Annotated in this window: 51 protein-coding genes, 1 tRNA gene and 1 riboswitch (2 of these 53 cut by a window edge); of the genes, 22 read left to right on the plus strand and 30 right to left on the minus strand. The window is 39.1% G+C overall.

The features are described 5' to 3' along the window. Window positions 1-827 carry the 5' portion of a class I SAM-dependent methyltransferase gene (locus tag AC1PJP_RS04200; protein ID WP_199987473.1) on the minus strand. It extends 385 nt beyond the left edge of the window, so the window shows 827 of its 1212 coding nt (coding positions 1-827); its start codon is at window positions 825-827; its stop codon lies beyond the left edge, outside the window. Between the two features lie 127 nt (window positions 828-954). On the opposite strand from AC1PJP_RS04200, the gene trhA reads away from it, so the two are divergent. Together trhA and AC1PJP_RS04210 are read left to right on the plus strand one after the other, a co-directional pair. After that, window positions 955-1596: a PAQR family membrane homeostasis protein TrhA gene (trhA, locus tag AC1PJP_RS04205; protein ID WP_199987472.1), complete on the plus strand. Its 642-nt coding sequence runs from the start codon at window positions 955-957 to the stop codon at window positions 1594-1596. 134 nt (window positions 1597-1730) lie between these two features. Beyond that, complete coding sequence (locus AC1PJP_RS04210; RefSeq protein ID WP_013196873.1) at window positions 1731-3041, plus strand: MFS transporter; 1311 nt, start codon at window positions 1731-1733, stop codon at window positions 3039-3041. Between the two features lie 67 nt (window positions 3042-3108). Here AC1PJP_RS04210 and AC1PJP_RS04215 read toward each other — a convergent pair whose 3' ends face one another. After that, window positions 3109-3552, minus strand: coding sequence for a hypothetical protein (locus tag AC1PJP_RS04215; protein ID WP_004789183.1), 444 nt, complete (start codon window positions 3550-3552; stop codon window positions 3109-3111). Between the two features lie 132 nt (window positions 3553-3684). After that, window positions 3685-6405, minus strand: a complete 2721-nt coding sequence (gene secA / locus AC1PJP_RS04220; protein WP_013196872.1) for a preprotein translocase subunit SecA — start codon at window positions 6403-6405, stop codon at window positions 3685-3687. 405 nt (window positions 6406-6810) lie between these two features. Between secA and AC1PJP_RS04225 the strand changes: the two genes are divergently transcribed. The 3 genes from AC1PJP_RS04225 (at window position 6811) to AC1PJP_RS04235 (ending at window position 9107) form a co-directional block, all read left to right on the plus strand. After that, window positions 6811-7461, plus strand: coding sequence for a peroxiredoxin (locus AC1PJP_RS04225; RefSeq protein ID WP_151821343.1), 651 nt, complete (start codon window positions 6811-6813; stop codon window positions 7459-7461). 258 nt (window positions 7462-7719) lie between these two features. Then, window positions 7720-8532 (plus strand): MBL fold metallo-hydrolase, encoded by an 813-nt coding sequence (locus AC1PJP_RS04230; protein WP_215903579.1) that lies wholly within the window; start codon window positions 7720-7722, stop codon window positions 8530-8532. Continuing rightward, window positions 8529-9107: a dual specificity protein phosphatase family protein gene (locus AC1PJP_RS04235; RefSeq protein WP_479766571.1), complete on the plus strand. Its 579-nt coding sequence runs from the start codon at window positions 8529-8531 to the stop codon at window positions 9105-9107. Before AC1PJP_RS04230 ends, AC1PJP_RS04235 begins: the two co-directional genes overlap by 4 nt. A gap of 28 nt (window positions 9108-9135) precedes the next feature. Here the strand turns inward: AC1PJP_RS04235 and AC1PJP_RS04240 are convergent, their stop codons facing one another. The 5 genes from AC1PJP_RS04240 to AC1PJP_RS04260 form a co-directional block, all read right to left on the minus strand. Next, the gene (locus AC1PJP_RS04240) at window positions 9136-10194 is read right to left on the minus strand and encodes an SPOR domain-containing protein (RefSeq protein ID WP_479766572.1); all 1059 of its coding nucleotides are present in this window, start codon (window positions 10192-10194) and stop codon (window positions 9136-9138) included. Then, window positions 10185-11471, minus strand: a complete 1287-nt coding sequence (gene folC, locus AC1PJP_RS04245) for a bifunctional tetrahydrofolate synthase/dihydrofolate synthase (RefSeq protein WP_322005863.1) — start codon at window positions 11469-11471, stop codon at window positions 10185-10187. The genes AC1PJP_RS04240 and folC overlap by 10 nt, the downstream gene beginning before the upstream one ends. Next, window positions 11468-12364, minus strand: coding sequence for an acetyl-CoA carboxylase, carboxyltransferase subunit beta (gene accD / locus AC1PJP_RS04250; RefSeq protein ID WP_005309656.1), 897 nt, complete (start codon window positions 12362-12364; stop codon window positions 11468-11470). Before accD ends, folC begins: the two co-directional genes overlap by 4 nt. Next, complete coding sequence (gene trpA / locus AC1PJP_RS04255) at window positions 12361-13164, minus strand: tryptophan synthase subunit alpha (RefSeq protein ID WP_479766573.1); 804 nt, start codon at window positions 13162-13164, stop codon at window positions 12361-12363. Before trpA ends, accD begins: the two co-directional genes overlap by 4 nt. A 246-nt stretch (window positions 13165-13410) precedes the next feature. After that, window positions 13411-14460 carry an AraC family transcriptional regulator gene (locus AC1PJP_RS04260; protein WP_198307079.1) on the minus strand — a complete coding sequence of 350 codons (1050 nt, stop codon included), beginning with the start codon at window positions 14458-14460 and terminating at the stop codon, window positions 13411-13413. Between the two features lie 120 nt (window positions 14461-14580). Here AC1PJP_RS04260 and AC1PJP_RS04265 point away from each other — a divergent pair, with 120 nt between their 5' ends. Further along, entirely contained in the window at window positions 14581-15456 is an 876-nt protein-coding gene (locus AC1PJP_RS04265; RefSeq protein WP_416685705.1) for a metal-dependent hydrolase, read from the plus strand. An 8-nt stretch (window positions 15457-15464) separates the two neighbouring features. Here the strand turns inward: AC1PJP_RS04265 and AC1PJP_RS04270 are convergent, their stop codons facing one another. Genes AC1PJP_RS04270 through AC1PJP_RS04285 form a run of 4 tightly spaced genes read right to left on the minus strand, consistent with a single transcriptional unit; the run spans window position 15465 to window position 18892 of the window. After that, complete coding sequence (locus tag AC1PJP_RS04270; RefSeq protein ID WP_416685704.1) at window positions 15465-16460, minus strand: DUF2804 domain-containing protein; 996 nt, start codon at window positions 16458-16460, stop codon at window positions 15465-15467. A 37-nt stretch (window positions 16461-16497) separates the two neighbouring features. Next, a complete protein-coding gene (locus tag AC1PJP_RS04275) occupies window positions 16498-17010 on the minus strand; it encodes a DUF1543 domain-containing protein (protein ID WP_151767514.1) in 513 nt (170 codons plus the stop codon). A 9-nt stretch (window positions 17011-17019) separates the two neighbouring features. After that, window positions 17020-18249, minus strand: coding sequence for a tryptophan synthase subunit beta (gene trpB, locus AC1PJP_RS04280; RefSeq protein WP_002116129.1), 1230 nt, complete (start codon window positions 18247-18249; stop codon window positions 17020-17022). After that, window positions 18224-18892 carry a phosphoribosylanthranilate isomerase gene (locus tag AC1PJP_RS04285; protein WP_013196862.1) on the minus strand — a complete coding sequence of 223 codons (669 nt, stop codon included), beginning with the start codon at window positions 18890-18892 and terminating at the stop codon, window positions 18224-18226. Before AC1PJP_RS04285 ends, trpB begins: the two co-directional genes overlap by 26 nt. Before the next feature lie 126 nt (window positions 18893-19018). Beyond that, a riboswitch (cobalamin riboswitch) is annotated at window positions 19019-19225 on the plus strand. Between the two features lie 36 nt (window positions 19226-19261). On the opposite strand from AC1PJP_RS04285, the gene AC1PJP_RS04290 reads away from it, so the two are divergent. The 3 genes from AC1PJP_RS04290 to AC1PJP_RS04300 all read left to right on the plus strand — a co-directional run bounded on the left by AC1PJP_RS04290 (window position 19262) and on the right by AC1PJP_RS04300 (window position 22595). Continuing rightward, entirely contained in the window at window positions 19262-21133 is a 1872-nt protein-coding gene (locus AC1PJP_RS04290; RefSeq protein ID WP_479766574.1) for a TonB-dependent receptor plug domain-containing protein, read from the plus strand. Window positions 21134-21228: 95 nt separating this feature from the next. Continuing rightward, window positions 21229-21807, plus strand: coding sequence for a cob(I)yrinic acid a,c-diamide adenosyltransferase (locus AC1PJP_RS04295; RefSeq protein ID WP_013196860.1), 579 nt, complete (start codon window positions 21229-21231; stop codon window positions 21805-21807). A gap of 74 nt (window positions 21808-21881) precedes the next feature. Beyond that, window positions 21882-22595: a glycerophosphodiester phosphodiesterase gene (locus tag AC1PJP_RS04300; protein ID WP_192836076.1), complete on the plus strand. Its 714-nt coding sequence runs from the start codon at window positions 21882-21884 to the stop codon at window positions 22593-22595. A gap of 27 nt (window positions 22596-22622) precedes the next feature. Here AC1PJP_RS04300 and AC1PJP_RS04305 read toward each other — a convergent pair whose 3' ends face one another. Continuing rightward, entirely contained in the window at window positions 22623-23156 is a 534-nt protein-coding gene (locus tag AC1PJP_RS04305; protein WP_192836077.1) for an META domain-containing protein, read from the minus strand. A 208-nt stretch (window positions 23157-23364) separates the two neighbouring features. Here AC1PJP_RS04305 and AC1PJP_RS04310 point away from each other — a divergent pair, with 208 nt between their 5' ends. The 3 genes from AC1PJP_RS04310 to AC1PJP_RS04320 all read left to right on the plus strand — a co-directional run bounded on the left by AC1PJP_RS04310 (window position 23365) and on the right by AC1PJP_RS04320 (window position 26726). Continuing rightward, entirely contained in the window at window positions 23365-24537 is a 1173-nt protein-coding gene (locus AC1PJP_RS04310) for an acyl-CoA desaturase (RefSeq protein ID WP_005309628.1), read from the plus strand. 99 nt (window positions 24538-24636) lie between these two features. After that, window positions 24637-26079 carry a protein adenylyltransferase SelO gene (locus AC1PJP_RS04315; protein ID WP_192836078.1) on the plus strand — a complete coding sequence of 481 codons (1443 nt, stop codon included), beginning with the start codon at window positions 24637-24639 and terminating at the stop codon, window positions 26077-26079. Between the two features lie 65 nt (window positions 26080-26144). Further along, the gene (locus tag AC1PJP_RS04320) at window positions 26145-26726 is read left to right on the plus strand and encodes a L,D-transpeptidase family protein (RefSeq protein WP_282496451.1); all 582 of its coding nucleotides are present in this window, start codon (window positions 26145-26147) and stop codon (window positions 26724-26726) included. A gap of 71 nt (window positions 26727-26797) precedes the next feature. Here AC1PJP_RS04320 and AC1PJP_RS04325 read toward each other — a convergent pair whose 3' ends face one another. Both AC1PJP_RS04325 and baeS read right to left on the minus strand, forming a co-directional pair. Continuing rightward, a complete protein-coding gene (locus AC1PJP_RS04325) occupies window positions 26798-27484 on the minus strand; it encodes a response regulator (protein WP_003655179.1) in 687 nt (228 codons plus the stop codon). A 21-nt stretch (window positions 27485-27505) separates the two neighbouring features. Then, window positions 27506-29164: a sensor histidine kinase efflux regulator BaeS gene (baeS, locus tag AC1PJP_RS04330; RefSeq protein ID WP_049838143.1), complete on the minus strand. Its 1659-nt coding sequence runs from the start codon at window positions 29162-29164 to the stop codon at window positions 27506-27508. Between the two features lie 132 nt (window positions 29165-29296). Between baeS and AC1PJP_RS04335 the strand changes: the two genes are divergently transcribed. The 4 genes from AC1PJP_RS04335 (at window position 29297) to AC1PJP_RS04350 (ending at window position 34318) form a co-directional block, all read left to right on the plus strand. After that, complete coding sequence (locus AC1PJP_RS04335; RefSeq protein ID WP_282496449.1) at window positions 29297-29674, plus strand: hypothetical protein; 378 nt, start codon at window positions 29297-29299, stop codon at window positions 29672-29674. Window positions 29675-29963: 289 nt separating this feature from the next. Next, window positions 29964-31766, plus strand: coding sequence for an acyl-CoA dehydrogenase C-terminal domain-containing protein (locus AC1PJP_RS04340; RefSeq protein ID WP_282496448.1), 1803 nt, complete (start codon window positions 29964-29966; stop codon window positions 31764-31766). A gap of 167 nt (window positions 31767-31933) precedes the next feature. Continuing rightward, the gene (locus AC1PJP_RS04345; RefSeq protein WP_151826656.1) at window positions 31934-33715 is read left to right on the plus strand and encodes an acyl-CoA dehydrogenase C-terminal domain-containing protein; all 1782 of its coding nucleotides are present in this window, start codon (window positions 31934-31936) and stop codon (window positions 33713-33715) included. A 120-nt stretch (window positions 33716-33835) separates the two neighbouring features. Then, entirely contained in the window at window positions 33836-34318 is a 483-nt protein-coding gene (locus AC1PJP_RS04350; protein ID WP_004789131.1) for a phosphate-starvation-inducible protein PsiE, read from the plus strand. Window positions 34319-34366: 48 nt separating this feature from the next. On the opposite strand, the gene AC1PJP_RS04355 is transcribed toward AC1PJP_RS04350, so the two are convergent. Then, a complete protein-coding gene (locus AC1PJP_RS04355; protein ID WP_004789127.1) occupies window positions 34367-34750 on the minus strand; it encodes an RcnB family protein in 384 nt (127 codons plus the stop codon). Window positions 34751-34914: 164 nt separating this feature from the next. On the opposite strand from AC1PJP_RS04355, the gene AC1PJP_RS04360 reads away from it, so the two are divergent. Then, window positions 34915-35361 carry a hypothetical protein gene (locus tag AC1PJP_RS04360; protein WP_004789125.1) on the plus strand — a complete coding sequence of 149 codons (447 nt, stop codon included), beginning with the start codon at window positions 34915-34917 and terminating at the stop codon, window positions 35359-35361. Between the two features lie 271 nt (window positions 35362-35632). Here the strand turns inward: AC1PJP_RS04360 and AC1PJP_RS04365 are convergent, their stop codons facing one another. Together AC1PJP_RS04365 and znuD are read right to left on the minus strand one after the other, a co-directional pair. Continuing rightward, on the minus strand, window positions 35633-37096 hold the full coding sequence (locus tag AC1PJP_RS04365; RefSeq protein ID WP_282496447.1) for a phospholipase D family protein: 1464 nt from the start codon (window positions 37094-37096) through the stop codon (window positions 35633-35635). 75 nt (window positions 37097-37171) lie between these two features. Then, window positions 37172-39247, minus strand: a complete 2076-nt coding sequence (znuD, locus tag AC1PJP_RS04370) for a zinc piracy TonB-dependent receptor ZnuD (protein ID WP_282496446.1) — start codon at window positions 39245-39247, stop codon at window positions 37172-37174. Window positions 39248-39384: 137 nt separating this feature from the next. On the opposite strand from znuD, the gene AC1PJP_RS04375 reads away from it, so the two are divergent. Continuing rightward, complete coding sequence (locus AC1PJP_RS04375; RefSeq protein ID WP_282496445.1) at window positions 39385-40149, plus strand: DUF4184 family protein; 765 nt, start codon at window positions 39385-39387, stop codon at window positions 40147-40149. A 170-nt stretch (window positions 40150-40319) separates the two neighbouring features. Next, entirely contained in the window at window positions 40320-42104 is a 1785-nt protein-coding gene (aspS, locus tag AC1PJP_RS04380; protein ID WP_004789117.1) for an aspartate--tRNA ligase, read from the plus strand. A gap of 64 nt (window positions 42105-42168) precedes the next feature. Here the strand turns inward: aspS and AC1PJP_RS04385 are convergent, their stop codons facing one another. Next, the gene (locus AC1PJP_RS04385) at window positions 42169-43197 is read right to left on the minus strand and encodes a stealth conserved region 3 domain-containing protein (protein WP_282496444.1); all 1029 of its coding nucleotides are present in this window, start codon (window positions 43195-43197) and stop codon (window positions 42169-42171) included. A gap of 203 nt (window positions 43198-43400) precedes the next feature. On the opposite strand from AC1PJP_RS04385, the gene AC1PJP_RS04390 reads away from it, so the two are divergent. Beyond that, window positions 43401-43619, plus strand: a complete 219-nt coding sequence (locus AC1PJP_RS04390; RefSeq protein ID WP_004789113.1) for a hypothetical protein — start codon at window positions 43401-43403, stop codon at window positions 43617-43619. Window positions 43620-43658: 39 nt separating this feature from the next. Here the strand turns inward: AC1PJP_RS04390 and AC1PJP_RS04395 are convergent, their stop codons facing one another. Together AC1PJP_RS04395 and AC1PJP_RS04400 are read right to left on the minus strand one after the other, a co-directional pair. Further along, window positions 43659-44588 carry a lipooligosaccharide outer core biosynthesis glycosyltransferase GtrOC6 gene (locus AC1PJP_RS04395; protein ID WP_151988955.1) on the minus strand — a complete coding sequence of 310 codons (930 nt, stop codon included), beginning with the start codon at window positions 44586-44588 and terminating at the stop codon, window positions 43659-43661. A gap of 28 nt (window positions 44589-44616) precedes the next feature. Beyond that, a complete protein-coding gene (locus AC1PJP_RS04400; protein WP_199943783.1) occupies window positions 44617-45372 on the minus strand; it encodes a glycosyltransferase family 25 protein in 756 nt (251 codons plus the stop codon). Between the two features lie 68 nt (window positions 45373-45440). Between AC1PJP_RS04400 and ghy the strand changes: the two genes are divergently transcribed. Then, window positions 45441-46331: a glycosyl hydrolase Ghy gene (ghy, locus tag AC1PJP_RS04405; RefSeq protein ID WP_282496443.1), complete on the plus strand. Its 891-nt coding sequence runs from the start codon at window positions 45441-45443 to the stop codon at window positions 46329-46331. Here the strand turns inward: ghy and AC1PJP_RS04410 are convergent. From AC1PJP_RS04410 to AC1PJP_RS04450, 9 genes are all read right to left on the minus strand, one after another. Continuing rightward, window positions 46328-47362 carry a glycosyltransferase gene (locus tag AC1PJP_RS04410; RefSeq protein ID WP_282496442.1) on the minus strand — a complete coding sequence of 345 codons (1035 nt, stop codon included), beginning with the start codon at window positions 47360-47362 and terminating at the stop codon, window positions 46328-46330. The genes ghy and AC1PJP_RS04410 overlap by 4 nt on opposite strands. A gap of 11 nt (window positions 47363-47373) precedes the next feature. Continuing rightward, on the minus strand, window positions 47374-48138 hold the full coding sequence (locus AC1PJP_RS04415; protein WP_282496441.1) for a glycosyltransferase family 2 protein: 765 nt from the start codon (window positions 48136-48138) through the stop codon (window positions 47374-47376). Further along, complete coding sequence (locus tag AC1PJP_RS04420; RefSeq protein WP_479766575.1) at window positions 48135-48890, minus strand: polysaccharide deacetylase family protein; 756 nt, start codon at window positions 48888-48890, stop codon at window positions 48135-48137. The genes AC1PJP_RS04415 and AC1PJP_RS04420 overlap by 4 nt, the downstream gene beginning before the upstream one ends. After that, window positions 48887-49915, minus strand: a complete 1029-nt coding sequence (locus tag AC1PJP_RS04425) for a glycosyltransferase family protein (protein ID WP_111856156.1) — start codon at window positions 49913-49915, stop codon at window positions 48887-48889. The genes AC1PJP_RS04420 and AC1PJP_RS04425 overlap by 4 nt, the downstream gene beginning before the upstream one ends. Before the next feature lie 22 nt (window positions 49916-49937). Further along, window positions 49938-50828: a mitochondrial fission ELM1 family protein gene (locus tag AC1PJP_RS04430; RefSeq protein WP_282496439.1), complete on the minus strand. Its 891-nt coding sequence runs from the start codon at window positions 50826-50828 to the stop codon at window positions 49938-49940. Between the two features lie 67 nt (window positions 50829-50895). Further along, on the minus strand, window positions 50896-51822 hold the full coding sequence (locus AC1PJP_RS04435; RefSeq protein WP_004789093.1) for a branched-chain amino acid transaminase: 927 nt from the start codon (window positions 51820-51822) through the stop codon (window positions 50896-50898). A gap of 24 nt (window positions 51823-51846) precedes the next feature. Next, entirely contained in the window at window positions 51847-54597 is a 2751-nt protein-coding gene (gene glnE, locus AC1PJP_RS04440; RefSeq protein ID WP_282496438.1) for a bifunctional [glutamate--ammonia ligase]-adenylyl-L-tyrosine phosphorylase/[glutamate--ammonia-ligase] adenylyltransferase, read from the minus strand. Window positions 54598-54664: 67 nt separating this feature from the next. Continuing rightward, entirely contained in the window at window positions 54665-55936 is a 1272-nt protein-coding gene (locus AC1PJP_RS04445; protein ID WP_282496437.1) for a sensor histidine kinase, read from the minus strand. 515 nt (window positions 55937-56451) lie between these two features. Then, window positions 56452-56538 (minus strand) — tRNA-Leu (locus tag AC1PJP_RS04450). Window positions 56539-56720: 182 nt separating this feature from the next. Between AC1PJP_RS04450 and queA the strand changes: the two genes are divergently transcribed. Beyond that, window positions 56721-57671 carry the 5' portion of a tRNA preQ1(34) S-adenosylmethionine ribosyltransferase-isomerase QueA gene (gene queA / locus AC1PJP_RS04455; RefSeq protein ID WP_479766576.1) on the plus strand. The gene runs 87 nt beyond the window's last position, so the window shows 951 of its 1038 coding nt (coding positions 1-951); it begins with the start codon at window positions 56721-56723; the stop codon falls past the right edge of the window.

The following is a 57671-nucleotide window of genomic DNA, read 5'->3' on the forward strand; positions in this document are numbered from 1 at the left end:
ATTCCAGTATGAATGGCAAAGTCTGTTGCAATATCACAGGCGTGTAAGGCAATCATAACGTCCAGTTTTTCTGGCTGATAACTACGGACGTCACCTTCAAAAAAGTCTAAGTGGTTAAAATGCACTTTGTCTGCAACATTCTGGCAAAACTCAACCAGATTCGGGCGCAATTCAACTCCAGTGATCAATGGTGTTTTTTGCTGCTCTTGCAAATAATCATATAACGCAAAAGTTAAATAACCCTTACCAGAACCAAAATCTACAATCCGTAACTCTTGTTGAGATGCATCAATTTGCTCATAAGCACTCGCAAAGATTTCAATAAATTTATTAATCTGTTTCCATTTACGCGCCATGCTTGGAATGATTTGGCCTTTTTCATCGGTAATACCAAGCTCTTTTAAAAACGCATTGCCCTGCTGTACATAGCGTTGCTTTTCGCGATCATGAGTCTGAACCGTTTGCGTCGCATTTACTGCCTGCTTTTTACCCATATTTAAGAGGGCTTTTTTCTTATTTTTTTTAAGTTGAATTTCTTGAGTAGTCGAAAATAAGTTTGCTTGTTTACACTGAATGATCAATTGCTCAATCTGTTGCAAGCCTTCTTCAAATGAATAATTTTTTGTCACATCTTGGGTAGTATGATGGTATAAAGCTGAAAGCTGTTTTTGTCCATGTAGCTCTACAACGCGGAAAGTAATTTTTTCCAGCTGAGCCAACTCTCCTTTATATTGGCTCAAGATCAAACGCTCAAAAGCTTGTTGGTCAAGCATTTGCTTGATTTCATGAAAGAATTGCTGTTCTTGCTCAAAGGAGAAAACCGACACGGATATACCTAAAAATGAAGACTCATATAAGATAGAAGTTTAAAGGGTCTAGGATTAAAAATAAAATAACTTTACGACTGTTTTGTATTTCTATACATTCGTATTTTTAATCAAAAAAATTAAACTTATGAGTAAATCTATGTTGGAAACTTACGATCCAAAAGAAGAACTATTTAATGCCTACAGCCATGGGGCTGGTATTATTATGGCAGTTATAGCTTCTATCTTTTTAATTATAAAGGGATCTTATCTTTCAACTGCTCAATGGGTGGGTTTATGGGTATATTCATTTAGTCTCATTCTGGTTTTCACCAGCTCTACACTTTACCACTTTGCTCAAACACAAAATCTACGCTACTGGTATAAGAAACTTGACCATACAGCTATTTATTATTTAATTGCTGGAACGTATACCCCCTTCTTAAGCATCGCAATTCCTACTACAAAAGCTCACTATCTGTTGATTGCACTCTGGAGCATCGCTGCAATTGGTACACTTTTCAAGTTAGTTTTTATTCATCGTTTTCAAAAAATTTCTTTGCTAGCTTATATTTTAATGGGATGGCTTGCTGTGTTTGTAATGGATGACATGCGCACTTATTTAAGTAAAGACGCATTGATTTTCTTAATCATTGGCGGCTTAGCTTATACGGTTGGAGCATTGTTTTACGCATTAAAAAAGGTAAGATATACCCATGCGATCTGGCACATTTTTGTGCTTTTAGGTGCAGGAGCACATTTTCTTGCTATCTATTGGTACATAGTTTAGTTCATTTTTCACTCTTATTCAGTGATCCTGAAAGAGTCATGGATGATGTTCTTTCACGCTATTCTTTTAGAAAAAATACGTCTTTAAAAGGAATAGTAAATTAAAAATAAATTTTAACTGATATAAGGTTTTATATGGATTCAACCTCTGCGACTGCTGCTCCGGCAGTAGCCACTAATTCAAAAACACGGGTTTTGTTTGCAAGCTTAGTCGGTACCACTATTGAGTTCTTCGACTTTTATATCTATGCAACTGCTGCCGTTATTATTTTTCCTCACTTGTTTTTCCCTGCTAGTAGTGGCAGCGCCGCAGTCTTACAATCTTTAGCAACCTTCGCAATTGCCTTTATTGCCCGCCCCATCGGTGCAGCAATATTTGGACATTTAGGAGACCGTATTGGTCGGAAAGCCACATTGGTTGCAGCTTTACTCACCATGGGTATTTCAACCGTATGTATTGGTTTACTTCCTACCTATGCACACATCGGAATCTTCGCACCCCTACTATTGGCTGTATGCCGTTTAGGACAAGGGCTAGGCTTAGGTGGTGAATGGAGCGGTGCAGTATTACTCGCGACTGAAAATGCCCCTGAAGGTAAAAGAGCATGGTATGGCATGTTCCCACAGCTTGGTGCTCCAATTGGTTTTATTTTGGCAACAGGTTCATTTTTATTATTGAGCGCAACTATTCCTGAGCAAGCATTCATGCAATGGGGTTGGCGTATTCCATTTATTGCAAGTGCTGTATTAGTGATTGTGGGCTTATATATCCGTTTAAAACTACATGAAACTCCAGCATTCCAAAAAGTTTTAGATAAGCAAAAAGAAGTTAATATTCCATTTAAAGAAGTTATCACTAAACATACGGGTAAGCTGATTCTTGGTACGATTGCAGCAATCTGTACGTTTGTCGTGTTCTATCTTACTACCGTCTTTGCCTTAAACTGGGGAACCACAAAGCTTGGCTATGCACGTGGTGAATTCTTAGAACTTCAACTCTTTGCAACCCTTTGCTTTGCTGCATTCATTCCTCTATCAGCTATTTTTGCAGAAAAATTTGGTCGTAAAACAACCTCTATTGGCGTCTGTATTGCTGCTGCGATTTTCGGCTTGTTCTTCTCTAGTATGTTAGAGTCTGGAAATACCTTAATCGTCTTCCTTTTCTTATGTACTGGCTTGGCGATTATGGGATTGACCTATGGTCCGATTGGTACAGTTCTTTCTGAACTTTTCCCAACATCAGTTCGTTATACAGGTTCGGCATTAACATTTAACTTAGCAGGCATTTTTGGTGCATCATTTGCGCCACTTATTGCAACTAAACTTGCTGAAACTTATGGTTTATATGCAGTTGGTTATTATCTGACTGCGGCATCCCTTTTATCACTCATCGCATTCTTACTCATTCGTGAAACAAAAAATGATGATGTGAATAATCAGATCTAAAAATTAGAAATTCTTATATAAAAAAGCCGGTTCAAAATTGAACCGGCTTTTTTATAAATATATGATCTTAATTTATTGATGCTGGATTCGAAGGTGCAATGCTATTTGATACAGCAGGAGCTGTTACATTACTTGCTGCAACAGCAGCTGGTCCAGCAACAGCAGCTTCACCAATGAGTGCAACTTTTGCTTTTTCTTGGCTCTTTACAGATAAAGCAGGGTTAGTTGCTACAATACGATTAATGTTTGCTGAGTTTGCTGGAGCAATCGCAGTCGTTTGTAAAATAATTGGGCGATTACCTGTGTTACCCAACGTATAGCGAATGCCTGTACGCGGGCTAATCACTGTAGTATTTTCTTGCTTCACTACAGCTTGAGCCGAAGTTGGGCCTTTTGCTGCAAGTACTTTATCAACCGTTGTCGTTTGAGGGGCTGAAGCTGCTTCTGCTGCGAAAACAAAACTAGGCACAGCAAGAACAGTTAAAAATAAAGGTTGTAATACTTTTTTCATTGTCTTTCCAACATACACTCTGGATGAGAAGTAAATAGCATTTAATGCTTAAAACTGCAAACATTATTCACAGGCTTACTACAAACATAAAAAAAGCAGAACAATTGTTCTGCTTTTTTTCGTTAAGGCAGATTAAATCTTACCGTGACATTGTTTATATTTTAGTCCAGACCCACATGGGCATGGTGCATTACGGCTTTCTGGAACAGGGAAAGCCTGCTGATCGTTAGACTCGTTCACGCTTTCTTGAGAAAGTGTAACTTCACCAGTTAAACCATCTACATCATCATGTTCAAAAGAAAGCTTCATTGATTCAGCTTGCTGCTGCTGTTGAGCTTCCATTTCTGCAAGTTCTTCTGGTGTTGGGATATGTACACGAGACAAATCAGTCACAACATCAGTTTTAATAATACCCAGCATATTTACAAACAGGTTGAAAGCTTCTTTCTTATATTCCTGTTCTGGGTTCTTTTGCGCATAGCCACGTAAGTGAATACCTTGACGCAAATAATCCATTGCAGCCAAATGATCTTTCCAATGACGATCAAGAGAGTTTAAAACGAAGTGACGTTCAAGCATTGCGGCTGATTCATCACCCATTTGAGCGCGGCGTTGACGATAACGTTCAATTACTTCATCGCTAATACGCTCAACTAAACCTTCTTCATCTAGACGGCGATCTTGATCTAACCATTCTTGAATTGGTAGCTCAATACCCAAATCAATACGTAGAGCGTTTTCTAAGCCTTCAACATCCCACTGGTCATGAATTGACTCTGGTGGAATAAAGTTAGCAATCACGCCTTTCATCACTTCGTGATGCATTTCTTCAACGTATTCTTTTAAAGTATTTTCAGCTAACACTTCATCACGTTGTGAATAAATGATCTTACGTTGTTCATTATTCACATCATCGTATTTCAATAAGTTTTTACGAATATCAAAGTTACGCGCTTCAACTTTACGCTGAGCATTCTCGATTGAACGACTCACCATTTTGTGTTCAATCGCTTCATTTTCTTGGAGACCCATCGCACGCATCATTCCGACTACGCGATCACCTGCGAAAATACGCATAAGGTCGTCTTCAAGAGACAAATAGAAACGAGAAACACCAGGGTCACCCTGACGGCCCGCACGACCACGTAACTGGTTATCAATACGGCGTGATTCATGGCGTTCAGAACCAATGATATGCAAACCACCTGATTTCAATACATCTTCGTGGTCTTGTTCCCATTGTGCTTTCAGACGTGCTTCATCTTCAGCAGTAGGGTTTTCAAGTTTGGCAAGTTTTGCTTTCCAGTTACCACCCAAGATAATGTCCGTACCACGACCAGCCATGTTAGTTGCAATCGTTACTGCATTCGGGCTACCTGCCTGAGCAATAATGTCAGCTTCACGCTCATGTTGTTTTGCATTCAACACTTCATGATGAATGCCAGCTTGCATTAACTTAGAAGATAAAATTTCACTGGCTTCAATGGTCGCTGTACCAATCAGAATTGGTGCAACACCTTGCTCACGAATATTCGTAATTTCCTGAATAATCGCATCGTATTTACCGTTACGGTTTAAATAAATTAAATCGTTTTGGTCATTACGTACCATTGGGCGGTGAGTTGGAATAATCACAACATCAAGGCCATAAATTTCTTTCATTTCCGCGGCTTCAGTATCAGCAGTACCTGTCATACCTGAAAGCTTTTTATATAGACGGAAATAGTTCTGGAATGTTGTGGTCGCTAGTGTTTGGTTTTCAGGCTGAATTTCCAAACCTTCTTTCGCTTCAACTGCTTGATGCAAACCTTCTGACCAACGACGACCTGGCATTGTACGGCCAGTGTGTTCATCAACAATCACGACTTCGCCATCGTGAATAATATAGTGAACATCACGTTGGAATAAGAAATGTGCACGAATGGCAGCAGACACATGATGAACAAGGCTCAGATTCGTTGCTGAATATAGGCTTTCACCTTCAGCCAACAATCCCATTTGAATAAGTTCTTGTTCAACAGTTTCATAACCAATTTCGGTCATTTCAACTGAACGCTGCTTTTCATCAATCCAGAAATGCCCACCATCTGCAACTTTTTCTTCTTTTTGCGGATGTAATTTAGGAGGAATCGTATTGATTGCAGAATACAGATGCGAAGAGTCTTCACTTTGACCAGAAATAATTAATGGTGTACGTGCTTCATCAATCAAGATTGAATCAACTTCATCGATAATGGCATAGTGCAAACCACGTTGTTTCTTTTCTGCTAAAGAAAACACCATGTTGTCACGTAAGTAGTCAAAACCGAATTCGTTATTGGTACCATAGGTAATATCAGCAAGATAAGCTTCCGCTTTTTCAGACGGACCTTGCATTGAATAGATCGTACCAATGCTTAAACCTAAAAACTCAAATAATGGACGGTTCAACTCGGCATCACGCTGTGCCAAATAATCGTTCACCGTAATGACATGAACGCCTTCGCCACTTAATGCGTTTAAATAACACGCCAAAGTACCCATCAGGGTTTTACCTTCACCGGTACGCATTTCGGCAATTTTACCTTCATGCAAGGTAATACCACCAATAAGCTGAACGTCATAGTGACGCATGCCCATTACACGCTTGGCTGCTTCACGACAAACTGCAAATGCTTCTGGAAGTAATTTATCTAAACTTTCGCCATTATTATAACGTTGTTTGAATTCTGGAGTTTTTGCAGATAAGTCTGCATCGCTTAAAGCTGATATCGTCGGCTCGAGCGCATTGATTTGCTCAACAATTTTGCGCATTCGTTTGAGTTCGCGCTCATTTTTTGTACCGAAGATACCTCCGATCAGACTTGCCAACATGGATAAACTCTCTAAATCTTGCTTGGTCAAATGAATAAACTTTTTCTCAGTCGTTTATTATGGTGCCAGAAATTTGAAGTACAAGGGGTTTGCACAAAACCCCTAAAAAAAATCTGATAGTTAGATGAATGGTATTTCATTCATCTAGTCCCCCTTAATGTATTTGGCGCCTAAAACGCACCATTAACGCTCATCTATTAAGCATAACTTCCGAGAAATCTAATTTAGCAAATTTACCTTAAAGTTACATTGATTAAGCACTTAAAATAATGAGTTTTAGTCATATATATTTACACTTATATAAAAATTTCATAATAAAATATAAAAACAATAATTTTAATCATAAAGTAAATGCTGCATATTCATTCAATCGAATAACAAATTATGAGCAATTGAGGAAATATCATGACACTACGATTAGGAGACACTGCCCCCGATTTTCAACAAGAATCGAGTGAAGGCACAATTAGTTTTTATGATTTTTTAGGGGATAGTTGGGGAATCTTATTTTCACATCCAGCCGACTATACGCCAGTATGTACAACAGAATTAGGCTATACAGCAAAATTAAAAGATGAATTTACGAAGCGTAATGTTAAAGCGATTGCTTTGTCAGTAGATGATGTAGAGTCTCATAAGGGCTGGATCAACGATATTAATGAAACACAAAACACAACGGTAAATTTTCCAATCATTGCGGATAAAGATCGTAAAGTATCTGAGCTTTATGGCTTCATTCACCCTAATGCCAGCGAAACTCTGACAGTGCGCTCATTAGTGATTATTGATCCGAATAAAAAAGTTCGCTTAATCATTACCTACCCTGCTTCAACAGGTCGAAATTTTAATGAAGTTTTACGTGTGGTTGACTCATTACAATTAACTGACAAGCATAAAGTCGCTACACCTGCGAACTGGCAGCAAGGTGAAGATGTCGTTATTGTGCCATCACTTAAAGATGAAGAAGAAATTAAACAACGCTTCCCTAAAGGTTATACAGCGGTTAAACCTTATTTACGCCTAACACCACAGCCTGAAAGCAATAAAACCGACTAAAGGTTTTATTGCTTGCAAGACAAGCGAAGCACGTAGGCAAGCCTCTGAAAGGTTCCTTGCAAGACAAGCGCGTAGGCAAGCATCAAAAGATTTTAAATAAGCCAACCACGTAGTAAATCGTAAGCAAAATAAGTAAATTTTTCACCCTTAAAAAGCCATCCAACGTGATGGCTTTTTTATTTATGTATTGAATACACATGGTTTTTACTGCTCAGATCAGTTATAACTCGAAGCGATTCGGTATAAAAAATAAAAATCATGATCTATAAAATTCATCATTTAAAGTGTGGCAGCATGTGCCCAGTTTGTGCCCCACTCTTTGGACAAAAAGGCTTTCGGGCTGAAGTCGTCTGCCATTGCCTTCTGGTTGAAACTGATCGAGGCTTAGTGCTTATTGATACAGGCTTTGGCTTGCAAGATTATTTACATATGAAACAACGCCTAGGCTCATTAGTTAAACGTTTAGGTAAAATTGAGCCTAACCTTGAGTTTAGTGCTATTCAGCAAATTCAAAAGCTCGGGTTTAATCCAAAGGATGTACAACACATCTTTGTCACTCACCTTGATTTTGATCATGCAGGTGGAATTTCAGATTTTCCACATGCCACTGTGCATGTTTTAGCTGCAGAATATAACGCAGCCCAACTTCCAAATTTTAAGGGCAAACTTCGCTATAGAACCAATCAATATAAAGATCATCGCTACTGGAACTTTGTTGAATACCAGCAAGGTGAAGCATGGTTCAACCTCGAAAGGGTAAAAGGCTTTCCTCTGTTTCAAGATGAAATTTTAATGGTGCCTCTATTGGGGCATTCAGCTGGTCATTGTGGTATTGCCATAAAGCAACAAAATCAATGGTTATTATTTTGTGGAGATGCTTACTACTCACATCTAGAGTTAAACCCTAAAAATAAATTAAGATCACTCAGTGTGCTGGAAAAAACATTTGCAGAAGATAATGAGCAACGCCTTGTTAATCTCAAACGCTTACAGCATTTAGCTCAACATGAGCCAACGATTGAAATTATTTGTGCTCATGATCCTTATGAGCTTAATCGGTATCAAACATGAAAAAATTATCGCTCATCACACTTCTCATCTGTATAAATTTACAAGGATGTATGCAGCATGAAAGTATCGCTCATGAGCAACGACCAAAAGACTGGGGCACCTTAGTCTCTCAGAGCCATAACTTTTATCAAATTAGTAATGATGTTTTTCGCAGTGAACAACCTAGTGCTGCAATGATTTCAGAATTAAAGAATTATCAAATTGGAACAATTATTAATTTAAGGGCCAAAGACGCAGATACTTTAGTTTTTAAAAATGAAAATTTTAATCTTGTGCATATTCCTATCAACACATGGGCAATTAACCGCCAAGATTTATTAGAAGTCATGCAACAAATCAAAATTGCTAAACAGAATAATCAACGTGTTTTATTGCACTGCTACCATGGTTCAGACCGTACAGGCGCCAGCGTTGCCATGTATCGCATTATTTTTGAAAATTGGGCAATTGATGATGCGGTTAAAGAAATGAAGGAAGGTGGTTATGGCTACCATATTATTTGGAAAAACATTGACCGTTTATTCACCCCTGAAAATGTAAAATGGATTCAACAGCAACTGTCGAATCCATCTTAACTATATATTGAGTAAACCTTAGATCAGATTAACGCTGATCTAATGGTACCCAATCAATGACCCAAGCCGATTTCATATTTAAACTTGAATCAGAAGTAATTTTCTTACGAGCGGCATCTGCTGTATCACGGTCTTTCGCAGGTCCAACCATAATACGGATGCCCTTACTAGTTTGGCTCGTAGTTACCTTATAGCCTTTAGCTCGTAATTTAGAAACAACTGCATCTGCATTTGCTTGGTTAGCAGCCAATGCAACTTGCACCATCCACTTTTTATCACCATTTTCCAGCAATTCACGCGCTTTTTCAGCCTCAGCTTTTTTATCAGCTTCTGCTTTACGTTTAGCCTCTGAGGTTTTCTTATCAGCTTCTGCTTTGTGTTTTGCTTCAGTTGCTTTTTTATCGGCTTCTGCCTGACGCTTTGCTTCAGTTGCTTTCTTATCGGCTTCCGCTTGACGTTTTGCTTCAGTTGCTTTTTTATCGGCTTCTGCTTGGCGCTTTGCTTCAGTTGCTTTCTTGTCAGCTTCTGCCTGACGTTTTGCTTCAGCTGCTTTCTTATCAGCTTCCGCTTGGCGTTTTGCTTCAGCTGCTTTTTTGTCTGCATCTATTTTTGAAGTATCAGTTGTTTTATTTGCAACATTAGTTTGCTGGTTTTTAGCTTTCGCCTCACCAACTAACTCTGGTGGAATATTATCTGAACTTTCTTGAGCAGCTGTACGACGTGCATTAATCGCAGCATACTCTGCTGCGGCTTTACGAGCAGCATCAGCTTCTGCTTGCTGTTGCATTGCTAAAAACTCAGCTGCACGTGCTTCTTGCTCAGCAACCGCTTTTTCACGCGAACGGCGCTGTTCTTCTAACAAACGTTTTTCTGTTTCAACATCAACCGCTAGAGGCTGTAGTTGTACCATTTGTCCTTCGGTTGCTTGCTTTGGCTTAGTTTGAGTTTTTGGTGATGTGGATGCCGGCGGTTGAACTTCAACCTGTTTTATTTCCTCATTTCCTTTTAGAAGTAATGCTGCCAATAAAACACCACCTCCCAGTAAAACAACACCACCCATCCAGCGTTGTTTGTTATTCATTGACATTCTTCCAAATACTCCCAAATCGCTTCTAAAGTATGAAACGAACCACAGGCCAAAATCAGCTGATTGTTATTTGTTTGCTCAAGCGCTGATTTAAAAGCCTCTTTAATATTGCCGTATTGTTGTACTGTCTGGCCTTGCAAGGCATCATTGAGTTGCTGAATCGGTGCAGCACGCGGCACATTCAACTCAGCAATTTTCCAATGTAAAACAGTAGGTTTCAATAAATCGACTACTGATTTTATATCTTTATCTGCCAGCATTGAAAATACTGCGACAACTTCTGTGTACTGTTTATTGTATTCTAAGAAATTTCGCAATTGCTTTAACAAAAATTCAACACCATGTGGATTGTGTCCGGCATCAAAAATTACCGTTTTCCCCTCCACTTGACGCTGCTCAAAACGTCCTGCTAAACGTGCAGATTGAATACCTTTTTCTAATGCTGACTGAGAAATTTCAAGTCCGCTGTTTAAAATAGCGGCAACCGCTCCCGCAATATTTTCAATAGCTAAATGGCCTAAAGGAAGCTTTAAAGTAGTTCCCTCTGAGGCAAAGTACCAGTTTTGTCCATCATCGGCGAGTTTATAAAAATAATCACGATTAACGGTATATAAGTCTGCTTGTGTATTTTCTGCTTTATCTTGGATTGCTTGAGGCAATTGTTGTTCACCGGCAAAGACAACCGGAATTTGTGGACGAATAATGCCAGCTTTTTCAAAAGCAATTTTTTCGATAGTATCGCCCAACCAGTCAGTATGATCTAGGCCAATATTAGTAATAACTGCAATGTCGGGATTAATTACATTGACGACATCTAAGCGTCCGCCCAAACCAACTTCGAGCACCCATACATCACATTGCTGTTGTTTAAAAATGACAAAAGCAGCCAAAGTGGTTGCTTCAAAAAAAGATAAGCTTAAATCACAATCGCGACGAGCCTGATCGACTTGAACAAAAGCATCAATCAGACTTTGATCATCGACTTCAACTCCACCTAATTTGACTCGCTCATTAAAGCGATAGATATGCGGTGACTGATATAACCCAACTTTATAACCCTGTGCGTTTAATATCGCGGCCAGTGTGGTTGTAGTTGAGCCTTTACCATTCGTTCCGGCTACTGTAAAAACTTTAGCAGTAGGCTGAGTTACACCCAGCTTTTCTGCAACAGGAATTACACGTTCCAGACCAAGATCTATCCCTGTAACGTGAACATGGCTCCAATAATTGAGCCATGTATCTAAAGAGTCTATTGAAAGTGGAGCTTGTTGGTTCAAGGTAAGTTCATCAATTTCGATACAAGTCGAGATACAGTATCACGTAAAGCGTGACGATGAACAATCTGATCGATTACACCATGATCAAGCAAATATTCAGCACGTTGGAACGGTTCTTCTAGCGTTTCACGTACAGTCTGCTCAATTACACGTTTACCAGCAAAGCCAATCATCGCTTTAGGTTCAGCAATATGAATATCACCCAACATTGCTAAAGAAGCTGTTACACCGCCATATACAGGATGTGTTAACACCACGATATAAGGTAAACCTGCATCTTTTAATTTTTGGATCGCCGCTGAAGTACGAGCCATTTGCATAAGAGACAGCATACCTTCTTGCATACGTGCACCACCAGAAGCTGCGAAACAGATCAATGGTTGACGTTTTTCAATAGCAAGTTCAGCAGCCTGAACAAAACGGTCGCCTACAACTGTACCCATAGAGCCGCCCATAAAGTCGAACTCAAAAGCACATGCAATCATATCTACGCCATTTAAATTACCTTGCATGGCAATTAAGGCTTCCGTTTCACCAGTTTTGGTTTGCGCTTCACGCATACGATCTGGATATGGCTTAGTGTCGACAAACTTTAACGGATCTTTCGCGCTAAATTCTTGCCCTAATTCTGCTACAACATTGTCGAAGAACCAGTTCAAACGATCACGAGCTTTCATACGTAAGTGTTCATCACACTGCGGACAAACATACGCATTGAAAGAGATTGCTGTACGTGTCACTAGAGCATGACATTCAGGGCATTCAATCGTTGGCTCAGTAAATGTTGCTTTGAGAATTTGTTGCTCATTTGCGACTTCAATACCTGGAACCGGACGTTTTGTCCATGGTGTCGAAGGGCTAAGAACTTTCCCTGATTTCACTTCTTGATTCATACTAACTCATCGAGCGCTGCTCGAAGCTCCTTGACTTTATTCACCGTCTGTTCAACAGCGTCATCCGCTGCCAACGTTGCAAAATTTTTAACGAAAGCACTACCCACAATCACAGCATCAGCAACGCTACCCATTGCTTTTGCTGAAGCAGCATCACTAATACCAAAACCAACACCTACTGGAATATCAGTGGCATTTTTGATTTTTTGAATACGTGCAGCAGCTTCTGCCTTATCTAGTGTTGCGGCTCCCGTTACACCCTTAAGTGAAACATAGTAGATAAATCCACTTGCCTGATTTGCCACATGTTGAATGCGTTGGTCTGTAGAAGTTGGTGCGAGCAAGAAGATTTGATCCATGTCATGTTGCTTCAACACAGTACCAAACTCTTTTGACTCTTCTGGCGGTAAATCCACCAGTAATAAGCCATCTACACCACACTCTTTCGCATGAGAAACAAACTTCTCGTAACCAATCACTTCAACCGGATTTAGATAACCCATTAAAACAACAGGCGTATCCTGATCCTGTTCACGGAACTCCTTTACCATATTAAGAGCATCTAATGTGTTAGTCCCTGCTGCAAGCGCACGTTCAGCTGCAAGCGCAATTACTGGACCATCGGCCATTGGATCTGAAAATGGTAAACCAAGCTCAATGACATCTACTCCTGCTGCAACCATTTTATGCAGTAACGGAACTGTTACTTGCGGTTGTGGATCACCCGCCATGACATAAGATACAAGCGCTTTACGTTGTTGGGACTTAAGCTTTTCAAAACGGGTGGCAAGACGTGACATAGGGTTGTGCTTTCCTTGAATTATTTAAAATTGAGGAGTTGTTTGTAGAAATACAAGAACATCGCATTTTAACGCTATTTTTTGTCCATTGAACAGGTCTAACGTTATGGCGATATTCGATTGTATGATTCATACAACCCATGGCGTACATTTATCAATATTTTGAAACTTTTCTCAATGATCAAAGCTTCCTATTTTCGAGCCATTATTAGATCGTCATCTGAATAGAAAATCGCCACAGAAAGGCTATTTTATTGCATTTTTATTTGTTAGCTGTAATTGTCTTTTTCTTGCTAATAGGGTTTGTCCTGTCAAATTTTTATGGGCACGTGCAAGTGCTGACTGGTCCGAATATCCCAATTGTTCAGCAATTAAAGTGAGGCTGGCATTTTGGTTAAGTAATATCTCACAGCGCCTCATACGCTCTGCATCTAAAATTAATTTAAATGAAGTGTTTAATGACTGTAGCTGACGCTGCAAGCTTCGTACTGAAATATTCAACTCGATGGCAATATCTTCTATTTTAGGGGCCTGCTGCCTTTGCTTAAAATATTCATGGACGATCCAATGTATTTGCTGAGCTAAATCTGTATGTATTTTACGCTGAGCTAACGCCTCTTCTGCCTGTTTCACTAAAAGTTGCATTAAGGTTGGGTCTGCATGCTGAGGTCGAATACTTAGTCCCTCACTTGCAAAAGTTAATGCATAGTAAGGTTTTTCAAATGATAATTTGCATTGAAAGAAACGCTGATAGTGCACTAACGGACCACGTGCACGGTGAACGAACTCAACTTGTTGCAAGAGAAAATCATGTAGTGGGGCGATCTGTTTAGCAAGCTGTACCATCGCTGCCAAGGTCAATTCACAAAGTATGATATTGCTGTCATCAACCAAGGGCCAATACAAACGAATTTTTGAAGCATCTTGCTCAATTTGCATAGGTACCACTTGCTCACCGTCAATCACCAGACGATGAAACTTCATAATATATTCAAGAACCTCTGCAAAACTGCCACTTCGGGATGCCATATAGCCCAACACTCCAAAATTGGCAGGTGTAATGCAAGTGGCCATTTCCAAAGCTAAATTGGATACTTGTAGCTGAGATTCGGTTAGCTCTAAAAGCTCAAGAAAAAAATTTAAAGATGATTGAGCATCAATAGACGAAGCTAAAATATTTTGAACTTGTCGGGCCTGAACATCCGTCAGATTTAATGCCTGCCAGTCGATTTCCCTTTCTTTTAAGTAAGTATTCCAAAGGTAAAAATACCCATTTGAAATCGTAAAATCCTGCATGGCGCATCCTTTTTTTACTGCCATCTTGTCGCAAACTGTATAAAAATTGGCAATAACTGTCAAAACAAAGCCGACCAGCCGCGACATACTAGTAAACAAGTTAGATGCGAGAAATAAAATATGAACGCACATGTTTCTTATCAAATCGAGCCAGTGGTTCGTAAAGATCTAGATTTTCATTTAAACGAAGCGCCTCGCTTTTGGTTTAATAATGATCCTTTTTTGACTCGTATGTTTGATGCACTCAGCTTAACCTTTCCTGATGGAGAGCGTTATTTTATCGAATGCGTTCGTATGTTCCGTGACAAAATTGAAGATCCAGAATTACAAAAACGAGTTGTGGACTTTATTAAACAAGAAGCTCAACACGGTATTGCTCATGACAAAATGAATCAGCTCATGAAAGAGCAAGGTATGCCGGTTGACCAATTCACAGCTACGCTAAAAAGAATTTTTCGTTTTGAACTCACCAAACGCTCACCACAATACAATATTGCAATGACGGCAGCAGCTGAACATTTAACTGCATTAATGGCAGAAACGTTTTATAGCAATAAAAAAACTTTAGAAAATGCTCACCCGTATGTCCGAGCGCTGTTTGCTTGGCATGCTATTGAAGAAATGGAGCATCGTGATGTTGCTTTTGATGTCATGAAACAAGTAGGTGAAGTTCCTGAGTCGACTCGTCGTTTTGTATTGGTTCTTACAACAGTACTCATGTTTGGTTTTACGCTCTATCGCACCAACATCATGTTGAAATGTGATGGCTTTAGTTCTAGAGAAAGACTCTTGATGAGCCTTAAAGGCTTACCTTGGTTCTTTGGTAAAAATGGCACATTAACCGCTATGAAAAGCCAATATTTAGATTGGTTTAAAAAAGATTTTCATCCAAGTCAGCATCCGGTCATTCGTCAATACCCAGTCTGGATTGAAACACTTGAAAAGACCAATGATCCTATTGCAGCTGGTGAAGCATTTTGGCAAGCAGGTTTATAACCTGCTTGTTACCATTTTGCATAATGTTGTTCTAGTAAACCATATTGCTCATTGCAATTGATTATCTCGGTTGCCTCATGCTCAATCGTGCCGCTAATTTTAGCTTGCCACTGATTGAACTGGCTTCCAATCATTCTTAAATTAATATTTTCGTATCGGCACCAACCAATATGGACCTGTAGATTAAGTTTTTGATCTAGAGAGCTAATTTGCCAAAGTTCATCATTTACTTTTTCAAATAAAACATCAGTCAGTGGAAATAAAACTCCGTTAATCCATAAGCAATTTTCATTACCAAAGCTTTCATTAACCCCTGAAGCTAAATTTAAACCAATACGTCGCCCTTGCTCATCCCAAAAATTACATGAAAGCCAGAACCAAGCTGTTTCAGGTCGCAAAAAACCACATGTATCATCTAGAGATGCAAATGTCTTTTCATCAAATTGTACAATTTGGTTTTGTTTATTAATAAACATCCCTTCTACACCCAGCGTGGTCTGCTTTTGGGTATAGGTCCAACCGTTAATACCTGTCGGTGTACATAAACTTAAGATATCGGTTCCAGCACAAAAAATACGAGCGCTAAGTTGAATCTCACCATATTTAGTCACTCGAATATATCGCACCCCATTGGCATGCTGGATATCAAACTGATAAGGCGATTTAGAAAAATAGCTTTGATTAAACAATGGCTGTTCATCAAGATAGGTTTTATGCCCCAAAGGCTGAATTGCATTCCACTCAATGACCTGCTGAGTTTCATGATCATAAATATAGAAAAAACCGTGCCCGACCCAACCGATATCTGCAATCGCTAAACCAATACTATAATGTTTGTGTTGAATACCGCAGAATTTAAATTTTTTATATTTTAATTGCTTACGCCAGCCCTTTAAGACCTTACCATAAGGGGTTTTATAAATATAATGTTGTACATGAATGGTTGACGGTACAGATTCAAAACGCCCATAACGAGGCTGTCCATTTTCTTGAATTAAATCCATTTACTCACTTCCATATGAATATTAGATTTCAAATGACCTATACCACGGTCAAATACGTATTTTCCCAAATTGTTGCAGCAAAATCGCCTTTTATTAAATGAATATAGCGCCCTGCTACACAATCTATTGCTAAGCAGTCATCAATATCAATGACTCGATCTGTGTGTGCTTTTTGCCACTGTTGATCTATAAATTGTTTACCTAATTGTTTTGCAACGATAGCATTTGGTGCAACTACAAACTCATAACGGTGAAGCTCACCGAATTCACGAGCATTATATCCACCCAGATTAATTAAATATAATTTTAAATCATCTGGTTTGGGTGCTGCATCTGTAAAATGAATTTGATAATTTTTCCCTTGAGAGTTAACACCAGAGAGCTTGGCCCAAGCATCAATATGTAATCCTTGAGCCTCACCAAACCAAGCCTGTTTAAGTTGAGGATAAACTTCTTCCAAAGTATCTCCTACAGCCATGACTACATCATGAACTTCTGTATTAGCACGTGCATGACGCCCGCCTAACATCACCATAAACAAGCTTGGCATTATATCCTCTTACATCTCGACCATTTCTACGCCATCAATGCGTGCAACTGTCATTAAATCTTTATCACCACGACCTGAAACAGTCGCAATAATAATCTGATCTTTAGACATTGTTGGTGCAAGCTTCGAAACGTATGCCATTGCGTGCGAGCTTTCAAGTGCAGGAATAATCCCTTCGATTTTGGTTAAATCACGGAAACCTTGCAAAGCTTCTGTATCATTAATCGGTACGTATTCTACGCGCTTCATATCTTTCAAGAAGCTATGTTCAGGACCAACACCCGGATAGTCAAGACCAGCTGAGATACTATGTGTCTCAATAATCTGGCCCTGTTCATCACTCATCAAGTACGTACGGTTACCGTGCAATACGCCCACATGGCCTGCATTTAACGGCGCAGAGTGTTTACCAGTTTCAATACCAAAACCAGCTGCTTCAACACCATACATTTTTACATTGGCGTCGTTTAAGAATGGATAGAACAAGCCCATTGCATTTGAACCGCCACCCACACATGCAACTAATGCATCTGGTAAGCGACCTGCTTGCTCCAAGATCTGTTTGCGTGCTTCACGGCCAATAATCGACTGGAAATCACGAACGAGTTGAGGATATGGATGTGGACCTGCAACTGTACCAATTACATAGTACGTCGTATCAACGTTGGTTACCCAGTCACGCATCGCTTCGTTCATGGCATCTTTCAACGTTTTAGAACCACTTTGTACAGGTACAACAGTCGCTCCCAACAAACGCATACGATAAACGTTCATGGCTTGGCGCTTAACGTCTTCAGCACCCATATAAACAACACATTCAAGACCTAAACGTGCTGCAATCGTTGCAGTTGCTACACCATGTTGCCCAGCGCCCGTCTCGGCAATAATACGTTTTTTACCAGAAAGCTTTGCCAATAACGCCTGACCAATCGTGTTATTTACCTTATGTGAGCCTGTATGGTTCAAATCTTCACGTTTAAGATAAATTTGCGCACCGCCTAACTCTTTTGACCATCGCTCAGCATAATAAAGTGGACTAGGACGACCTACATAGTAGGCGAGATCGCGGTCGAATTCTGCCAGAAACTGTTCATCATTTTTCATGCGGGAATAGAGATTTTCTAAATCTTCTAATGCCGCCATTAAAGTTTCTGACACAAAACGTCCGCCATGGATACCAAAATGCCCTGCAGCATCTGGGTACTGTGTATAGTCAATCACATTGTTTTGCTGATCCACGTTGGACTCCTTGCATAAATCGTTCAATGAGTTGTTGGTCTTTTATACCTTTTGCGGATTCTACGCCTCCGCTCACATCTACTGCAAAAGCACCGGTAGTATGAATAGCGTCAATGACATTGTCAGGGGTTAAACCACCTGCCAAGATTAAAGGAATATCAAGTTTTGGAAATTTAGACCAGTCAAACTGATGCCCTGTGCCCCCTTTAAGCTCAGGATGCCACGCATCGAGCAATACAGCACTGGCACCAGCCGCCTGATATTTTTGAATTTCAGCAATTACATCTAAATCAGGTTTAACCTGAATCGCTTTATACCAGCGACGTTTACAATGGCGAGCTATTTCCTGACATTGTTCTGGAGTTTCATCGCCATGTAGTTGTAATACATCTAGGGGAACACAATCAAGTACATCCTGAATTTCAGTGGCACTTGCATTCACAAACAAACCAACCATTTGTACATAAGGTGGAATTACTTTTGTAAATTCTTGAACCTCTGCAACTGTCACGTGTCTTGGACTTGGCGGAAAAAAAACAAAACCGATCGCATCTGCTCCAGCAGCAACAACTGCCTGAACATCTTGAATGCGAGTAATTCCACAGATTTTTGCGCGTGTACGTTTTTGGTTTGATGGGCTCATGATCTGCCTAAACTACAACCATTTCTTAAAATAAGCGCCATTGTAATGCAATTTTTGCCCCTTGCGTAAAAGTTCTCTGGGAATTGGGCTAAATGACATTGTATGAAATAAATCGCCACTTTATACTGCGTAAAATTGGAAGCAAGTGTAAGCAATTAATGCTTTAGGGAAGCTGGTGAAAGTCCGGCACTGCCCCCGCAACGGTAACAATGTAAAGCATATTTTTTAAGTCGATATCGACTTACACCACTGCATTAATGTGGGAAGGTGAATATGTCCATAAATTAAATATGGCGCTGAAGTCCGGAGACCTACTTGTTTCATCTATCTACCCGATCATTCACGTGGGGTGAATGTATGGAGCATGTTATGTCTAAGTCTTTTCAACCTACTCGTCTGGTAGGGGCTATCGCTATTGCGATGGGGTTTTCACCTGTTATTTTTGCTGAAGATACAACGAATGCAACTCAGCTAGATCCAATTGTAATCACTGCCTCAAAAAGTGCTGAAAAAGCCAGTGAAGTTCCGGCGCGTATTACAGTGATTGATCAGAAAACTATTCAACAATCACCTCTTGCTGACTTAGGTCAGTTGTTACAGCGTGATGCTGGACTACATCTCTTACAGCAAGGTGGAATGGGACAAAACTCATCTTTATTTATTCGAGGGACTAATTCAACACATAGCCTTTTTTTAAAAGATGGAGCTAGCCTCAATACTGCTTTGGATGGTGGAGCAAGTATTCCATATATTGATTTAAGTGATGTTGCTCAAATTGAGGTTTTAAAAGGGCCTGCATCAGTTCAATACGGTACTGATGCAATTGGTGGAGTTATTAATATTAGAACAGCCCCACCAAAGCAACAAAAATTATTTCTAACGACTGAAGCAGGCGAAAATAATACATACAAATCTATCGTAGGAGCTGATCTTGTTTCAGACAATGGATTGTATGCCCAGATTCGGGGACAACGTCAAGAAAGTGATGGTACAGCCGTAACTAATAAATCCAACAAAAAAGCCAGCTATGATCAAAAAGGTTACAGTGCCAAAATTGGCTATGAGCAGACTCAATATGGTGCAAATGTTAGTATCAATGAAAATAAAGGTACCAATGTTTACTATCGCGGGACACATGATTTCCTGAATCAACTGATTAATACTAATGCCTATTATCAAGTTTTAGATAACTTAAAAGTGAATGCTCACTATTCAAACTTTAAAGATAAACTGACAGGGAAAAGTTCAAGCTATTATTTTGACACCGAACGCAATGAAGGTGATATCAATCTTCAATGGAACTTTGCTAAAAATCAAAATCTATTAGTCGGTGCCTCAATCAATAATGCTGATATCAAGAGTCTTGCAATTAAAGGGGAAAAACAAGACCTAGACTCAAATGGCTACTATATTCAACACCAATATAATGATCAAAATGGTCTGAGCACACAGGCTGGTATCCGTATAGAAGATAATGATCAATTTGGAAGTAAAACAGTAGGTCAACTCGCTGGTCGATTCCCAATCGGACCACTTACCAGTATTTATGCCAATATTGGAACCGCTTTTAAAGCACCAACAGGAAATCAACTCTATTATTCTTCGCAATTTAAGGATGAATACGGTACTTATATTACCGTAGGAAATCCCGATTTAAAGCCAGAAGAAAGCCTATCATATGAAATTGGTATTGACCAAAAATTAGCGTATGGAATATCTGCTTATGCATCTGCATATCAAACGAAAGTTAAAAATCTGATTCAATACGTTTCAAATTATGATCCAGTCAACAACATATCTGATGCAACATATAACAATGTGAATAAAGCAAAAATGTTTGGTGGTGAAGTAGGGTTGAAATGGAAACAAGACGATCTGTTCTTAACAACCGAATATGGCTATGTAAAAACAAAAAATGAGGAAAATGGATATGAATTAGTCCGTAGACCACGTCAAACCTTAACCTTAACATTAGGATTAGAGAATGAAATTTATGGATTAAGCACCTCTTTAGTTGCTAAATCACACTCAAAAATTTCAGAATCAAAAACATCTAAATACACGCCAGGTTATGCATCAGTAGATTTAAACGCATATTGGAATGTAACTTCAAATGTGAAATTGTTTACCAATGTCGAAAACGTAGGTGATGTTAAATATAAAACTGCTAACTACAGTGGAGATGAGTTTTATATCAATGGTGGCCGTCTTGCATCAGCTGGTGTGACCTTAAGCTACTAAGCAAAAGTTTAATTATAAAAATATTTTCTTAACTCCAGTTTCGGGGTAATGTTCTGACCGACATTATCCCCTTTTTTATGTTCAGGATATCCATCATGGGACACCGTTTAAGCAAAATCTATACACGCACAGGCGACTCAGGTACAACAGGTTTAGGCGATGGTTCTCGTGTTGCCAAGGACGATTTACGAATTGCAGCACTTGGTGATGTTGATGAACTCAACGCCATTATTGGGGTACTTCGTGCTCAAATCACAGATAGCCAAGTAACTAATAAGGCTGATTGGGATAAAAGCTTAAGTCTGATTCAACATTGGCTTTTTGATTTAGGTGGAGAGGTTTGTATTCCAAACTACAATTTACTTAAGCCTGTTTGTATTGAATTTCTTGAAAAAGAAATTGACCGTATGAATGAAGACTTACCAATGCTTAAAGAGTTTATTCTGCCATCAGGCTCTTTAACTTGCAGTTATGCTCATCAAGCCCGTGCTGTTTGTCGCCGCGCAGAACGATCTCTACTGTCGGTACAAACACGTGATCAAAATATTCAAACCACGGCGCTCCAGCTTTTAAACCGCTTGTCTGACTGGTTGTTTGTTGCATCTCGTGCTTTACAACGTGCCGAAGGCGGCCAAGAAGTACTTTGGCAAAAAAATATTAATGAGATTATTTAAAAATAGATTAGATTAAACATGGTCTCTGCTCTTTTTAAAGAGACCATAGTCAAAATATTTCATAGAAGAAAATTATGCGCATTATTGGTCATCGTGGTGCACGCAAAGAAGCTCCTGAAAATACACTAGGTGGGTTTCAGCACATAAAAAATTTAGGTATTCGTGGTGTCGAGTTTGATATTCGTCAGCTTCAAGATCAAGAGTTGGTCGTGATCCATGATGATAATTTTTTACGTACAGCTGGAGTCGACCAAATTGTTGAGCAATCTACTTTGGCTCAAGCCCTGTCATTTGATCATCGTCAAAACTGGCCTGACTGGCCCAATTCAGAGCCAACACCAACTCTCACAGGCGTTTTAAATTTACTTGATAACTTCGATCATATTGAAGTGGAAGTGAAAGCTGTAAGAGACATGGTTTTAGCAGAAAAAATTGTTCAAAAACTTGAGACCGAATTACAAGGTTTTGAAAAAGTTGTCACCATCACAAGTTTTGATCTTCAAATTTTAACTGCCTTACGCGATATAAACTCTCAATTCAAACGGGGATTGTTAGTCGAGCTTCCAGTTGGAGCAACAGCAATTGAAATCGCTCATCAATATGGTTGCTGTCATATTGGCTGGCACGATCAACTCGCAACAGATGAAATGATTCAGCTTTCACAGCAGGCCAACTTAAATATTAGTGTCTGGACAGTGAATGATGTAGAAAGAGCAAAAAGGCTTAGGGATTTAGATGTACAAGGGCTAATTACAGATATTCCAACCACGATGTTACAAGCTCTATAAATATAAAAAAGGTGGTAAAACCACCTTTTATTTCTTTTGTGCCTGAATAAGGCGTTGTCCACTCTGATCAAGCAGATATAGCGTATTACCTACGAGTTGGAAGCGTTGAATACGTTGCAAAGCATCCACTAGCTCTGCCTCTTGGGCCAAAGCACCATCACAGCTTAAATGTCCTGCATTTACCTGCATGTCAAGTTTTTGCTGGCTAAAATTAAATGTATAACGACCAAAAACTGCGTTACATCCAGTATGGCCTGATACCGTTTTGATAGCAGAATTTAAAGAGAGCGTCGGCCACTGTGTAAAGAATTTTGCCTTATGACCACTGATCTGAGTAATCTGCCAATCAATATCTTGAATGCCATCAGGACTCACTCTCTTTTTTACAACAGGCGATTGAACATGATGAACTGTTTTTTTTGTTTGAGCTTTTTTTGTATTTTGATCGGGTGCACTTTGACATGCGGCTAATACAAGACTGATTGTGACCAAGATACACTTCAATGATAATTTCCTTGCAATATCAATGCTGTTCTTTTTTTTCAATCGTTGTACGTTCATTAAACAACTTCTCCTACTTGAAAAACTCTGTGACATAGTTTAATTCTGTTACCGTTCTTTCAATACATCTGTACAATAATGCTAGTGATTCTCACTAAGCACGTGCTAATATGAAGGATAGAATAGCAATATATCTTGATGATCGGTTTTGCTATGTCGTTTTGTCTTTGTACCTTGTCTGACAAGGATTCTAGGAGCGCTGCCGGATATGACTTCCGCCCCACTCAAAGCCCCAATTAACTGGACCGCTAGCATTACCTTAATTGGTTTACCAATTCTTGCCGCAATCATAATCCCGATTTACGCGTATTATTATGATTTTAGTGTAAGCGCATGGGTAAGCTTATTTTTTCTTTTAGCTCTAAGTAGTATGGGGATTACTGCTGGTTATCACCGCCTGTGGGCTCACCGAGCTTACGAAGCGTCGTTACCGCTTAAAATTCTTTTAATGATCGGTGGAACTTTTGCCGTACAAAATAGTATTTTGTTCTGGGCATCTGGTCACCGTACTCACCACAGACATGTTGATCATGTCGATGAAGATCCATATTCAATTGAGCGTGGTTTTTGGTATGCCCATATGGGTTGGATGATCCGCGATCATTCTCCATCTGAGCCTGACTTTAAAAATGCACCTGACTTGCTCAATGATAAATTGGTTATGTTCCAGCATAAATACTATGCTTTACTCGTAGTTGCAGTTCATGTTGGAATTTTAGGTTTAATTGGTTGGGCAACTGGCGATTTATGGGGTGTGGTCCTCATAGGTGGTCTCTTACGCTTAATCATTAGCCATCAAGTGACTTTCTTTATTAACTCACTTTGTCATATGTTCGGTAAACGTCCTTATACAGACGAAAACTCGGCACGTGATAATTTCTGGTTAGCTATCGCCACTTGGGGCGAGGGTTACCACAACTATCACCATATCTTCCAATACGATTATCGTAACGGTGTGAAATGGTGGCAATATGACCCAACAAAATGGTTGATTTGGTCTTGTTCTAAACTTGGTTTAGCTAAAAATTTACGTCGTATTCCAAGCTTTAATATTAAAAAAGCAGAACTGGCGATGAAGTTTAAATATGCCGAGCAAGATCTTGCTATCTATGGTCATGATGTAAATGCTGACATTAGTCAAATGAAACAACGTATTGCACAAGAATACGAAGCATTTACCCATACTTTAAATGATTGGGCAAAACTTAAAGAACAAGAGTTACAAGCGAAAAAAGCAGCAATGGCTGAAAAGATTCATAGAATGGATCACAAGCTTAAAGTTGATTTTCAGTTGCTTGAACACCGTTTAAGTCATCACCGTGAATGCTTAGAAACACTTATGCGTAGTGTTAAAAAGAATACCAACGTGGTGTCAGACTAAAATAAATTCTGATCAAAAATAGCTCTTTCGGGAGCTATTTTTATGCCTGCTTTTTAACTATGGTATAGTGAAATCCGCTCTCTCTATTTTGCCAAGCCCATGCAATTTAATCCGCTCTACCCTTCACTTCCTTCTAAATTATTCCATGTTCAGCAGCCATCTCCTTTGCGTGGTGCAAAAGCAGGCCATTTCAATGCCGCTTTGGCAGATGAGCTGCAATGGTCAGAAGACGAAAAAAATGCATGGGTTGAAATCTGTAGCGGACAGCGTACTTTCTCTGAATTCCCTTCTCTGGCGATGGTCTATGCTGGCCATCAATTTGGACAATGGGCTGGACAACTCGGTGATGGTCGTGGCTTACTGATTGCACAAATACTCAATACAAAAGGTCAAACCATCGACCTACATCTCAAAGGTGCAGGCCCTACCCCTTATTCAAGAATGGGAGATGGACGTGCAGTATTGCGTTCTGTCGTCCGCGAATATTTGGCTGGACATGCTTTAAATGCCTTAGGCGTCGCTTCTAGTCACGCGGTAGGTTTTACCACCTCTACTCAAGGGGTACAGCGCGAAAAATTAGAGTTAGGCGCAATGCTGCTCAGAACATCTGAATGTCATATCCGCTTAGGACATTTTGAATGGATCAATCAATACGCTCCAGAGTTACTGCCAGAATTCACTCAAAAATGTATTGAATGGCATTATCCTGAGTGTCTAGAAACTGAGAATCCTATTTTATCCTTTGCCAAAAAGGTAATTGAGCGGACTGCAATCATGATTGCAAAATGGCAATTGGTTGGGTTTGCTCATGGCGTGATGAATACCGATAACTTAAATATTACTGGTTCAACACTCGATTTTGGTCCATATGGTTTTATGGAACGCTTCCGCCCGAACTGGATTAATAACCACTCAGATTATCAAGGCCGTTATACTTATCAAAATCAGCCAAGCATAGGCCATTGGAATTTATGGACGTGGTTAAACAACTTGATTCCACTTGCTGAACCTGAACAAAAGGATCAGTTCAAAGAAGAGTTAGCGCGTTGCTTAGAACAATTTGAACCGACTTTTATTGAACATTACACAACTGGTTTATGTCAAAAAATGGGACTTCCCCATTTTCATAAAGACAGTCTTGATTGTAGTTTTAGTTTTTTAAAAATCTTACAAACTGAACAACTCGATTACACTCAGAGCTTTATCCGACTTCAAAATAAAGAATATAAAACTCTACGAGATGATTGCCTTGATATTCGACAGTTTGATGAATTTCTTAGCCAATATCAAAGCATTCGTGAACATCAAGATACTTCTGAACTTGATGCAAACATGCAGCAAGCAAATCCGATTTATATTTTACGTAATCACATGGCTCAGCGTGCTATTGAAGCTGCGGAACGTGATGATTTTAGCGAAGTAGACCGTTTGTTTAAGCTTCTTGATCAGCCATATACAAGACAACCAGAGCTCGAACAACCACAAGATTTAGGCCCGTTACCAAGTGACGTACCAGACGTAGCTGTCAGCTGTTCTTCTTAATACTTTAAAAACTAAAACTCTCTTAAGTCACTTAAGAGAGTTTTTTAAACATCAAAGAATAATATATGAAAATTAGACCTATCATTATTTGTACACTTCTTATAGTTCCACTCGGAATCGCTTTTTATAAATATGAAAAATATTTACCGACTTTTACGCCAAGCCATCAAGCGCTTTCACGCGAAGAGATTTCGGATCTAATCAAGACCAAGCCTGTCACCTCAATTGAAGTATTTAAAAGTCAACGCATACTTCTGCTCAAGAGTAATCAGGACGTGATTCGTCGTTATCCTATTCGTCTTGGCCTTAATCCCAAAGGACATAAACATTTTGAAAATGATGGAAAAACACCGGAGGGGATCTATTCTATAGATTGGCGCAATTCACAAAGTGTTTTCTATAAATCATTGCATATTTCCTATCCCGATATGAAAGATATTGCTTATGCCAAGCAACATAATCAACCAACAGGTGGAGATATCATGATTCATGGATCAGTTCCAAAATCCTTTTTATCTATGCCTTTTAGCTCGACTTATATGCCCCATAAAGATTGGACATTAGGATGTATTGCGGTTAGAAATACAGATATAGATGAGATTTGGCAATTCGTACCAAATCATACGAAGATTATTATTTATCCATAAAATCTTTAAAACTATCCACATTTTCTGTGGATAACATTGTGGTTATCCACAGAATAACTTTTACTAGTGTTTTACTCTTCAGGATATTCGAAGCGGTAACCTACACCATAAACAGCTTGAATCCATTCATGACGGTTACCAGTTTCAGCCGCTTCACTAATTTTTCGGCGCAAGTTTTTGATATGGCTGTCAATTACACGATCAGCAACGTCAAAACTATCTGGATTAATATGATCCAATAATTGTGCACGTGAATACACTTGCCCTACATGCTCTAAAAATAGCTCAAGTAAGCGAAATTCGGTTGGCGTTAAACTCAACGATTTTTGTTGATACCAAATTCTTTGCTGAGCTTTATCAATTCGGAAAGAATCATTTTGTTCAGGCTCTGCCTTCCGCTCTAAACGGCGTAAAACTGCCTGTACACGAGCAACAAGTTCTTTTGGGCTAAATGGCTTACATACATAATCATCAGCGCCCATATTCAGACCTAATACACGGTCAATTTCTTCGGTACGGGCAGTGACCATAATAATCGGTAAATCTGATTGTTCACGAACTTTACGGCAAATGGTCAAACCATCCATTCGTGGAACCATTAAGTCCAGAACCATTAAATTAGGTTTACGTTGCTGGAAACTCGCATAAGCATCTTGACCATCATGAAACATACTTACTTCAAAACCGGCAGCTTCAAGATAATCACGCACTAAATGCGCTAATTCGACTTCATCTTCAACCAACATCACATGTTTCATGAGATATTTTTCCTTTTATATTTAACTCTGCTTTTTAAAAGTGAGCACACAACGTAAACCACCTAACGGTGAATGTTCAAAACTGAGTGTACCACCAAGCGCCTGCGCAATTTTACAAGACAAAGCCAAGCCTAGCCCTGTTCCACCTGTACTACGCGTACGCGAATCATCTACGCGATAGAAACGTTCACCTAAACGAGATAACTGCTCATCGTTTAAACCAAATGGGCTGTCATCAACATACAAAGTCCACTCCTGCGGAGTTTGAGCTGTATGAATATGGATTTTGCCACCTGTTTCTGTGTAACGAATACTATTACTAATTAAATTAACAATAATCTGTTTAAACCGATCACGGTCTAATAATAGCGGAGAACTTGTTCCTTCAACCTGAATTTCGAGACCAGCCTGCTCAAGTTTAGGTTTAAAGTTTTCTACTTCCTGTAATACCACTTCCCATGGATTAACAGAACTCAAATAACACTTAAGCTGCTGGGCATCTGCCTGTGCCAAGTCTGCAAGGTCTTGGGTCAATTTTTTCAGACTTGAAACCTGACGCATCATCGCATCTAAATGTTCAGGGGTTGCTTTTCGAATCCCGTCTTGCATCGCTTCAATTTGTGCTTGTAATACAGCCAACGGCGTTTTTAGCTCATGAGAAGTATCTGCCACCCATTGACGTCGCGACTCTTCATGCTGATGTAAAATTTCTGCTAAATGGTTCAATTGAGTTGATAAATCGCCCAACTCGTCATTTCGTTTAATAACAACTTGATGTTGATAATTTCCTTTCGTTAATTCATTGGTTGCATTTAATAAACGCTGAATCGGCTTTTTAAAATAAGTCGCCATCAATAGCGCTGCAACTAAACTTGAAAGTAAGGTTAAAGCATAAATTAAGAGTAAATAGCGCTTTTGGTTACTAAAAAAATTAATACTCAAAGCATCTTCTTTATCTAGAACAGGTTTTAAACCTAAATATCCAACCACTTGATTATTTAAGATAATCGGGCGAAATGACATCTGATCTGAAGAAGGCGGCTCACCTACAACAAACTGGTGACGTGCATCATACAAAGATAAACGGGAACTCAAACCTAAACGGTCAGGCAAAGCAATAAAACGCTTCTTACCATTTTGAGTTTCAATATCTTTTAAGCTCCCTTTCTTTGATTTATTTTTATCATCACTTGGGCGAAATTGGTTTGCGCTTAAGGGGAATCTTAATCCTTCAAAGGGTTGATATTGAGAAGGTAAATTTTGCTCAAGCGTTCTTAACTCTTCATCGCTAAAAATAGTATTTTTATTTGTCGGTGCAACTTGCGGTGAAATATTAATAAGGGCATGTTCATCGAAAGAATGCTGTTGTATGGCAATGTCATATTGACGACGAAGCCACCACTGCGAGAGACGATCGTAGTCGTCAGGAGCAGCGGTTCCTTCAATTTGTAAAATCTGTGCCTGAATCGCATTCCCCCAATCATGGTACACCGTATAGACATCGCCTAGATTGGTAATGAGTCGGTCAAGCTTCTGCATTTCAACGTCAGCCACATATTTGGCAAAGTTCTTTTGCATTGTCCAGTGCAAAACGCTCAAACTTGCAGTCGCAATAAGCAATGTGGTGAGCAAGACTGTCAAAAACAACCGTAATGCAATGGGAACACGTAGAACGTTCAAAAGCACTCTCTCATTTTTACCCTATATTTCGCATTGTAACCAACAACGAAAAGAAAAACTCTCCATTGTTTCTACATCTTTATTATCTAATCTTTAAGCGATCAGTAAACACAACATTAAAAGGCTTTAAATATGAAAATGACGGCAAAAATTGCATTATTCAGTGCGGCAATTGTAACAATGGGAAGTTTAGCGGCGTGTCAATCGACGACTCAACCACCAAAGCCAGAGCGTGGCATGATGCAAGATGGCCCACGTGAAGGCCACCACCGTATGAAACATCGTGAGTTCACACCAGAACAAAAAGCAGCATGGGAACAGCACCGTGCAGAACGTCAAGCTCGCTTTGAACAAATCCAAAAAGCATGTGATGGTAAGGCCAACGGACAAGCAGTAAATGTTCAAATTGGAGATAAGACACTTGAAGGTACTTGTAACCTTCGTTTTGAACCAAAGCGCCCTCAACCACCAGTTAACGCCCCTGCTCCTGCATCAGCTCAAGCAAAATAATTCTAAAAATCATGAAACAAAAGGCGCCTATAGGCGCCTTTTGTTTATACATAACTGTTTACGATTTTGACTATTTGTATCATATAAACATAACCAAAAGTGTTTACACTCAAAGCACTTAGCTAGTTTAAGCATTTTTTTCTTGACTTTGCAGTCACAAAGTAAAGGTCCTGAGGTGCTTGTGCAGTTATGCAAGTTGTTGCACGATATAATAGTCCAAGGTGCCTCATGGCACATTCTCATAGATTAAGATTATAACTCTGGTTTCACCAGTATTGAGGAACCCGATATGCCACAATACAAAGCGCCCTTACGTGATATGCAATTCGTTTTGCATGAATTATTAAATGCTGAAGAACACTATGCAAAATTACCTGATTTCCAAGGTAACGTAAGCCGTGAATTGGTTGATCAATATTTAGAAGCTGCGGCAGACTTTTGTGAAAATGAACTTTCTCCTTTAAACCAAGTTGGCGACCGTGAAGGTTGTACTTGGAATGATGGCGTAGTTACCACTCCAACAGGCTTTAAAGAAGCTTATCAAAAATATATTGAACTTGGCTTTCCGTCTTTATCAGCAGAAGAACAATACGGTGGTCAGGCTTTACCTAACTCTTTAGGTATTGCAATTTCTGAAATGGTTGGTACAGCAAACTGGTCTTGGGGTATGTACCCTGGCTTGTCTCACGGAGCTGTACGTACATTAGAACATCATGGTTCTGATGAACAAAAAAATACTTATTTACCAAACCTTGTTTCAGGTGTTTGGACAGGTACGATGTGCTTAACTGAATCTCATGCAGGTTCTGACTTAGGTATTATCCGTTCTAAAGCAGAACCAAATGCTGACGGTAGCTATGCAATTTCTGGCGAGAAAATCTTTATCTCTGCTGGTGAACATGACATGGCTGAAAACATCATCCATATCGTTCTTGCTCGTTTACCAGGTGCGCCAAAAGGTACCAAAGGTATCTCATTATTCATCGTTCCTAAATTCCATGTAAATGCAGATGGTACTGTGGGCGAGCGTAATGCGGTTCGTTGTGGTTCTATCGAGCACAAAATGGGTATTCATGGTAACGCGACTTGTGTCATTAACTTTGACCAAGCTAAAGGTTACTTGATCGGACCTGAAAACCGTGGTTTGAACTGTATGTTTACCTTCATGAACACAGCACGTATTGGCACTGCGGTTCAAGGTTTAGCAGCATCTGAATCATCTTTCCAAGGTGCGTTAACTTACGCAAAAGAACGTTTAGCAATGCGTTCGCTTTCTGGTCCTAAAGCTCCAGAAAAAGATGCAGACCCAATTATCGTTCACCCTGCTGTTCGTAACATGCTTTTAACTCAAAAAGCATTTGCTGAAGGCGGTCGTGCACTTGTTTACTTACTTGCTCAATATGCTGACATCGTTGAAAAAGGCGAAACAGAAGAAGAGCGTAAGTTTGCTGACAACATCTTGTCTTTATTGACTCCAATTGCAAAAGCATTCTTAACTGAAACAGGTTCTGAGTCTGCTAAGCACGGTGTTCAAGTCTTCGGTGGTCATGGCTTTATTTCTGAGCATGGCATGGAACAAATCGTACGTGATACACGTATTTCATGTTTGTATGAAGGTACAACCGAAATTCAAGCACTTGATTTGTTAGGCCGTAAAGTATTGCAAACTCAAGGCGCAATGCTAAAAGACTTTACCAAAATTGTTCACAAATTTGTTGAAGCAAATAAAGACAACGCTGCCATGAAAGAATTTGTTGAGCCGCTTGCAGCTCTTAACAAAGAATGGGGCGATCTCACTATGCAAATTGGTATGCGCGCAATGCAAAACCCAGATGAAGTAGGCGCTGCTGCTGTAGATTACCTCTACTTCTCAGGTTATATCACTTTAGCGTATCTATGGGCTCGTATGGCACTTGTTGCACAAGAGAAATTAGCAGGAGGTACGACCGATGTTGATTTCTATAACGCGAAAGTTACAACTGCTCGCTTCTACTTCAAGAAAATCTTGCCACGCGTACGTTCTCATGTAGACGTGATTGCAGGTGGTCTAGATCCATTGATGTCATTAGACGCTGAACATTTCGCTTTCTAACCATAGTTAGTTGCGATATGCAATGTTAAAAAACAAAAAAGGACTGCTCAGTTTTGACGGTCCTTTTTTTATAAAATCAATGATAAATTTACACTTTAAATTCCATATCCATTTCGTTTTACAGGATATCTAGCACAGGCCAATGTGCACAAAAAAGGTGAACGATTATGCCAATTTACAATGCTCCTTTAGCTGATATGAAATTCATCTTAAATGATGTATTTAAAGCAGAACAATTTTGGCAGTCTAATGAGAAACTCGCTCATGTAGATGCTGCAACAGCTGAAGCAATTTTAGAAGAAATGGCTAAATTTGCTCAGAACGTGACTCATCCATTAAACCGTACCGGTGATGAAGAAGGCGCTCGCTATGAAAACGGCGAGGTGTTCACACCAGCTGGTTTTAAAGATGCATTCCGTCAATATGCAGAAGGTGGTTGGATTGGCTTAGGTGCCGATGAAGAATGGGGCGGTCAAGGCATGCCAAAAATGCTCACCGTTCTTTCTGATGAAATGTTATTTGCAACTAACCCATCATTCATGCTCTACCCGCTTCTTTCTGTGGGTGCAGGTATGGCTTTAAACAGCTATGCATCTCAAGAACAAAAAGAAACTTACTTACCAAAGATTTATTCAGGTGAATGGTCGGGTACGATGTGCTTAACCGAGCCACATGCAGGTACTGACTTAGGTATTATTAAAACCAAAGCAGAACCTAATGAAGATGGTACTTATAACATCACAGGTACTAAAATCTTTATCACTGGCGGTGACAACGATTTAGCAGAAAACATTATTCATTTAGTACTTGCTAAAACGCCAGATGCTCCTGCGGGTTCACGCGGTATTTCTTTGTTCATCGTGCCAAAGTATTTGGTAAACGAAGATGGTTCATTAGGTGAACGCAACCTCGTTGGCCCAGGTTCTATTGAACATAAAATGGGGATTAAAGCGTCTGCAACTTGTGTGATGAACTTTGATGCAGCAAAAGGTTACCTTGTTGGTAAAGAAAACGAAGGTCTTGCTGCCATGTTTGTCATGATGAACTACGAACGTTTATCAATGGGTATCCAAGGTTTAGGCGCATCTGAATTTGCTTACCAAAATGCAGCGCAATATGCGACCGACCGCTTACAAGGTCGTAGTGCAGCTGGTGTTCAATCACCAAATAAACCTGCTGACAGCATTTTAGTCCATGGCGATGTTCGCCGTATGTTGTTAAACGTACGTGCAAACAATGAAGCATCACGTGCTTTTGCAGTCTATGTTGGTCAACAGCTCGATATCACTAAATTCTCAACTGATGCTGAAGCTGTGAAAAAAGCCAATAATCGCGTTGCGCTTTTAACACCAATTGCTAAAGCTTACCTCACAGATACCGCATTCCAAGCAACTTTAGATGCTCAGATGGTGTTCGGTGGTCACGGTTATATTCGTGAATGGGGCATGGAACAATGTATTCGTGATCTTCGTATTGCTCAAATCTACGAAGGAACGAACGGTGTTCAGTCTCAAGATTTAATTGGTCGTAAAACCATTAAATGTGGCGGTGCATTCATTGCTGAATACATCACTGAAATTCGTGACTTTGCAAATGACCTAGACACCGATTTGAACTTCATTAAAGATGCAACTTTAGATGCTGCAACTGAAATCGAAGCAATCACTCAGTTTATTATTGAACAAGCTGCTGAAAACGTAGACTTCCCGAATGCTGCTGCTGTTGATTATCTACATGCAGTTGGCTTACTCAGCTTCGCTTATATGTTTGCAAAAATTGCAGCGGCAGCAAAAGATAAGTCTGGTGACTTCTATCAAAACAAACTTGCTTTAGCTCAATACTTTGTTGAACGTATCTTGCCAGATATTGATGCGCGTATTGCTAAAATCAAAGCAGGTTCTGACTTAATTATGGGCTTTAGTGAAGATTACTTTACGAACCAAGCTTAATTAAGTTCTTTATAAAAAACGCCTGAAAAATCAGGCGTTTTTTATTTTGTATCTACTATTTCAATTGGCATGAAATTTGTTTAATTTCTAAACATTACGAAGCAAACAAAAGATTTTACTATGCCTGATCCCAAAAAGTATGAGCGTATTCTGGACCGATTTGGTCATTATGCCGTTGAAGCTTTTCATTATTTAGCCCTGTTTATTATTGGCTGTATGGTGGCGTGGTCCGCAGCCAATACTGTTTTTGAAATTTTGACAGTCAAAAAGTATGCTTCAATTGATGATATTTTATTATTATTTATATACTTAGAACTTGGAGCAATGGTTGGGATTTACTTTAAAACCAATCATATGCCAGTACGCTTTCTTATTTATGTTGCGATTACGGCATTAACCCGTCTACTCATTTCAGATATCCAACATGACCATAAAGCGGATATGGACCAAGTCATTATTACAGGCTCAATTCTTATTTTAGCCCTTTCTATCTTAGTTGTTCGTTTTGCATCCTGGAATTATCCTTCAGTGATGAAAGAGAAACATGCAAAAACACCAACGCCTTTAAAGCCCCCTCAGCCTCAAGATGATGAATTAGCATAAAAAAATGGCCTCAATATTGAGGCCATTTATATATTCTATATTTCAAAATTAACGGACACGATAAATTTGGTGTTTTGAGTCTACGAGTAAATATTGATTCGGTGTTTTAACCCAACGGTATCCACGTGGTGGCTCATACAAACGATGCGATCTCCAGTCTGAAACATAATAGCGACTATTGCGGTATTCTGCTGGAACACGATCGCCACGTTTAAATGCTACATATCGGCCATAGTGCTTACCGCGATCGGCATTTGACCACTGTGGAGCACGATGATCATTTCGATAGTCATGACGGCGGTCATCACGATGCTCATATCGATCATAGTTTTTACCATGATTATTGTCCCAACGATGACTTGTATCGGCCATCGCAGTAGCTGACATACCCAACATTAATGTTGAAAGTACAAGAACGATTGGCTTTTTCATGACCTATTTCCTTTTATCTTGATCTGGAGCTAGATTAAAAGAGAGTCAAGGAGAAACCATGAATAAAACAGCTTTGATTGATATTGTTTGTAATGACTATAAAGAAAATATGAAGAATCTGTATCTGTGCTACCATTACCATTTTTCAAACTAGGTCAATTGCTGTGTCTGAAATCAGTTTTGAACGTCTTCATCAATTTTTTTGCAAAGTTCCAACTGTACAAGAAGCCCGTATCATGGCTCATGGAGCAGACGGCGAACATGCTTGGTGGTTTAAGTTCAGTATTGATGTAGAACATCCGCTAGCATGGCAAACAGTTCAAGAATTAGGACATGTTTTAAACTATTTATCGACGAATGAACGTCTACCGACTTTATTCTTCCCTGTTTCTCCACCGCCATACATGAACGGTGAAGCGAAAGACTTTTTATCGTGGATTATTCAGTGTAACCATCCTGAATTTAACCCAGATGTGGTCTGTGACTGGCTTGAGGCTCGTTTACCAAATCCTGTAGATGATGAGTCGCAGTGGAAAATTAAGACTGATTTGAGTGAATTAGAAAAGTTAGATGATAAGACTTTAGATCAGTTGATTCCTCCAGCGCCTTAAATCGGACTTATGGCACAGCCTTTACTTACAGTGATGTTCTAATGTCTTTTGTACAGGCTAATGCCTCACTTTTGAGAGGTCAAAAGTGACAAAAACCTTTGTTTCACTGATGTTGCTTCCCTGCAACACAGTGAAACGGCGACATCCATGTCGCTAATCACCTTGCCAATTTTGTACAAAATCACGGCAATAAATAAGCTCCAAGTTTAGAATCAAACTAATTAAGGCTCCGTCGTGAAGATAGAGCCTCAAGCTTTATATAAAGTTAGGCTTAGAAAGTCGACAAACCTGACCATTCCATAAAACGATAAATCCAATACTTTACTTTAGACTCATCTGCATACTTCGCGTAATCGACGCTCATTTGTCTACCTTGTAGGTTTGACCAAGAGGTATTGAAGTAATCTTGCGCATCTTTAAAGACTTGATCTTGAACTTTGCCAATGACCAACATATCCGTTTCAAGGTTGTAATTTTTTAAATTACGGGCTGTAAAATTAGCAGATCCTACAATTAATTCAGCGTGTTGGGCGTTATATTTCAAAATCATTTTGCTATGGTTCTGCTCACCACGCGTGTCACACCAACGGATTGGAATTCCCGCAGCATGTAGCTCTGAAGCTACCTGACGGTTTGGTATACCATTCTTTTGTCGGCCAAATGCATCTTTATTTGGATCAAGTAAAACTCGGACAATAACCCCTCTATTTTGAGCACTTTTTAGAGCCTGAATAATCTTGCGTTCAGATAAATAGAACATACTTAAATCAAGCTGCTCTTTAGGCTTAGCTGAGTTAATCAATTTCAATACAGATTGATAAATCGCACCTTCAGTTAACACTTGAACTTGAGGTTTGGTTACGTCTTTTTCAAAGTCACCTAAAATGAGCGATGGAGAACTACTGCCTGACATTCGCGCAACCACGGCTTCAGATTGTAAAACATCTGCGGCTGTCGCTCCTATTACAACTAATGCAACATTTGAGTGTCTAGAACTACCATCATGCGGATTTGCTGAAGTCACTAGTGACTTCCAACCTGCATCGGTATCGACGACTACAGTTTTACGGTGATTCGCCTTAAAGTTAAATAAGTTCAAATAACTGCGCAGTGTAATTTTTTCATCACCGAATGGATTTGGTAACCAGCCTTTCTCAGGGTTATTTCCAACATTCTGACAGCAGATATACCATAAGCCTGACCAGAATGGATTAGAAGCTCTTAAAGGAGCTAAATTGGTTTCAATCACATCAACACCCGCTTGACGTAACTGGCGGTAATGTTCAGGGCTTAAACCACCATATACTGAGTTAATCGGGTCAGTAATTAATACAATCTGGATTTGGCGATTTTGTCTTTTTTTACTGACTAATGCATTGGTTAACTCTTGCATTAATGGCCTTTGCTTTAGTTTTGAGTCACCCACTTCTGAATTAAACAAGAACATATCGACCACAACCGTGGTTTTTGCCTCATCAATCATTTTCAAGATTTCATCAAAGATGTGCTGATCAACCTGCTGTTGCCCTTTTGCATCAAGGTAGGTTTTATCTGCTAAAAATTTGACATCGGCATGTCTAAGCTTGCCACTAAAGTTAATCCCTTGCGGCAATGGTTTTACTGTGTGATAAATTGCCGATGCAATATATGCAATAGCAACAACGCAAAGTAATATCGCCATATAACGACGCCCTGACCAATTTATTTTTTGATGAATTCGTTGAAAAATACGCATAAAAAAGACCTAACTTGATGCTTTCAAATTAGGTCTTTTGGATTGATTTTTCAAGTTTAGTTTCGTGTTAAAGCCTTAAAAACTAAAATCAACACCTACCGTAAAATTGCGTCCAACTTGTGGAATATTTGATAAGAAAGATGCATGTTGATAAACCGTGTCATCTAACAAGTTATTCGCTTTCATATAAACACGATAATCTGTTTTTGCACCATATTGTCCAGAATATGCCACCCCAAGATTAAGCATGTTATAGCCTTCAGTTTCGGTCTCGTAAGCTGCGATCTTGTCTTGGTTAAAGACATGATAATACTCAGCAGAACCACTAAAACCATCACCAAAATCTGCGTCGACTTTAGTACCTAAACGTCCTGCTGGAATACGCGGGGCATTACCTTCTGCATCAATTTTACCGCGTACATAATCACCAAAAGCACTGATCTTATACATTGGGGTAATTTGATAACCAATTTCACCCTCTGCACCATAGAAGCGTGCTTTATCTTGAGTGTATTGGACTAAACGGAAGTCTTTATAACGGTCAAGGGTTTGTGCATAGATGTAGTCATCAAACCAGTTATGGTAAACATGAAGATGGTAATCAAGTTTGTTATTATCAAAATGCAAACCTAACTCAACATTATTGGATTTTTCCTTACTGAGTTGATCATTTCCTAACTCATAAGTATTTGTCGCAAAGTGTCCACCATTTGCATATAACTCTTGAGCTAAAGGTAAACGTTCCTGATGTGAAGCGACAAAAGAAAGTTTGTAGTTCGGTGCAAACTCCCAATTCGCAGCACCTGCGTAAGAAAATGCAGAGCCATCAAAATCTTGTTTAGAGTTATCGTCTACATCAACTTCTTGCTGATCTGCACGTGCAGAAAGCTCAAAGTGTACGTCTTTCCATTGCTTATGTTCTAAAGCAAATACACTCCACTTCTTGGTAGTGGTCGGTGCCATAAAGGCTTCTTCGCCAGTTAAATTCAGTTTTTGCTGACCTAACTGTGCACCGATCACTCCTTCCCAACTTGCAATTGGGTTATGTACTAACTCAACACGCCCGTCATAGCCTTTGTTTTGGAATCGGGTTGCAATTGCTCCCTCTTCAATTTCGTCATGTTGATAGTCGGTATAGCTCGCTTGTGCACGTAACTTTTGGAAGCCTGCAAATGGATCATTTAACTCAGTTTTAAAATCATAACGCTCAGATTTTAAGTCAATCCATGGACCGCCATGTTCGTGATCATGAGCTTCTTGTCCATGATCATGAGCTTCTTCACCATCTTCATGCTCATGGTCTCCACAATGCAAATGTGGTGTTCCTGTTAAATGAGCGCTACAACTTTCGTATTCATGACTATGCCCTGGTAAGCCATATTGATCGCGACGGTTGCTATAAGAAATACCCGTATAACCACGGTCATAAATCCAAGACAATCCGACATTAACTGAATCGCCCTGAGCAAAGGTATTGTCTACACGGCGCTCTTTTTCACCTTCATGAATATAATTTGGCGCAATGTAGTTATTCGCATCACGTGTTAACCCCTCAACACGTAAAGCAACTTGGCTACCCAAGCCAACAGTTACTCCAGCGCTCGCCAGTTTTTCATCACTTCCAGTGTTATAACGTAAGCCAACTTGTCCTTCATAACCGTTTTCAGGCATTTGCGTAGGGATCTTGTTATCAATTACGTTGACTAAACCACCAACAGTTCCAGCACCAAACAGTAAAGTTGAAGGGCCTCGAATCACTTCGACTTGCTTCGCAAGTACAGGATCTACAGTTACCGCATGGTCAGGAGACAAGGTCGAAACATCAATATTTTCTGATGAATTTTGGAGTACTTTAACGCGTGGTCCATCTTGCCCACGAATCACTGGTCGACTCGAACCAGCCCCAAACTGATTAGCGTAGATTCCGACTTCACTATTCAGCGCATCCCCAATGGTGGCGGCCCCTTGCGATAAATGCTTTTGATCAACAACAGTATCTGCAACCGCAAAATCTTGTGAAGTTTGCTCAAGTGGATGAGCCTTAATTCGAATAGTTTCTAACTTTTCAACATTTTCACTTTCTGCTGCAAACGAAGGAACGGATATGACAGCTAAAATGGATAAGGTCAAAATATTTTTATAAAACTGCATTGGATGTGTCCCGGATCACGATATGTTTTATTTTTGTTATATTATAACATTTCGTTTGTTTTGCAATAAAAAACATTTCTGATTCGACGATTCGTTAGACTGGTCAACTAAATGATGTGAGTAATTTTTGATTTCTAATGCCTTTTACCATCTCTCATGCCGTTATAGCTCCTCCTCTATCCAAACTTAGCCAAAACACTTTACCAATTGCCGCGTTAGCCATTGGGAGTATGACACCCGATCTTTACCGCTTATTTACAGTTCAGTCCAGCATGCTAACGCACCAATGGAAAGGTCTGATTTATCCCAATCTTGCATTAGGCCTCGTCTTTTGTGCAGTTTGGTATTTTCTTTATCGTCCAGTGGTATACCGTTTTTTTGGTGTGCAACATGATCTTGGCCTCAGCTCTTTAAAACTTATTTTTATATTTTTTATTGGAGTTATATTTGCACTCATTGTCGGTATAGCAACTCATCTGATTTGGGATGGTTTAACACATTCAGATTTTCGAACGTTTGTATTTAAAGATGTTTTAGCGACAACTATTCATCTTTTTGGTCATCCCTACCCTTTGCATCGTCTTTTACAACTTGGCTCCTCTGCTCTTGCCTTACCTTTTCTTGGTTGGATGGGTATTCACTATTACCAGCGCTACAAACAACACTGGAAAGTAAGTAAAAAAATTAAATTTTTCGCGTGGTCTCTGTTTATTCTATCTACAGTCTTAGGCTTATTTTCATTTTGGGATTATGCACGCTACATCCCCCATGAAGTTTGGCATGCCGATACCTATTATTTTACAGGCCGTTCTATCAACGAGTTTATGCAAGGTTGGTTAAGTACCTTTAGCTTAGGATGCTTATTATTCTTGTTTTTAGATCGGCAACAAAGAATGGGATGAATCAGAAAATTTGCTGCCAAATTGCTCATTTTCAGGTTAATTTCCGCGGTTTTTTGATCTAGTTCTTGTGGCAAACCATGCAACAGGGCATAATCGAAAACTTATTTTTTTGACGGTGCGCGGTTTACGCATCCGTCTTTTCAGCCAATATAGTTTGGATATTTTTCATCATGATGCGAACTCATTACTGTGGCTCTTTAACTGAAGCCCAAATCGACCAAACCGTTACACTATGCGGTTGGGTACATCGTCGCCGTGACCATGGCGGTGTTATTTTCCTTGATATGCGTGACCGTGATGGCCTCGTTCAAGTGGTTATTGACCCAGATACTCCAGAAGCATTTGCAACTGCAGATAAAGCACGTTCTGAATATGTATTAAAAATTACAGGTCGTGTTCGTCGCCGTTATGAAGGTACTGAAAATGCCAACATGGTGAGTGGTCAAATTGAAGTTTTAGGTAAAGACATCGAAGTTCTTGCCGCTTCAGAAACACCTCCATTCCCTTTAAATGATGAAAATACCAATATTTCTGAAGAAATTCGTTTGAAATATCGTTTCTTAGATATTCGTCGTCCTGAAATGTTGGATCGTTTACGCTTCCGTTCTAAATTGACCAATCTTATTCGTAACTATTTCGAAGATAATGGTTTCTTAGACGTTGAAACACCTATTTTGACACGTGCAACTCCTGAAGGTGCGCGTGACTACTTAGTACCAAGTCGTGTACAAAATGGCAGTTTCTATGCACTTCCACAATCACCACAATTATTCAAACAATTGTTGATGGTGGGTGGTATTGATCGTTACTACCAAATCGCGAAATGTTTCCGCGACGAAGACTTACGTGCTGATCGTCAACCAGAATTTACTCAAATCGACGTTGAAACATCGTTCATGAGTGACGATGACATTATGGACTTAATGGAAGTCCTTACTGTGAAGATGTTCGATGAACTTCTTGGCGTTAAATTCGATAAATTCCAACGTATGACTTACGCAGATGCAATGCGTGACTATGCATCAGACAAACCTGATATGCGTATTCCGTTGAAACTCGTTGACGTTGCAGATTTAATGCAAGAAGTAGAGTTCAAAGTATTTGCGGGTCCTGCAAAAGATCCTAAAGGCCGTATTGTTGCTTTACGTGTTCCAGGTGCAGCGTCATTGCCACGTAGTGCAATCGATGAATACACCAAATTTGTTGGCATCTATGGTGCAAAAGGTTTGGCTTACATCAAAGTTAATGAACTCGCTAAAGGAATTGAAGGCCTTCAATCTCCAATCGTGAAATTCATTGAACCGATCGTACTTGAATTGTTGGCACGTGTTGGTGCACAAGATGGCGATATCGTATTCTTTGGCGCTGATAAAGCTAAAGTTGTAAATGATGCAATGGGCGCACTTCGTGTGAAGATTGGCCATGATTTGAATCTTGCAACTTGTGAGTGGGCTCCACTTTGGGTTGTTGATTTCCCAATGTTTGAAGAAACTGACGATGGCAAATGGACTTCTGTTCACCATCCATTCACTCTACCAAAATCAAGTGTAGAAGAAGTGAAGAGCAATCCAGGTGAAGCACTTTCTGTTGCTTACGACATGGTATTGAACGGTACTGAAGTTGGTGGTGGTTCTCTACGTATTTATACATTAGAAATGCAAAAAGCGATTTTCGAAGCGCTTGGTATTTCTGATGAAGAAGCAGAAGAGAAATTCAGCTTCTTATTAAATGCACTTCGTTACGGTGCTCCTCCTCACGGTGGTTTGGCATTTGGTCTTGACCGTTTAGTGATGTTAATGACTGGCGCGACTTCTATTCGTGACGTTATTGCATTCCCTAAAACGAAGACTGCTGAATGTCCACTTACTCAAGCACCTGCTCCTGTTGAAGCAAATCAGCTTCGTGACTTGGGTATCCGCTTACGTGAAAAGCCAAAAGCTGAAGAATCTAAATAATTTTTAGATTTTCAAATTAAAAACCCTGCTTATGCAGGGTTTTTTATTTATTAATTTTCAAATTTTAATGGGATATTTCTTTTTCAAAACTTGAGAGCGTTTTAAATTTTTGATCAAAAATTTGAATGATTTCTATTTTAAGCTTTTCAAAATCGACCACGTGTTCATCGTCATTTAGACAAATTTGTGGAAGTTGTTCATTCTTAATAACCTGATTAATTTCAGGAAGATTTTGTAGCCTTAAGTTAAAGTTTTGTCCACGCTCAAATATATTGACAGGATAAAAACGGGATGAGCACAACTGCCACAATCGAAACAGATACTGATTAACGTCTAAAGGCTGTCTAAATCGATGACTTGATACTTCTTTTAAATAAGCTTCTTCAGTTTTCCAAACTTCTTCAAATACTGATTTCAAAAAAGGTTGAGGCAAATGAGTACTATAAAAACTTGAAAATTTTCGATTATATAAACTTAAAAAATTACCCAAATTACTACTCATAGAATAGCGATAGTTAAAAAGTGCATAGGGATTTTTATGGAGTAATCTTCGCTTATCAAAGTGCTTATTAATAATCGCAACATCAGTCAGGGCAACGGCACCTAGAAAGTTCTCTTCACCTACAACCATAAGTGGCTGTAAACGCACACCATCACAAGGTAAACCATTTCTAAAAAAGAACTCAGGCTCTAAAGGCCTATTGATAAAAGTATCATCATTAAAATAGACAAAATGCTCTGCTAGTCCCTCAATTTTATGAATATTGATTTCAATAGCATGCGAGTTAAATGTCGGTAAACAGTTTGATTCCATGATTTGATCATGTGTGACCAAATTTAACTTAGGATGATTTTTGACTAAAAATTCAGGGAAATGACCACAAGTCACCAGATGGATCTTTCTAACCCACGGGCAAAATTTCTCAACAGATCGGAACCAGTAATGAAGATTATTCCAGTCGCGATAGCGGCATTGATCAACAAGTTCAACCGCCTTTGTTTTAGTTTCTTTAGATTTATAATATATGTATTGTTGCTGCCATTTCGTATCGGTTGAGTCCACCCAAATCATTACAAAATCAACAGGCTGCATTAAACATATATCCAAATAAGTACAGAAATTTACTAGAAAATCTCAGATAAAAAATGGAATTCAAGGTTTATTAATGTTAATAAAAATTCACAATTTATTCATAATTTTAATTTTTCTACACAATTGAGGCAATTTAGACTCTATTGAGATGAGAGTGGGCAAATGGCATAATATCACCACTTTTTCTCCCTTGGTGATTCATTATGGCAATGCGCCCTGATGTACGTCGACATGCTTTAATCGTAATTGTATTCTCTCTTGCGCAGTGGTTTTTCATGCGCTATATCCTTGCAAATGAATTATTTAACATCACTACAAATCAACGTATTCTTTATTTCTGCGTAAGTAGCTTAGCAGGTGCATTGCTTATTTTTGTTGCGCTGATTTATATGGTTTTAAAAGGAAATGCGGATAAAAATTAATATCCGCCTCCCCTCATAAAATTTAGATAATCCTAAAATTTATTTCCCAATATAGTTATCGCATAACTGTATCAATTCCGGATGTCTGTCATGCTGATGGACAATAGGAATGATCTTCTGGTTACGATTAATAATAAGACCTTGATCATTAATCGTAATTTGATCTATTGGATATAATCCAAGAGTTACAATAATAGACTCAAATGGCTGACAGCGAGTTACATCAGCTAAATCATTGGTAATTAATAATTTATTGTGCATTGCCTGATCATAAATTCTTTCAGACATTTTTTGATATGGTTGTTTGCAGAACTCTTCAATCATTTTATTAATATAGACTTTAATCGAGTTCATATCTCCAATTGTGACGCCTGAGCACGAAACCTGCTCATCTTTTGCACTATTATAAAAACTATCTCCATAGGCATCGATAATCCATTTTTGATTATATTGTTCAGTGCCTATCGTATAATCTGGATTTTCCATACCAACAAAGAGTCCTTTGCCGAGATCTTTAAAAGGATTACCCTGAAAAAAAACGTCTCGTACATCGCTGAGCAGCACATGTGAAGCATCAGGATGACTTTCTACAACTTCTTTATATTCAAAAAAGCGACTCACATGCGGATAGCCTGTGATTTTAAGTGCTTTTATTTTTGAATCAGGAACTGCTTCATTTACAGTTAATCCAATAATTTTCTTAAGAATATTTTTTATAAACTTAAACTTGTAAATACCTGAGTATTTTGACTTCGATTTAAATTTCCCAATCGTTGAAACTTTAAATTCAATTTTAAAATTTTTGATATCTGAAAATGCATTAACAAACTCAGGCATTTGCTCTTTATAGATAATTAAAGTCAAAATGCCATCAAAGTCTGTCTTTTCCAAAGAATATACAAAAGAAGAAATGAGGTCAGCGCTGTATCCAGTTGCTGACCCAATAATAATATTTTTTTGCTTAGTCATAAAATTAGTAAGAAAATCTAAAAAACGACTAAATTATATATTTATTAAGTATATATTTCTTTAGTTTAACTCTTAGGTAACGTAACAAATCACTATCATCTTGTGAAATAGGAGTAATTAAGCTTCTTTCCTTTTCTAAATAACTTAACGCATCATTATTTTCGATGATTGGGTGATCGAATAAAAAACTGACATAGAAACTGAAATCACCTCGTCCAACAAGGCCTTGCCAGTGATCATAAATTTTTATCGGCTGATGATAATCAACCAACATCTGTGCCATTTTACGATCTACAACATAGGCATACGCATAGGCTAGTTTTTCGAGATAATCGTAATCAACTTTTAGAATTTTCTGGTTATACAACTCTTCCGGTAAGAATTTTCCACGAACGCGATTGCATATTTTCATTTGAATACCGCCCAAGCTTAGAAAAAAGCAAGGCCCTAGATTCAAAGAACTAATGTGCTTTTCTAAGTCTTGGAAATCAATTTCAAAACGCTCGATCACATCATCTTCAAAAATAATTGCATATTCTTCGTCGGAGTTTAAAAAATCTTTTAGTGCAGCAATATGAGACATGGCACAACCAAGCTCACCAGGCGTCATCGGTTTTTTCTTGCCTGCTACACCTTGTTGAAAATATTCACTAACGCTTAAATTCTTACCGATTACCCCAAACTGCTTAAATTCATCGCGATACTTGTAAAATGTTGCTTGAGAGTACAACTTTTTTAAACGTTCACTATTAGCAGATTCAATACTGATTAAATATTTTTTCATTTCATTCAAATGTTAAAATGAGTCAGGGATAGTCTATCTAATTATAGTTATATCGAGTGTAAAATTTAATGCTAAATCGCCTGATTCAAAAAAAATGGTATAAATACCAACAAGCAAAAAAAGCAAAATCTTTTGACTCTCATTGGTATATGCGTTTTGGCTGGTTAGAACAACCGTTTACAACACTTGAGCAATTAGATTCTCTCTTTGAGATCCACTCCCCTAAAAAGTTTACATTTGCAGATAGCTTTTATGCTTATGAAAATGGCCGTCATTTCATTTTTTTTGAAGAGGTCGATGACGAACATCCTGTAGGTTTTCTTTCAGTTTTAGAAGTTTTTAAAGATGGCACCTATACGCCACCAGAGACAATCTTAAAGCTCGACTATCACCTTTCTTATCCTTGTGTATTTAAGTTAGAAAACACTTGGTACATGATCCCAGAGACTTCTGCCAACAAGACAATTGAACTTTGGAAATGTACTGAATTTCCACTGAAATGGGAAAAGCATTCTAATGTGATTGAGAATATCGAAGCAGTCGACAGCACCCCTTTCTATCATGAAGGCTTATGGTATCTTTTTACTTCAACGCGTCGTGATTGTAAGAAATTTGGTGATCGTTTAGATCTGTTCTTTACCGAAGATATTTTAAATCCGAACTGGCAAGAGCACCCAATGAACCCAGTGTGCCGAGGCAGTCAGCAGTTCCGTATGGCGGGTAAACCTTTTATTTATAAAGGCCAATTGGTTCGACCAAGCCAAGACTCTTTAAAACGTTATGGCGGTAATATCGAATTAAAAGCGATTACTCAGCTTAGCCCGACAGCTTACGAAGAAAAATTACTAGAAGTAGTTTTACCAGACTGGGATCAAGCAGATGACGGTTGTCATACCATTAATGTCGAAGATAACTTTGTGGTACTTGATGCCATCCGCCTTACACCGAAGAATAATTAAGTTTTCAGCAGGCCTTTATAAATATTAAGCGTCTGCTCAGCCATGGCTGGTACAGTCAGTTCAGCCTTGGCTTTTGCATATAAAGGGCCAAAGTCGTTTTGAGCTTCAGGTTGAAGCGCACATTTAATCGCTTTTGCTAAACCTTGTGCATCTCCAATTTCTGCCAGATATTGCTCTGGCAGCCACTCAATCACACCGTTTACTTTGGTTGAAGCCATTGCTTTATCAGCCTGTAAAGCTTCGACCATGACGAGTGGAAAACCTTCACGATCTGATGACAAAACCACAATATCTGCTAATTGCACCAGATCTCGAGCATCAGTTCTAAACCCAAGAAAAGCGACCCGATCTTGTATGTTTAATTCACTGACTTGTTTTTCTAAACTTGCTCGAAGTGAACCATCACCAATAATCCATAAATTGGCATCAATCTGTTGCATCGACTCAATCAGTAAACTGATATTTTTTACTGGCTCTAGACGTCCAATACACATAACAACTTTTTTGCTTGCATCTAGCTCAGCAAAATCTTTTTGAATCGATTGAAGTAACTTTTCTTTATTTTCAACTGTAAGTACGGGTTGAGGATAGACCCCGTTGTAAACCACGTGTGCTTTAGACTCTGGTATGCCTTGCGTGAGTGCTTGACTCACTGCAATAACGGCATCACCTGCGAAATAGGCAGATTTATTCTTTTTAGTACCATGTACTGTTGTCACAAACTTTGGGCCAGATAAAAATGGCTTAATTCGGGCAATCAGTTCAGCCGCCTTTCCTGCTTGTGCATGAACAATAGCAGGTTGAATTTGCTGGATAAGATTTTTAAGTTGCCAGAGTAAAAAAATATTCCAACGGCTACGTGCAAAATCAACCGCATGAAAATGTACTTGTTGGCTAAACTTGTCTAGATAGCAAGGATGTGCAATCACATGTACTTCATGATTTAAAGCGAGCTCATTAACAAGGTTAAAAGTGTGCTGCTCTAAACCACCAACTCCACCACTCGTTGCCAATACCTGAACAATTTTCATAGCTTGTCTACTTATTTTTTATCTTTATTCATCGTCTGTTCAAATAGTTTGGCTTCTTTTAGAAAAGCATAAAACGCGTTAATCATACTATTTACGAAACCACGCCAACCATTTAAGAAACTACGACGAATAAAATAAGACTTCATGAAAGTCACTGGCATTACCAAAACCAATTTTGCAACACTTGGAGACTTTCCTTTTTGGTATTTCTCTAATGCTTTGAGGTTGGAATATTGGTTATTTTTTTCGACTTTAACGAAAATGCTCGACTCGCCATAATGATAAATATCATGTTGAGCACGCTGAGATTCACCCTCTACAATCACATTTTCATGGACCTTATTGGCAAGATCATAATACCCTTTAGACTTACGGAAAAAACGCACCTTTGCATGTTTTTTAGTATGTTTGCTGTTGGGAACACCTAAAAACACGTCATTAATCGGTGTGATTAAAGCATCAAGCTTGTTCTGCTGAATGGTCTCAACAATTTCTTGTTTTAACTCATTAGATAAGACTTCATCACCATCTAAATTGAGTACCCAATCATTTCGGCATTTTGCTAAAGCTAAACTTTTTTGCCCAGCATAACCTTGCCAATCTTGATGAGAGATTTGCGTATTTTCAAAGCGCTCTGCAATTTCATAAGTATTATCAGTACTGCCAGAGTCTAAAATAATAACTTCATCAAACTCACTGACACTTTGTAAAGTTCGCTCTAACCAAACACCACAATTTAAAGTGACAATATAGACACTACATTGAATTTTATTCATAACTTATAACGTCCTTTAGCAAGGGCGATACGCATCTGTAAAGCATTCATGGCACCATGCGTGCTAACACGTGGAATATTAAATTGATTAACAGCTTCATAAGCTTCGATTTTTTTACGAGTCGATACTGCGTTTTTAAAGCCAATCTCTTGAGCCATTTTCTGGTGTTTTTCGTTAAATCGACCAAATGGATAAGCAAAGCTCGGACACTTACCGACTAATGCTTCAACATCTTGTTTAGACTGAAGCATTTCATCGTAAGCAGTTTGATCATCAAGCTTAAGTAAGTTCACATGATGTTGGGTATGCGCACCAAATTCAATCAAACCAGAATTTGCCATTTCATGAATTTGCTCATAAGTTAGCTTTTCGATTCCTTCAATTTGCGTTGCCAAATAAATGGTTGCCTTTGCATTATATTTTTTAAGTAAGGGATAGGCATAAAGATAATTATCCATAAAGCCATCGTCAAAACTTAAAGCAACGACATTTTTTTGATTACGATATTGTTCAAGCTCAGAGACAAAACAAAAAGTAGCCCCTTTACGCGTCAACAACTGTAAGAGTTGTTCAAACTTTTCAGGAGGCATGTTCATGCCAGAGGCTGCATCTTTAGCTGTAACCTGATGCAACATCACAATGCGTGGTAGTTTGTTCGAACGAAACGGAAGCCAGAAAGTATAATTACCCAGCACATATAACAGTGCAGCAAGTACTAGTAGGCCTACCGCAACGTACAAAAACCACATCATGCATAAACCTCATGTGACCATTCATAATCTTCTGAAAGGGGCTGCTTAAATGTCACTTCAACCATAAATTGGGTGATGCGTTTAGCATTGAAAGATCTACGTGTTTTCTCCCAGCCCTCTTTCGCTATTTTTTCAGCCTGATCTGGGTTTTGATCAAAGAATTGGATCTTCTTGGCCAAATCAAATTGATCATCAAAATAAACCACTTCCTGTTCGGTATAGAGCTTCTCAAAGCCCGGAATTCTTGGGCTAAAAGTCAATAAACCATTACCAGTCAGCTGTACAATACGGTCAGAACTATACAGAGTTACATCATTACGGCGTGAGTAATTAAGTCCCATTTTTGTTTCAGATAGAACTTTATAATACGCTTTACCGTAGACACCAGGCTGTTCAAAACAACCATAATATTGGTAATTCACATGGCCTTGTTGCAACGCATCTGCTAAGTCCTTTAAGAACTTCTCACGCTCAGGTTCTTTATAGACTACGCCACAAAAAATAAAGGTCTTATCCGTATTCACATTTGAAAATTGCTGTAGTGTTTCTACATTACGGTGACCCACATTTGGCAGATAGGCTACGCTTAAATGCGGCTGTTTTAATTTTTGTAGATATTCGCCACCTGTTGTACAGAAAATAGCATCTAAATACGGCGAGAACGCTTTAACAAAGTCGAGTTTGCTTTCAAGATAAAGCGGGTCAACATACCAAAATGCAATTTTAGTATTTGGATAAGCTTCTTTAATCTGTCTAAGAACATCTGGACTCATTAAGTCACTATGTCCAATAAGTACCAGATCAGGCTCAATATTATTAACGACCTTTAGTACTTCTTTATTAGCCCAACTGGCGCCCAGTTTTTTTGTTTTAAAAATGGTACCCATTCGAGCCATGTCACGAAAACTAAAGTCATAAACGAAATGGCCATTTTCAATTAATCCGGCAGAAATTTTACGGTCTGTGCAGTAAAAATGGGCGCCTTGTTTATTAAAGCCAAAATTCGCAATATGCAATATTTTCATTTATTTACTCAAAATAAAAAATTTAATTTTTCGCTAAAAGATATGTTGCCACACGGTCTGCTTCTTTAAAAGCATAAGGTTGTGGTAACTGTACAACACAAGTCTGCTGTGAAATTAATTTTGATTCTAACATTTGATCAACTGAGTGGGTAATCCGGTCGTCTTTCAACCGGTCCATTGCCATTACACCGACTCGACAACCCGCGGTAAGCGCCTCAAAAATCATAGATACGCTGTCTTCTGTTACCCAAACAGCTTCTGCTTTTTGCATTTCTTCAAAAATCCAGCCTTGAGGTGTTTGATCAACTGGAAATATTTGTAAATGCCCAGCAAAGCTTTGCTGTCTTAAAGTATCGATAAATTCTGCTGGCGTGCGGCGTGAAGTTGTTAAAATAATTTCAGCGTTTGGATTATTCTCAACAATTTTTTGAACACTGCTTAATACTTTGTTTTGGTTCCATTGATGTCGTTTAGATGAACCACCTAAAGCAATTAAAATTCGGTCTTTTTGATGGCGGTTTTCATTACGAATGGGATTTAATGCGCCACGTGTAACAATCACATGGCTATCAGCATGGATACCGTCATGTTCTGGAATCACAGCGTAATCAAAGCAAACCACAGGTAAGTTAGGCTTCATCAATATAATAGTTTTGGCTTTTCTAAAAATTTTGCCGAGTAACCAGACACGAAAATGTGTGTGGCTTCCCACTCCAAATATAAAATCAGGTGTTTTTTTTAATAACGATTTTTTTGAAGAGAAAAGCGCCTGAATTAAAAAAATAATTGGCAAATCAGAAATAAGGATCTCTTCAAAAGTTGTTTCTGGCTGTTGTCTTTGCATTGCCTGAAACAAGCCTAATGCTTGTGAACGGTGCCCTGCCTTACCATCAGAGACATAGACAATATGCATAAAAGCTCCCGAAGCCAAAAATAAAAAGGCGAAACTTATGTTCGCCTTTTTATGTTAACGGATTAACTTATTTTACGTAAGTTAACCAGTGTTCATATTTCGGATTTCTACCTTGAACTGCATCAAAGTAAGTCTTTTGAATTTCAGTAGTAATTGGGCCACGGCCACCTGTACCAATTGGACGGTCATCGTATTCACGAATTGGCGTTACTTCCGCAGCAGTACCTGTGAAGAATGCTTCATCTGCAATGTAGAATTCATCACGTGTAATACGACGCTCAACAACTTGATAACCAAGATCTTTAGCAATCGTCATTACTGTTTGACGTGTAATACCATCAAGCGCACCACCAGCGATATCTGGAGTGTGTAAAACGCCATCTTTAATTAAGAATACGTTTTCACCAGAACCTTGGCACACATAACCTTGTGGGTCCATTAACATTGCTTCGTCGTAACCAGAATGTGCAACTTCTTGATGAGCAAGAATTGACAACGTGTAGTTCCCAGATGCTTTTGCTTTACACATCGTCACGTTTGGATGATGGTGAGTAAATGATGAAGTTTTAACGCGAATACCATTCGCCATTGCTTCATCACCAAGGTATGCGCCCCACGCCCATGCTGCAACTGCGGCATGAATCGTGTTATTTGTTGCTGCAATACCAAGTTTTTCTGAACCGATCCAGATTAATGGACGTAAATAGCAAGAAGCTAATTTATTTTCACGAACAACATCGATTTGTGCTTGTTCAAGCGTGGCTTGATCATACGGCACTTTCATTTGATAAATTTTTGCTGAATTTAACAAACGTTTTGTGTGGTCTTGAAGACGGAAAATGGCAGTACCTTTAGGCGTTTCATAAGCACGAACACCCTCAAATACGCCCATACTGTAGTGTAATGTATGGGTTAAAACGTGAATCTTTGCATCACGCCAATCAATTAATTTTCCATCTTGCCAAATAAAACCATCACGATCAGCCAAATTCATGGAACACTCCAAATTGTTATAAAATCATTCACTATCCAACTCAACCGAGGCGGTTGGGTCTATTAATCTTTGCCATAAATTGCAAACGACCGCACGGGTACTACGCCAGTCCGCTGCGCTGACTTGCATGGATTGATTTGCAAGGGCTAAGCGGTGGCTTTCGGCACGTTCACTAAGATAGGCTCGAATTAATGCTGTGGCATCTTCACTGGATAAGCAGTCTGCTTTAGCAGCATCTTCTAATATTCTTACATTATCAGAATAATGGGCGAGATCGGGTTTCGTCCCGCTCCATGCAAGTACAGCATACTGTGCCATAAATTCGATATCGACGATACCACCTGCGTCCTGTTTTAAATGAAAAATACCATGTTTTTTTTGTTCAGAAGACGAACCTAGGTGGTCTTTCATTTTCTGACGCATTTTCAACACTTCCTCACGAACATAAGCCTCATCTCTAGATTGAGTCAATATCTCGCGTCGAAATATTTCAAATTTCTGGCAAAGTACCTCGTCACCTGCAATAGAGCGTGCACGTACTAATGCCTGATGCTCCCAAAGCCATGCACTTTTCAACTGATAGTGTTCGTAGGCCTTAAGACTTGTCACCAATAAACCGGCCTCACCTGAAGGTCTTAAGCGTGTATCAATTTCATAGACACGGCCATCAAGGGTTTGAGTGGTCATGAGTGACATAAACTTTTGAGCGACACGCATAGCAAACTCAAAGCCACTAATTGACTTCGTTCCATCCGTATCTGCTTGCTCATCTAGATAATGAATAAAGACAAGGTCCAAGTCAGAACCATAGCCAAGCTCAATCCCACCCACTTTGCCATAACCAATAACAGCAAAGGCTTTGTAGTCGAGTGAGCAGCGTTTTCCATCAACATCACATGGATAACCATGACGCTTTGCTACAGTCTGATAAGCTAAATGAAGTGTTGCATTAACACTAACTTCAGCAATATCGGTTAATGCATCAGATACTTTCATTAGCGGGCTTTCCGCTAATACATCACTTGCCGCAACAGTAAGTACATTGCTCTTTTTAAACAGTCGCAGTGCCCGCATTTGATCTTCAACTTGATCAATTTCAATGCGAAGCAATTGCTGACGTAATGAGTCTTCTAAGTCCTTACGCTTTGGCAACTCAAAGCCCATCGATAAAAACTCATCAAGCAGTACTGGATATTGCGTTAGCTCTTCACAAATCCAAGGACTTACGGTCGCCATTTTAACTAAACGTTGCAATGCACCTTTACTTTCAATCAACATCACCAAGTACACGGTTCGACGCATGACCGACTCAATCAGCGGCATTAAGCGCAGAAGTGCAGTTTGAGGTTGTTCTGACTGTAATATCACTTCAATTAAATGAGGCCAGAATGTCTTTAATCGCTGAACAGCATTTGAAGGTAATTTTTTGAGTGCGTGACCATGCCAGAATTCATGAATCAAATTTTTCGCATTATCATCCAACACTTCATCTAACTGCTGCTCTAACTGTCCAAAGTTCTCAGTTGCGGCATTTGAACTAGTATCTTCAATAAGCTGCTTAAATTGAACTTTAACTTTTTGACGTTTCTCGTTAAGAACATCAATAAATTCATCCCAACTCGTAAAACCTAAGGTATCTATAATGCGTTGTCTTAAGTCTACTTCTTCTGGCAATAGCTGAGTTTGTTGGTCATTGAGGGCTTGAATTGCGTGTTCAACACGGCGTAAAAACAGGTAAGCATCCTCAAGTTCTAAAACAGCTTGTCTTTCTAACAAACCAGCTTCGCCAATGTGCTCAAGGCTGACTAAACATTGGCGGTCTTGTAGCTCACGTTTAGAACCACCATAAATAAGCTGGAAGACCTGAACAATAAACTCAATTTCGCGAATACCGCCTGCTCCGAGTTTAATATCATCCTCAATATGACGACGTAAAACTTCGCGCTCAATCATCGCTTTCATATCGCGCATCGCGGCAAAAGCGGTGTAATCAACATAGCGGCGGAATACGAAAGGACGTGTCATTTCTAACAAGTCTTGCCCTTCTTTACCGCCCGTCACAACACGCGCTTTAATCCACGCATAGCGTTCCCACTCACGGCCATGCTGACTTAAATATTTTTCTAAAGCTGCATGACTAATCGCTAGTGCCGAGCCATCGCCCCAAGGGCGTAAACGCATATCAACTCGAAATACAAAACCGTCTGCGGTAATGTGCTCAAGCAAATAAATGAGTTTTTGTCCCCACAAAATACAGAACTGCTGTACATCAATGCACTTGCGGCCATTAGTTTCGCCTTGTTCATCAAAAGCAAAAATCAAGTCAATATCACTCGACAGATTAAGCTCTTGCGCACCAAGTTTACCCATGGCAACCACAATCAAATCTTGAACTTTGCCAGAGTAACTCACAGGTTCACCGTGTTTTGCCACAAGCGCTACACGTGCAAAATCCTTTGCCGCACAAATACTGGCATCGGCAAAATCAGAAAGTTCGCGTGTGAGAGTGACAACATCGGTAAGCTGATTGGCATCCTGCCAAATCCAACGGAACATTAAACGACTTCTTAAAATGCGTAATCCACGCATCCAAGATGTTTCGTCACCAATTCCATCTAATGTGGTTTGTACAAATTGATAAATCTGTTCGGTCGAGAGCGGTGCAGTAAATTGATCTAGTTGGTAATCTTGTTCTAAAACAGCTTGATGCAAGCCTAAAACTTGTTCTGCGTACTGACTCGCACGCAATGTTTTTTGTAACTGCTCCGCATTCATATAAAAAGCTCTTTTCCTCGTACTCTGTTTTTAGTTATAGCAGTTCGAGTAGTGGTAGGAAAAGGGATTAGACTAATTTTGCTTCCGCTGAAGAGTAATGCTCTGCATGAGCCTCATGACTTTCTTGAGCAGAAGGTAATAAAACTGTAAATGTCGTTCCTACGCCTTCTTTTGAACTGACATCAATTTTACCCTGATTAATTTCGACAAAACGCTTACAAAGACTTAAACCTAAACCCGCACCTTTTTCACCAGCGGTTCCTTTAAAGCTGGCTGTAATACGTGGATGGAATAAATTTGTCATTTGTTTTTCGGTCATGCCTAAACCAGTGTCTCGAACGGTTATTTCTATATTTTTGTCAGCTTGCCTAGCTTCAATAAAAACTTTGCCAGAGCCATCAATATCTGTAAATTTCAGCGCGTTTGACACCAAGTTTTGAATTACAGAGGTCATCATATTGATATCGGCATAAATATTTAAATCATCTGGAACATCATTAACCAGTTCAATATTTTTCTTTAAAGCTAATGTGTGCAGTACATCACAAACAATATTGCTGACTTGTCTAAGCTTAAAGTTAATTGGGTGATAAACAAAACGCCCACCTTCTGCCATCGCCCATGTTAGTAAGCTTTCAAGTAAGTTATAGGTCGATTGTGAGGTGTCATATAAATAATCTGCAATGTTTTGAATACTAGATTCATCTAAAGTTTCACGCTCTTTGGCGAGTACTTCAGAAAACCCGAGCAACCCATGAAACGGCGCTCGTAAGTCATGTGAAATAATCGAGAAAAATTTAGTTTTACTTGAGTTAATCGCAACTTGCTGTTCATAGAGTTCGTTTAACTCTTCATAGTTAAACTTCAATTCGACTTGCTGCATAAAGGTAGAGCAGTAATCGAGCAGCAATTGAATATCGTCATCTTCAAATATAGCTGCATCGTCATCGAAAAAGACAGCAAAGCCCATAGACGTTTTATCGGGGTGTAAAAGATGCACCGCCAATGCCCTGCTGCACTCGATATTTAGTTCTTTTAAATAGTTGGTTAAGTTTTGATAAGAAGGATGTGAGTGATTAATGATCTGTTGTTTAGCAAAGCACTGTTTTAAATGTTTCGAAGGTTTAAACGAGATTGCTGTCATGCCCTCTGGGCAACGATGCCAAAAGTAAGGTTCCTGATTAAAAGTCAGTAAGGCTTTTTTACAATTCAAAAGACGAAGACTAAACCGGAAAAATTGCTCAATGTAGTTCTGCTCGGCATTTAATCCAAGTAACAGAGATATTCTACAAGCACTTAACTGCTCAACCTGATTTAGTTCTAAACGCTGGAATGTCATTGCCCGCCTCACAGATTTTGTCGTTTTTGGTCGGAACCGCTCTTAAAAAATGTACTTATAATCATTATGATCTACTACAAACTTTAACACAGTACATTAAAAGAGCAACGTTCTTTTCAAAATAGAAATGTGAAGTTTCAATTAAAGGTTTTCAGATACATAAAGTGGGTATGCTTGAGGAAAATACAACAAATGTTTGAAGGTAAAGAGTTGTAAGATCTTAGAAATGCGAGTTCAGAATACTAGTAAAACAGAGTAAAAAAATAATATTTGAATAAAAGCTTAGATTCTTGCTCATTTTCGCTTTTATCAAACGTGTTTGGTATTTAAACAAGAACTTCTTGAGTTTAAAAAATGAAAGATTTTTATAAGCTCTAAATTTATAACTAGAAATTCTAGTCCGATTCTTGGGATCAAATAATAACTTCCTAAGCTCTATCCACTTTTTTATAACCCACAAAAAACCCCTAAGCCGTTAGCTTAGGGGTTTTTGTAGAATCTTACGATTCTGAATATGGTCCCGAGGGTCGGACTCGAACCGACACGTCATCTCTGACAGCGGATTTTGAGTCCGCCGCGTCTACCAATTTCACCACCTCGGGAGAGGAAGTATGTTTGTGTTGCGTATATTAGCGCGTTTGTAAAACTTGTCAAACCCTAAGTGAATATTATCGTTCACTTTTAGATCATTTAAACATTTTTCATGATTTAAGCTAGAAGCACAGCCATAAAAAAGCGAAAAAGTTTATACTAGGCCCAATTTTTGCGGTGTTTTTTCCTAAATATGCAACTGTCTGACTTTTCCTTTGAATTACCTGATGAACTTATTGCCCGTTATCCTCTTGAATCACGTAGTGCTTCACGATTGTTGCACCTAGACTCAAAGGGTCAATATCACGATCACATGTTCACAGACATTATCGATCTGTTCGAAGAAGGTGATCTGTTAGTGCTCAATGACACTAAAGTCATGAAAGCACGACTTAAAGGAAAACGCTCTACAGGCGGTGCTATCGAGATTTTGGTTGAGCGCATGCTGAACCACACCACAGCGTATTGCCATATTAAATCAAGCAACTCGCCTAAAGCGGGTGCCGAGCTTTATGTCGGTGTTGATAACATTCCTGTGATTGTACGTGGTCGTCATGAAAATTTATTTGTGGTTGAGTTTTCACAGCCAATTTTGCCTGTACTTGAGCAATATGGTCAGCTACCTATTCCGCCTTACTTTAACCGTGAAGCAGAAGAAATTGACACTGAACGTTATCAAACGGTTTTTCATAACCCAGAAAAAATTGCCAGTGTTGCAGCACCTACTGCAAGCTTGCATTTTGATGAAACACTTTTAGAAAAATTAGAACAAAAAAATGTTCAAAAAACTTTTGTGACTTTACACGTCGGTGCAGGCACATTTATGCCTGTTCGTACTGATGACATTACCAACCATATCATGCACAGTGAATGGTGTGATGTGCCTCAAGAAACTATTGATTTAATTTTGGCGACTAAAGCACGCGGTAATAAAGTGATTGCTGTTGGTACAACCGCAACACGCGCTTTAGAAAGTGCAGCACAAGCTCATGGCGGTAAAATCGCGGCTTGGACTGGCGACACGCAAATCTTTATCTATCCGGGCTATGAGTTCTGCATCGTAGATCGTTTAATTACTAACTTCCATTTGCCAGAGTCTACTCTGCTCATGTTGGTGTCTGCACTTTCAAATCGAGACAACATT

The sequence above is a fragment of the Acinetobacter sp. V116_7 genome (assembly GCF_056735735.1).

Bases quoted from the DNA above. Each gene is read 5' to 3' on its own strand.
- trhA (WP_199987472.1), top strand. From the start codon at position 955: ATGAGTAAATCTATGTTGGAAACTTACGATCCAAAAGAAGAACTATTT.
- AC1PJP_RS04210 (WP_013196873.1), top strand. From the start codon at position 1,731: ATGGATTCAACCTCTGCGACTGCTGCTCCGGCAGTAGCCACTAATTCA.
- AC1PJP_RS04215 (WP_004789183.1), bottom strand. From the start codon at position 3,552: ATGAAAAAAGTATTACAACCTTTATTTTTAACTGTTCTTGCTGTGCCT.
- secA (WP_013196872.1), bottom strand. From the start codon at position 6,405: ATGTTGGCAAGTCTGATCGGAGGTATCTTCGGTACAAAAAATGAGCGC.
- AC1PJP_RS04225 (WP_151821343.1), top strand. From the start codon at position 6,811: ATGACACTACGATTAGGAGACACTGCCCCCGATTTTCAACAAGAATCG.
- AC1PJP_RS04230 (WP_215903579.1), top strand. From the start codon at position 7,720: ATGATCTATAAAATTCATCATTTAAAGTGTGGCAGCATGTGCCCAGTT.
- AC1PJP_RS04235 (WP_479766571.1), top strand. From the start codon at position 8,529: ATGAAAAAATTATCGCTCATCACACTTCTCATCTGTATAAATTTACAA.
- AC1PJP_RS04240 (WP_479766572.1), bottom strand. From the start codon at position 10,194: ATGTCAATGAATAACAAACAACGCTGGATGGGTGGTGTTGTTTTACTG.
- accD (WP_005309656.1), bottom strand. From the start codon at position 12,364: ATGAATCAAGAAGTGAAATCAGGGAAAGTTCTTAGCCCTTCGACACCA.
- trpA (WP_479766573.1), bottom strand. From the start codon at position 13,164: ATGTCACGTCTTGCCACCCGTTTTGAAAAGCTTAAGTCCCAACAACGT.
- AC1PJP_RS04260 (WP_198307079.1), bottom strand. From the start codon at position 14,460: ATGCAGGATTTTACGATTTCAAATGGGTATTTTTACCTTTGGAATACT.
- AC1PJP_RS04265 (WP_416685705.1), top strand. From the start codon at position 14,581: ATGAACGCACATGTTTCTTATCAAATCGAGCCAGTGGTTCGTAAAGAT.
- AC1PJP_RS04270 (WP_416685704.1), bottom strand. From the start codon at position 16,460: ATGGATTTAATTCAAGAAAATGGACAGCCTCGTTATGGGCGTTTTGAA.
- AC1PJP_RS04275 (WP_151767514.1), bottom strand. From the start codon at position 17,010: ATGCCAAGCTTGTTTATGGTGATGTTAGGCGGGCGTCATGCACGTGCT.
- AC1PJP_RS04285 (WP_013196862.1), bottom strand. From the start codon at position 18,892: ATGAGCCCATCAAACCAAAAACGTACACGCGCAAAAATCTGTGGAATT.
- AC1PJP_RS04290 (WP_479766574.1), top strand. From the start codon at position 19,262: ATGTCTAAGTCTTTTCAACCTACTCGTCTGGTAGGGGCTATCGCTATT.
- AC1PJP_RS04295 (WP_013196860.1), top strand. From the start codon at position 21,229: ATGGGACACCGTTTAAGCAAAATCTATACACGCACAGGCGACTCAGGT.
- AC1PJP_RS04300 (WP_192836076.1), top strand. From the start codon at position 21,882: ATGCGCATTATTGGTCATCGTGGTGCACGCAAAGAAGCTCCTGAAAAT.
- AC1PJP_RS04305 (WP_192836077.1), bottom strand. From the start codon at position 23,156: ATGAACGTACAACGATTGAAAAAAAAGAACAGCATTGATATTGCAAGG.
- AC1PJP_RS04310 (WP_005309628.1), top strand. From the start codon at position 23,365: ATGACTTCCGCCCCACTCAAAGCCCCAATTAACTGGACCGCTAGCATT.
- AC1PJP_RS04315 (WP_192836078.1), top strand. From the start codon at position 24,637: ATGCAATTTAATCCGCTCTACCCTTCACTTCCTTCTAAATTATTCCAT.
- AC1PJP_RS04320 (WP_282496451.1), top strand. From the start codon at position 26,145: ATGAAAATTAGACCTATCATTATTTGTACACTTCTTATAGTTCCACTC.
- AC1PJP_RS04325 (WP_003655179.1), bottom strand. From the start codon at position 27,484: ATGAAACATGTGATGTTGGTTGAAGATGAAGTCGAATTAGCGCATTTA.
- AC1PJP_RS04335 (WP_282496449.1), top strand. From the start codon at position 29,297: ATGAAAATGACGGCAAAAATTGCATTATTCAGTGCGGCAATTGTAACA.
- AC1PJP_RS04340 (WP_282496448.1), top strand. From the start codon at position 29,964: ATGCCACAATACAAAGCGCCCTTACGTGATATGCAATTCGTTTTGCAT.
- AC1PJP_RS04345 (WP_151826656.1), top strand. From the start codon at position 31,934: ATGCCAATTTACAATGCTCCTTTAGCTGATATGAAATTCATCTTAAAT.
- AC1PJP_RS04350 (WP_004789131.1), top strand. From the start codon at position 33,836: ATGCCTGATCCCAAAAAGTATGAGCGTATTCTGGACCGATTTGGTCAT.
- AC1PJP_RS04355 (WP_004789127.1), bottom strand. From the start codon at position 34,750: ATGAAAAAGCCAATCGTTCTTGTACTTTCAACATTAATGTTGGGTATG.
- AC1PJP_RS04365 (WP_282496447.1), bottom strand. From the start codon at position 37,096: ATGCGTATTTTTCAACGAATTCATCAAAAAATAAATTGGTCAGGGCGT.
- znuD (WP_282496446.1), bottom strand. From the start codon at position 39,247: ATGCAGTTTTATAAAAATATTTTGACCTTATCCATTTTAGCTGTCATA.
- AC1PJP_RS04375 (WP_282496445.1), top strand. From the start codon at position 39,385: ATGCCTTTTACCATCTCTCATGCCGTTATAGCTCCTCCTCTATCCAAA.
- aspS (WP_004789117.1), top strand. From the start codon at position 40,320: ATGATGCGAACTCATTACTGTGGCTCTTTAACTGAAGCCCAAATCGAC.
- AC1PJP_RS04385 (WP_282496444.1), bottom strand. From the start codon at position 43,197: ATGCAGCCTGTTGATTTTGTAATGATTTGGGTGGACTCAACCGATACG.
- AC1PJP_RS04390 (WP_004789113.1), top strand. From the start codon at position 43,401: ATGGCAATGCGCCCTGATGTACGTCGACATGCTTTAATCGTAATTGTA.
- AC1PJP_RS04395 (WP_151988955.1), bottom strand. From the start codon at position 44,588: ATGACTAAGCAAAAAAATATTATTATTGGGTCAGCAACTGGATACAGC.
- AC1PJP_RS04400 (WP_199943783.1), bottom strand. From the start codon at position 45,372: ATGAAAAAATATTTAATCAGTATTGAATCTGCTAATAGTGAACGTTTA.
- ghy (WP_282496443.1), top strand. From the start codon at position 45,441: ATGCTAAATCGCCTGATTCAAAAAAAATGGTATAAATACCAACAAGCA.
- AC1PJP_RS04410 (WP_282496442.1), bottom strand. From the start codon at position 47,362: ATGAAAATTGTTCAGGTATTGGCAACGAGTGGTGGAGTTGGTGGTTTA.
- AC1PJP_RS04415 (WP_282496441.1), bottom strand. From the start codon at position 48,138: ATGAATAAAATTCAATGTAGTGTCTATATTGTCACTTTAAATTGTGGT.
- AC1PJP_RS04420 (WP_479766575.1), bottom strand. From the start codon at position 48,890: ATGATGTGGTTTTTGTACGTTGCGGTAGGCCTACTAGTACTTGCTGCA.
- AC1PJP_RS04425 (WP_111856156.1), bottom strand. From the start codon at position 49,915: ATGAAAATATTGCATATTGCGAATTTTGGCTTTAATAAACAAGGCGCC.
- AC1PJP_RS04430 (WP_282496439.1), bottom strand. From the start codon at position 50,828: ATGCATATTGTCTATGTCTCTGATGGTAAGGCAGGGCACCGTTCACAA.
- AC1PJP_RS04435 (WP_004789093.1), bottom strand. From the start codon at position 51,822: ATGAATTTGGCTGATCGTGATGGTTTTATTTGGCAAGATGGAAAATTA.
- glnE (WP_282496438.1), bottom strand. From the start codon at position 54,597: ATGAATGCGGAGCAGTTACAAAAAACATTGCGTGCGAGTCAGTACGCA.
- AC1PJP_RS04445 (WP_282496437.1), bottom strand. From the start codon at position 55,936: ATGACATTCCAGCGTTTAGAACTAAATCAGGTTGAGCAGTTAAGTGCT.